This window comes from Achromobacter deleyi, from assembly GCF_902859705.1.
Classification (GTDB): domain Bacteria; phylum Pseudomonadota; class Gammaproteobacteria; order Burkholderiales; family Burkholderiaceae_B; genus Achromobacter; species Achromobacter deleyi.
This window is the reverse complement of sequence record NZ_CADIJO010000024.1, coordinates 1-55,918: the sequence shown is the minus strand read 5'-3', so window position 1 is coordinate 55,918 and position 55,918 is coordinate 1. Positions and strand designations below refer to the sequence as shown.

At 67.7% G+C, this 55,918-nt stretch carries 53 protein-coding genes (1 of these 53 cut by a window edge); 21 read left to right on the top strand and 32 right to left on the bottom strand.

Annotation, left to right across the window (positions count from 1 at the left end; all coding sequences use genetic code 11):
* Positions 1-729: the 5' portion of an IclR family transcriptional regulator gene (locus HV798_RS25580; protein WP_246289149.1), read on the bottom strand. Its footprint begins 90 nt before the window's first position; 729 of the gene's 819 nt are visible here — the first part of the coding sequence; its start codon is at positions 727-729; the stop codon falls past the left edge of the window.
* 160 nt (positions 730-889) lie between these two features.
* Between HV798_RS25580 and xsc the strand changes: the two genes are divergently transcribed.
* The 11 genes from xsc to HV798_RS25525 all read left to right on the top strand — a co-directional run bounded on the left by xsc (position 890) and on the right by HV798_RS25525 (position 13,888).
* Positions 890-2,701: a sulfoacetaldehyde acetyltransferase gene (xsc, locus tag HV798_RS25575; protein WP_175194233.1), complete on the top strand. Its 1,812-nt coding sequence runs from the start codon at positions 890-892 to the stop codon at positions 2,699-2,701.
* A 3-nt stretch (positions 2,702-2,704) separates the two neighbouring features.
* Positions 2,705-3,625, top strand: coding sequence for a bifunctional enoyl-CoA hydratase/phosphate acetyltransferase (locus tag HV798_RS25570; protein WP_175194231.1), 921 nt, complete (start codon positions 2,705-2,707; stop codon positions 3,623-3,625).
* 127 nt (positions 3,626-3,752) lie between these two features.
* The gene (locus tag HV798_RS25565) at positions 3,753-5,330 is read left to right on the top strand and encodes an ABC transporter substrate-binding protein (protein ID WP_175194229.1); all 1,578 of its coding nucleotides are present in this window, start codon (positions 3,753-3,755) and stop codon (positions 5,328-5,330) included.
* An 11-nt stretch (positions 5,331-5,341) separates the two neighbouring features.
* Positions 5,342-6,310 (top strand): ABC transporter permease, encoded by a 969-nt coding sequence (locus tag HV798_RS25560; protein WP_175194227.1) that lies wholly within the window; start codon positions 5,342-5,344, stop codon positions 6,308-6,310.
* Entirely contained in the window at positions 6,307-7,212 is a 906-nt protein-coding gene (locus tag HV798_RS25555) for an ABC transporter permease (protein ID WP_025137664.1), read from the top strand. The genes HV798_RS25560 and HV798_RS25555 overlap by 4 nt, the downstream gene beginning before the upstream one ends.
* Positions 7,209-8,207, top strand: a complete 999-nt coding sequence (locus tag HV798_RS25550) for an ABC transporter ATP-binding protein (protein ID WP_175194225.1) — start codon at positions 7,209-7,211, stop codon at positions 8,205-8,207. Before HV798_RS25555 ends, HV798_RS25550 begins: the two co-directional genes overlap by 4 nt.
* On the top strand, positions 8,204-9,211 hold the full coding sequence (locus HV798_RS25545) for an ABC transporter ATP-binding protein (RefSeq protein WP_025137666.1): 1,008 nt from the start codon (positions 8,204-8,206) through the stop codon (positions 9,209-9,211). The genes HV798_RS25550 and HV798_RS25545 overlap by 4 nt, the downstream gene beginning before the upstream one ends.
* Positions 9,212-9,236: 25 nt before the next feature.
* Positions 9,237-10,889 (top strand): amidohydrolase, encoded by a 1,653-nt coding sequence (locus HV798_RS25540; protein ID WP_175194223.1) that lies wholly within the window; start codon positions 9,237-9,239, stop codon positions 10,887-10,889.
* A 1-nt stretch (position 10,890) separates the two neighbouring features.
* On the top strand, positions 10,891-11,859 hold the full coding sequence (locus tag HV798_RS25535) for a CobW family GTP-binding protein (protein WP_175194220.1): 969 nt from the start codon (positions 10,891-10,893) through the stop codon (positions 11,857-11,859).
* A 166-nt stretch (positions 11,860-12,025) separates the two neighbouring features.
* Positions 12,026-12,418 carry a nuclear transport factor 2 family protein gene (locus HV798_RS25530; RefSeq protein WP_175194218.1) on the top strand — a complete coding sequence of 131 codons (393 nt, stop codon included), beginning with the start codon at positions 12,026-12,028 and terminating at the stop codon, positions 12,416-12,418.
* Between the two features lie 63 nt (positions 12,419-12,481).
* Positions 12,482-13,888, top strand: a complete 1,407-nt coding sequence (locus tag HV798_RS25525; protein ID WP_175194216.1) for an NAD(P)/FAD-dependent oxidoreductase — start codon at positions 12,482-12,484, stop codon at positions 13,886-13,888.
* Between the two features lie 61 nt (positions 13,889-13,949).
* Here the strand turns inward: HV798_RS25525 and pdxR are convergent, their stop codons facing one another.
* The 7 genes from pdxR to HV798_RS25490 all read right to left on the bottom strand — a co-directional run bounded on the left by pdxR (position 13,950) and on the right by HV798_RS25490 (position 21,357).
* Complete coding sequence (gene pdxR, locus HV798_RS25520) at positions 13,950-15,473, bottom strand: MocR-like pyridoxine biosynthesis transcription factor PdxR (RefSeq protein WP_175194214.1); 1,524 nt, start codon at positions 15,471-15,473, stop codon at positions 13,950-13,952.
* 182 nt (positions 15,474-15,655) lie between these two features.
* Positions 15,656-16,483: an ABC transporter permease subunit gene (locus HV798_RS25515; RefSeq protein ID WP_025137672.1), complete on the bottom strand. Its 828-nt coding sequence runs from the start codon at positions 16,481-16,483 to the stop codon at positions 15,656-15,658.
* Positions 16,476-17,312: a taurine ABC transporter ATP-binding protein gene (locus tag HV798_RS25510; protein WP_175194212.1), complete on the bottom strand. Its 837-nt coding sequence runs from the start codon at positions 17,310-17,312 to the stop codon at positions 16,476-16,478. Before HV798_RS25510 ends, HV798_RS25515 begins: the two co-directional genes overlap by 8 nt.
* Positions 17,313-17,394: 82 nt before the next feature.
* Positions 17,395-18,423 (bottom strand): taurine ABC transporter substrate-binding protein, encoded by a 1,029-nt coding sequence (gene tauA, locus HV798_RS25505; RefSeq protein ID WP_175194210.1) that lies wholly within the window; start codon positions 18,421-18,423, stop codon positions 17,395-17,397.
* Between the two features lie 220 nt (positions 18,424-18,643).
* Positions 18,644-19,189, bottom strand: coding sequence for a GTP cyclohydrolase I FolE (gene folE, locus HV798_RS25500; RefSeq protein ID WP_025137675.1), 546 nt, complete (start codon positions 19,187-19,189; stop codon positions 18,644-18,646).
* A 96-nt stretch (positions 19,190-19,285) separates the two neighbouring features.
* Positions 19,286-19,942, bottom strand: coding sequence for a response regulator (locus HV798_RS25495; protein WP_025137676.1), 657 nt, complete (start codon positions 19,940-19,942; stop codon positions 19,286-19,288).
* A complete protein-coding gene (locus tag HV798_RS25490) occupies positions 19,939-21,357 on the bottom strand; it encodes a cache domain-containing protein (RefSeq protein ID WP_175194208.1) in 1,419 nt (472 codons plus the stop codon). Before HV798_RS25490 ends, HV798_RS25495 begins: the two co-directional genes overlap by 4 nt.
* A gap of 315 nt (positions 21,358-21,672) precedes the next feature.
* Between HV798_RS25490 and HV798_RS25485 the strand changes: the two genes are divergently transcribed.
* Together HV798_RS25485 and HV798_RS25480 are read left to right on the top strand one after the other, a co-directional pair.
* Positions 21,673-23,757 (top strand): carbon starvation CstA family protein, encoded by a 2,085-nt coding sequence (locus HV798_RS25485; RefSeq protein WP_025137678.1) that lies wholly within the window; start codon positions 21,673-21,675, stop codon positions 23,755-23,757.
* 16 nt (positions 23,758-23,773) lie between these two features.
* On the top strand, positions 23,774-23,986 hold the full coding sequence (locus tag HV798_RS25480; RefSeq protein ID WP_115596962.1) for a YbdD/YjiX family protein: 213 nt from the start codon (positions 23,774-23,776) through the stop codon (positions 23,984-23,986).
* A gap of 21 nt (positions 23,987-24,007) precedes the next feature.
* Here HV798_RS25480 and HV798_RS25475 read toward each other — a convergent pair whose 3' ends face one another.
* Complete coding sequence (locus tag HV798_RS25475) at positions 24,008-24,871, bottom strand: DMT family transporter (RefSeq protein ID WP_025137680.1); 864 nt, start codon at positions 24,869-24,871, stop codon at positions 24,008-24,010.
* Between the two features lie 116 nt (positions 24,872-24,987).
* Between HV798_RS25475 and HV798_RS25470 the strand changes: the two genes are divergently transcribed.
* The gene (locus HV798_RS25470; RefSeq protein ID WP_175194206.1) at positions 24,988-26,379 is read left to right on the top strand and encodes an aminotransferase-like domain-containing protein; all 1,392 of its coding nucleotides are present in this window, start codon (positions 24,988-24,990) and stop codon (positions 26,377-26,379) included.
* A gap of 59 nt (positions 26,380-26,438) precedes the next feature.
* Here HV798_RS25470 and HV798_RS25465 read toward each other — a convergent pair whose 3' ends face one another.
* Both HV798_RS25465 and HV798_RS25460 read right to left on the bottom strand, forming a co-directional pair.
* Positions 26,439-27,611, bottom strand: coding sequence for an MFS transporter (locus tag HV798_RS25465; protein ID WP_175194204.1), 1,173 nt, complete (start codon positions 27,609-27,611; stop codon positions 26,439-26,441).
* 59 nt (positions 27,612-27,670) lie between these two features.
* The gene (locus HV798_RS25460; protein WP_175194202.1) at positions 27,671-28,372 is read right to left on the bottom strand and encodes a DAPG hydrolase family protein; all 702 of its coding nucleotides are present in this window, start codon (positions 28,370-28,372) and stop codon (positions 27,671-27,673) included.
* A 167-nt stretch (positions 28,373-28,539) separates the two neighbouring features.
* On the opposite strand from HV798_RS25460, the gene HV798_RS25455 reads away from it, so the two are divergent.
* From HV798_RS25455 to HV798_RS25445, 3 genes are all read left to right on the top strand, one after another.
* Complete coding sequence (locus HV798_RS25455; protein WP_175194200.1) at positions 28,540-29,205, top strand: TetR/AcrR family transcriptional regulator; 666 nt, start codon at positions 28,540-28,542, stop codon at positions 29,203-29,205.
* A 214-nt stretch (positions 29,206-29,419) separates the two neighbouring features.
* The gene (locus HV798_RS25450; protein WP_025137685.1) at positions 29,420-29,971 is read left to right on the top strand and encodes a Dps family protein; all 552 of its coding nucleotides are present in this window, start codon (positions 29,420-29,422) and stop codon (positions 29,969-29,971) included.
* A gap of 193 nt (positions 29,972-30,164) precedes the next feature.
* The gene (locus HV798_RS25445) at positions 30,165-31,097 is read left to right on the top strand and encodes a 2-hydroxyacid dehydrogenase (protein ID WP_175194199.1); all 933 of its coding nucleotides are present in this window, start codon (positions 30,165-30,167) and stop codon (positions 31,095-31,097) included.
* Between the two features lie 3 nt (positions 31,098-31,100).
* On the opposite strand, the gene HV798_RS25440 is transcribed toward HV798_RS25445, so the two are convergent.
* Positions 31,101-32,078 (bottom strand): hypothetical protein, encoded by a 978-nt coding sequence (locus HV798_RS25440; RefSeq protein WP_175194197.1) that lies wholly within the window; start codon positions 32,076-32,078, stop codon positions 31,101-31,103.
* Between the two features lie 3 nt (positions 32,079-32,081).
* A complete protein-coding gene (locus HV798_RS25435; protein ID WP_175194195.1) occupies positions 32,082-32,597 on the bottom strand; it encodes a hypothetical protein in 516 nt (171 codons plus the stop codon).
* Positions 32,598-32,886: 289 nt separating this feature from the next.
* Here HV798_RS25435 and HV798_RS25430 point away from each other — a divergent pair, with 289 nt between their 5' ends.
* Positions 32,887-33,366: a hypothetical protein gene (locus tag HV798_RS25430; RefSeq protein ID WP_175194193.1), complete on the top strand. Its 480-nt coding sequence runs from the start codon at positions 32,887-32,889 to the stop codon at positions 33,364-33,366.
* A 5-nt stretch (positions 33,367-33,371) separates the two neighbouring features.
* On the opposite strand, the gene HV798_RS25425 is transcribed toward HV798_RS25430, so the two are convergent.
* From HV798_RS25425 to HV798_RS25370, 12 genes are all read right to left on the bottom strand, one after another.
* Positions 33,372-34,028 carry an SH3 domain-containing protein gene (locus HV798_RS25425; protein ID WP_175194191.1) on the bottom strand — a complete coding sequence of 219 codons (657 nt, stop codon included), beginning with the start codon at positions 34,026-34,028 and terminating at the stop codon, positions 33,372-33,374.
* A 75-nt stretch (positions 34,029-34,103) separates the two neighbouring features.
* Positions 34,104-34,604: a hypothetical protein gene (locus HV798_RS25420; RefSeq protein WP_175194189.1), complete on the bottom strand. Its 501-nt coding sequence runs from the start codon at positions 34,602-34,604 to the stop codon at positions 34,104-34,106.
* Positions 34,605-34,789: 185 nt separating this feature from the next.
* Positions 34,790-35,173, bottom strand: coding sequence for a c-type cytochrome (locus tag HV798_RS25415; RefSeq protein ID WP_175194188.1), 384 nt, complete (start codon positions 35,171-35,173; stop codon positions 34,790-34,792).
* Positions 35,174-35,245: 72 nt separating this feature from the next.
* Positions 35,246-35,491, bottom strand: coding sequence for a hypothetical protein (locus tag HV798_RS25410; RefSeq protein ID WP_175194187.1), 246 nt, complete (start codon positions 35,489-35,491; stop codon positions 35,246-35,248).
* A 57-nt stretch (positions 35,492-35,548) separates the two neighbouring features.
* Positions 35,549-35,953 carry a hypothetical protein gene (locus HV798_RS25405; RefSeq protein WP_175194186.1) on the bottom strand — a complete coding sequence of 135 codons (405 nt, stop codon included), beginning with the start codon at positions 35,951-35,953 and terminating at the stop codon, positions 35,549-35,551.
* A gap of 50 nt (positions 35,954-36,003) precedes the next feature.
* A complete protein-coding gene (locus tag HV798_RS25400) occupies positions 36,004-36,549 on the bottom strand; it encodes a hypothetical protein (protein WP_175194185.1) in 546 nt (181 codons plus the stop codon).
* Positions 36,550-36,806: 257 nt separating this feature from the next.
* Positions 36,807-39,641: an autotransporter family protein gene (locus HV798_RS25395; RefSeq protein ID WP_175194184.1), complete on the bottom strand. Its 2,835-nt coding sequence runs from the start codon at positions 39,639-39,641 to the stop codon at positions 36,807-36,809.
* A 538-nt stretch (positions 39,642-40,179) separates the two neighbouring features.
* Entirely contained in the window at positions 40,180-40,875 is a 696-nt protein-coding gene (gene msrA / locus HV798_RS25390; RefSeq protein WP_175194183.1) for a peptide-methionine (S)-S-oxide reductase MsrA, read from the bottom strand.
* A gap of 37 nt (positions 40,876-40,912) precedes the next feature.
* Positions 40,913-41,413 (bottom strand): peptide-methionine (R)-S-oxide reductase MsrB, encoded by a 501-nt coding sequence (gene msrB, locus HV798_RS25385; protein WP_025137701.1) that lies wholly within the window; start codon positions 41,411-41,413, stop codon positions 40,913-40,915.
* Between the two features lie 71 nt (positions 41,414-41,484).
* Positions 41,485-41,841 (bottom strand): pentapeptide MXKDX repeat protein, encoded by a 357-nt coding sequence (locus tag HV798_RS25380; protein ID WP_175194182.1) that lies wholly within the window; start codon positions 41,839-41,841, stop codon positions 41,485-41,487.
* Positions 41,842-41,895: 54 nt separating this feature from the next.
* Positions 41,896-42,687, bottom strand: a complete 792-nt coding sequence (locus tag HV798_RS25375; protein ID WP_025137703.1) for a molybdopterin-binding protein — start codon at positions 42,685-42,687, stop codon at positions 41,896-41,898.
* A 10-nt stretch (positions 42,688-42,697) separates the two neighbouring features.
* The gene (locus HV798_RS25370) at positions 42,698-43,354 is read right to left on the bottom strand and encodes a cytochrome b/b6 domain-containing protein (protein ID WP_246289146.1); all 657 of its coding nucleotides are present in this window, start codon (positions 43,352-43,354) and stop codon (positions 42,698-42,700) included.
* Between the two features lie 202 nt (positions 43,355-43,556).
* Here HV798_RS25370 and HV798_RS25365 point away from each other — a divergent pair, with 202 nt between their 5' ends.
* Together HV798_RS25365 and HV798_RS25360 are read left to right on the top strand one after the other, a co-directional pair.
* Positions 43,557-44,288: a response regulator transcription factor gene (locus HV798_RS25365; RefSeq protein ID WP_025137705.1), complete on the top strand. Its 732-nt coding sequence runs from the start codon at positions 43,557-43,559 to the stop codon at positions 44,286-44,288.
* On the top strand, positions 44,285-45,757 hold the full coding sequence (locus tag HV798_RS25360; RefSeq protein WP_025137706.1) for a sensor histidine kinase: 1,473 nt from the start codon (positions 44,285-44,287) through the stop codon (positions 45,755-45,757). Before HV798_RS25365 ends, HV798_RS25360 begins: the two co-directional genes overlap by 4 nt.
* Here HV798_RS25360 and HV798_RS25355 read toward each other — a convergent pair.
* The 6 genes from HV798_RS25355 to HV798_RS25330 all read right to left on the bottom strand — a co-directional run bounded on the left by HV798_RS25355 (position 45,735) and on the right by HV798_RS25330 (position 53,650).
* Positions 45,735-48,347: a PEP/pyruvate-binding domain-containing protein gene (locus tag HV798_RS25355; protein WP_175194343.1), complete on the bottom strand. Its 2,613-nt coding sequence runs from the start codon at positions 48,345-48,347 to the stop codon at positions 45,735-45,737. The two genes, HV798_RS25360 and HV798_RS25355, sit on opposite strands and share 23 nt — an antisense overlap.
* 44 nt (positions 48,348-48,391) lie before the next feature.
* Positions 48,392-49,030, bottom strand: a complete 639-nt coding sequence (locus tag HV798_RS25350; protein ID WP_175194181.1) for a TetR/AcrR family transcriptional regulator — start codon at positions 49,028-49,030, stop codon at positions 48,392-48,394.
* A gap of 93 nt (positions 49,031-49,123) precedes the next feature.
* Positions 49,124-50,281, bottom strand: coding sequence for an NAD(P)H-dependent flavin oxidoreductase (locus HV798_RS25345; protein ID WP_175194179.1), 1,158 nt, complete (start codon positions 50,279-50,281; stop codon positions 49,124-49,126).
* Between the two features lie 126 nt (positions 50,282-50,407).
* Complete coding sequence (locus HV798_RS25340) at positions 50,408-51,796, bottom strand: tripartite tricarboxylate transporter permease (protein WP_025137710.1); 1,389 nt, start codon at positions 51,794-51,796, stop codon at positions 50,408-50,410.
* On the bottom strand, positions 51,793-52,266 hold the full coding sequence (locus HV798_RS25335) for a hypothetical protein (RefSeq protein ID WP_175194177.1): 474 nt from the start codon (positions 52,264-52,266) through the stop codon (positions 51,793-51,795). The genes HV798_RS25340 and HV798_RS25335 overlap by 4 nt, the downstream gene beginning before the upstream one ends.
* A gap of 94 nt (positions 52,267-52,360) precedes the next feature.
* Entirely contained in the window at positions 52,361-53,650 is a 1,290-nt protein-coding gene (locus tag HV798_RS25330; protein ID WP_175194175.1) for a hydroxymethylglutaryl-CoA reductase, degradative, read from the bottom strand.
* A gap of 132 nt (positions 53,651-53,782) precedes the next feature.
* Between HV798_RS25330 and HV798_RS25325 the strand changes: the two genes are divergently transcribed.
* Entirely contained in the window at positions 53,783-55,222 is a 1,440-nt protein-coding gene (locus tag HV798_RS25325; protein WP_175194173.1) for an aminotransferase-like domain-containing protein, read from the top strand.
* On the opposite strand, the gene HV798_RS25320 is transcribed toward HV798_RS25325, so the two are convergent.
* On the bottom strand, positions 55,213-55,918 hold a 706-nt coding region (locus HV798_RS25320; protein WP_425486169.1), incomplete at its 5' end, for an anaerobic ribonucleoside-triphosphate reductase activating protein. The genes HV798_RS25325 and HV798_RS25320 overlap by 10 nt on opposite strands.

The following is a 55,918-nucleotide window of genomic DNA, read 5'->3' as shown; positions in this document are numbered from 1 at the left end:
GGCCCGGGCGGCCTCCTGCATGCGCGGCAGCCAGGCGCGGGCGCCGTCGATCGACAGCCGGGCCACCGGCGCGTGCAGCGCCACCGCCGCAATGGCGCGCCGGCCCTGCATGATGGGCACCGCCATGCAGACGATGCCCAACAGGAATTCCTCGCGGTCGAAACTGGCGCCTTCCTTGCGAATCGCCTGCAGCTCGTGTTCCAGCGCGGCGGCCTCGCACAGCGTGTTGGGCGTATAGCGCGGCAGCGGCGCCGCGGCCAGGAGGCGTGCGCGGGCCTCGCGCCGCATGTGCGCCAGGAACAGCTTGCCGCTGGCGCTGCAATGCAGCGGCACGCGCGAACCGGGTTGCAGGTTGACCCGCAGCGGCCAGGCGGTTTCGACACGATCCAGGTAGATCACCTCGTCGCCGTCCAGCATGGTGCAGTTGCAGGTCTCGCCGATCTCGTCGACCAGGCTGTCCAGGATGCGGTGGCGTTCGGCGCGCAGCGGTGAATTGAGCAGGGTGTCGCGCGCCAACGCCGACAGGCGCGGGCCGCTGATATAGCTTTTGCCGGCCGGTTCGCGCAGCAGCATGCCGGCATCGACCAGGCGCGACAGGATGCGCAGCACCGACGGCTTGGGCAGCCCGGTGGCCTCGGTCAGCGCCGCCAGCGACACGGGGGTTTCCGAGCGGGCCACCTGTTCCAGCAAAGTCAGCGCGCGCAGCGCCGCGGAGGATTCGTCTTTCATCTTTCAATATTTGAAGATTTGGCGAAAGGGCGCCCGTTGTGTGCAGATTCTGCAGAAAACGGAACGCAGCGGGGTGGGAAAACGCATGCTTGTGCTGCAGTATCGGTTCACACCGGCCAATATGCAATCCAAGCCGCGCCGGCCCGCCAGGAGAGAGACCATGAGCAGCAAGCAACACATGACCCCCAGCGAGGCGTTCGTCGAAACGCTGGTGGCGCAGGGCGTCAAGGACGTTTTCGGCATCGTCGGCTCGGCCTTCATGGACGCGCTGGACCTGTTTCCCGCGGCCGGCATCCGCTTCGTGCCCACGGTGCACGAGCAGGGCGCCGCGCACATGGCCGACGGCTATTCCCGCGTGACCGGCCGCCACGGCGTCTGCATCGCGCAGAACGGGCCGGGCATCACCAATTTCGTCACCGGCGTGGCCGCGGCCTACTGGGCCCACAGCCCGGTGGTGGCAATCACGCCCGAGACCGGCACCTCAGGCATGGGCCTGGGCGGCTTCCAGGAAACCGAGCAGCTGCCGATCTTTTCGCGCATCACCAAGTACCAGGCCCACGTGAACCGCCCCGACCGCATGGCCGAGTTCACCGCCAAGGCCTTCGACAACGCGCTGGCCGAACGCGGCCCCACGCAGCTGAACATTCCGCGCGATTACTTCTACGGCGAGATCGACGTGGCCATTCCCGAGCCGCGCCGCATCCGCCGCGGCCCCGGCTCGGAAGAAGACCTGGAAGCCGCGGCGCGCCTGTTGGCCGGGGCCAAGTTCCCGGTCATCGTGGCCGGCGGGGGCGTGCTGTTCTCGGACGGCCAGGCCGAATGCGTGGCGCTGGCTGAACTGCTGGGCGCACCGGTGGTCACCAGCTACCTGCACAACGACGCCTTCCCGGCCAGCCATCCGCTGTGGTGCGGTCCGCTGGGCTACCAGGGGTCCAAGGCCGGCATGAAGCTCCTGTCGCAGGCCGACGTGGTGCTGGCGCTGGGCACGCGCCTGGGGCCCTTCGGCACCTTGCCGCAGCACGGGCTGGACTATTGGCCGCAGGGCGCGCGCATCATCCAGGTCGATGCCGACCACCGCATGCTGGGCCTGGTGCGGCCGGTGTCGGTGGGCATCTGCGGCGACGCCAAGCCGGCCGCGGCCGCGCTGGCGGCCAAGCTGCAGGCGCGCGACGTGGCCTGCAAGGCCACCCGCGAGGCGCGTCGCGACCAGATAAACAGCCAGAAGAACGCCTGGGAAAAGGAACTGGACGAGTGGTCGCACGAACGCGACGACTGGAGCCTGGACATCATCGAGCATGGAGGCGGCCGCATGCATCCGCGCCGCATGCTGCGCGAGCTGGAACGCGCCATGCCCAAGCACGCCATGGTGTCCACCGACATCGGCAACATCTGCTCGGTGTCCAACAGCTACCTGCGCTTTGACGAGCCCAATTCCATGCTGGCCGCCATGAGCTTCGGCAATTGCGGCTACGCCTTGCCCGCGCTGATCGGCGCCAAGCTGGGCCGGCCCGACCGTCCGGCGGTGGCGTACGTGGGCGACGGCGCCTGGTGCATGAGCTTCCAGGAACTGCTGACCTGCGTGCGCGAGCGCATTCCGGTCACCGCGGTGGTGTTTCACAACGGCCAGTGGGGCGCCGAAAAGAAGAACCAGGTGGACTTCTACGGCCGCCGCTTCGTCGGCAGCAACCTCTTGAACCCCAACTTCGCCGAACTGGCCCGCGCCATGGGCGCCGAGGGCATCCGCGTCGAACACTCGGACCAGGTGGGGGCGGCCTTGCAGGCGGCCTGCAAGGCGCAGTCCGAAGGCAAGACCACGGTGCTGGAAATGATGGTCAGCCAGGAACTGGGCGACCCGTTCCGCCGCGACGCGCTCAAGCAGCCGCTGCGCTTGCTGGACAAGTACAAGCGCTACGTCAACCAGCCGTTCCAGCCGGGCGAGGTGCCGCTGTCGATCGATCCGGTGCGCGGCTAGACCATGGCCGCCGACCGCTTGTTCGAGCCGCTGCGGGCCGCGGCGCTGTCGGCCGGGCGGGTGCGCACGGCGGTGGCCTATCCGCTGTGCGCGGCCAGCCTGGGCGCGGCGGTGCAGGCGCAAGACGCCGGCTACATCGAGCCGTTGCTGGTCGGGCCGGCGGCCCGGCTGGCCGCGCTGATGGCCGACATGGGCCTGCGCGCCGGCTCGCTGGAAATCATCGATACGCCTGATGACGAACGCCAGGCTGCCGCAGTGGCGGCGGCCCTGGCGCGCGACGGCAAGGCGGGCATGTTGATGAAGGGCAGCCTGCACACCGACCACTTCATGTCGGCGGTGGTGGCACGCGAGTCCGGCCTGCGCACCGGCCGGCGCATCAGCCATGCCTTTGTCATGTCGGTGGCGGCGTACGCCAAGCTTTTCATCCTGACGGATGCCGCCGTCAACATCGCGCCCACGCTGGCAGAAAAGGCCGACATCGCCCAGAACGCCATCGACCTGGCGCGCGCCCTGGGCGTGGCGCGGCCCAAGGTGGCGGTGCTGTGCGCCACCGAATCCGTCAACCCCGCCATGCCCGCCACGCTGGATGCGGCGGCGCTGTCCAAGATGGCCGATCGCCAGCAGATTCGCGGCGGCGAGATCGACGGCCCCTTGGCGTTCGACAACGCCATATCGCGGCTGGCGGCCGAGCAGAAGGGCATCGTGTCGCCGGTGGCGGGCGATGCCGACATCCTGCTGGTGCCCGACATCGAGGCTGGCAACATGCTCTACAAGGAACTGACCTGGCTGGCAGGCGCCGGCACGGCCGGGCTGGTGCTGGGCACGCGCGTGCCGGTGCTGCTGACCAGCCGCTCGGATTCGGTCGAGGCCCGCGTCAACAGCTGCGCGGTGGCCGTGCTGCATGCCCGCGCGCTGGCGGGGTGAGGGCGGCGCCGGCCTGCGCCTGGCACCAACGAGTCCACCGGTTTGGTACTAAGGGCAGGCCCTGGGGTTGACTAGGCTAACGCCAAGGCCGCTTCTTAACGGCCAGCTCAAAACCAGGGGGTGAAAGATGCGCAGCGCACGATGGGGTTTGGCCACGGTCATGACGGCACTGGCGTTGCTGTCCGGCGCACAGGCCGCCGATGCGCCCAAGCCGGGCGGCACGTTGGTCATCGGCTCGACGCAGGTGCCGCGGCATTTGAATGGCGCGGTGCAATCGGGCATCGCCACCGCGCTGCCCAGCGCCCAGCTGTTCGCCAGCCCCTTGCGCTACGACGCCGACTGGAAGCCGCAGCCCTACCTGGCGCAGTCGTGGGAACTGGCGCCCGATGCCAAGTCGCTGACGCTGCACCTGCGCCACGACGCGGTGTTCCATGACGGCCAGCCGGTGACGTCCGCGGACGTGGCGTTTTCGGTCATGGCGGTCAAGCAGAACCATCCGTTCCAGAGCATGTTCGCGCCCGTCGAAAGCGTGGACACGCCCGACCCCTACACGGCCGTGCTGCGCATGAGCCAGCCGCACCCGGCGATTCTGCTGGCGCTGTCGCCGGCCCTGATGCCGGTGCTGCCCAAGCACATCTATGGCGATGGGCAGGACCTGAAGAACCATCCGCGCAATTCCGCCGACGTGGTCGGGTCGGGCCCGTTCAAGCTGAAGGAATTCAAGCCCGGGCAGGAGATCGTGCTGGAGCGCTTCGACAAGTTCTTCCTGCCCGGCAAGCCCTACCTGGATCGCGTGGTGGTCAAGATCAACCCCGACGCCACCAACCTGCTGATCGGGCTGGAACGCGGCGAGGTCGGCGCGTTGCCGTTCATGTCCGAACCCACCATTTTGCGGCGCGCCAAGGACAACCCCGGCATCACGATGAGCAGCCGCGGCTACGAAGGCATCGGCGCGCTCAGCTGGCTGGCGTTCAACACCGCGCGCAAGCCGCTGGACGACGTGCGGGTGCGGCAGGCCATTGCCTACGCCATCGACAAGAACTTCATCACCAAGGCCCTGAACGCCGGCTTCGCCAAGCCGGCGGACGGCCCGATCGTGGCCTCCAGCCCGTTCGCCACGCAGGACCTGAAGAAGTATCCGCTGGACCCGAAAAAGGCCGAGCAGCTGCTGGACGAGGCCGGCTTCAAGAAAGACGGCAAGGGCGAACGCCTGTCGCTGACGGTGGACTACATGCCGGGCAGCGATGTGCAGGGCAAGAACGTGGCCGAATACCTGCGCAGCCAGTTGAAGAAGGTGGGCGTGACCGTACAGGTGCGTGCGTCGCCGGATTTTCCGACCTGGGCCAAGCGCATCGCCAGCCATGACTTCGACATGACCACCGACATCGTCTTCAACTGGGGTGACCCGGTGATCGGCGTGCACCGTACCTACCTGTCCAGCAATATCCGCGACATCATCTGGACCAACACGCAGTCGTACAAGAATGCCAAGGTCGACGCCGTGCTGGCGCAGGCCGGCACCGAAACCGACGAGGCCAAGCGCCGTGCGCTGTACGCCGAGTTCCAGCAACAGGTCACCGCAGACCTGCCGATCGACTTCCTCACCGTCATTCCGTATCACACGCTGTCGTCCAAGAAGGTGCATGGCCTGCCCGAAGGTATCTGGGGCGTGCTGTCGCCGCTGGACGACACCTATCTGCAATAGCGGGAGCCGACATGCTGCGATATCTCTCGCGTCGGCTCGCCTATGCCGTGCTGCTGTTGCTGGCGGTGGTGACGCTGAACTTCCTGTTGATCCACATTTCGCCGGGCGATCCGGTGGAAACCATCGCCGGGTCCATGGGCGGCATCAGCGAGGAACTGCGCGCCCAGCTGCGCACCCAGTACGGGCTGGACCGGCCCTTCCTGGCACAACTGGGCCTGTACCTGTCGCATGTCGTGCGGGGCGACCTGGGCTATTCCTATTTTTTCAACCTGCCGGTGGCCCAGCTGATCTGGGAACGCGTGCCGGCCACGCTGCTGCTGGTGGTGACGTCGGTGGCCAGCGCGTTCGTGGCGGGCACGCTGCTGGGCACGCTGGCCGCGCGCAAGCCCAACGGGCCGTTGTCGCAGGGCATCACGCTGCTGTCCATCGTGGGTTATTCGGCGCCGGTGTTCTGGACGGGGATCATCCTCATCATTCTGTTCGCGTCGGCGCTGCCGTGGTTTCCGGTGTCCGACATGCGCTCGGCGGGCGGGCCCGATGGCGGCTGGGCCGGCGCGCTGGACGTGCTGCACCACCTGGTGCTGCCGGCCTTCACGCTGGCCTTCGTGTACCTGGCGCAATACAGCCGGCTGGCGCGCGCCAGCGTGATGGATGCGCTGTCGGCCGACTACATCCGCACGGCCCGCGCCAAGGGGCTGCCCGAGCGCACGGTGCTGTACAAGCACGCGCTGCGCAACGGCGTGCTGCCGGTGGTGACCATGCTGGGGCTGCAGTTCGGCAACGTGCTGGCCGGCGCCATTCTCGTGGAAACGGTTTTCAACTGGCCCGGACTGGGCCGCCTGGCCTTCGATTCCGTGCTGCGGCGCGACTATCCGACCTTGCTCGGCATCCTGCTCTTTGCCTCGTTGCTGGTGGTGGTGATGAACCAGCTGACCGACCTGGCCTACCGGCTGATCGACCCCAGGATCAAAACCTCATGAGCCAAGCCCCTGTTGCCGTCCCCGCCAGCGCCACCTTGGCCACCGCGCCGCGCAAGGCGCCGGCGCGGCCCTCGTACGAAGCGCTGCGGGTATTCGCGCGCAATCCGGGCGCCATGCTCGGCGTGCTGCTGTTGGCCGTCATTCTGGCGGTGACGCTGTTCGGCCCGGCGCTGATGCAGGCGGACCCGTTCGAGATCGTCAGCGCGCCCATGGACCCGCCCGGCGGCGAGCTGTGGCTGGGGTCCGACTACCTGGGCCGCGACGTGCTGACCGGCATGGTCTATGGCGGCCGCGCCACCTTGCTGGTCGGCGTGGTGGCGGCGGTGCTGTCCATGGCCATCGGCGTGACGGTCGGCGCGCTGGCCGGCTACTACGGCGGCTGGGTCGATGAAACGCTGATGCGCATCACGGAATTCTTCCAGGTGCTGCCGGCGCTGCTGTTCGCCATGGTGCTGGTGACCCTGTTCAGCCCATCGCTGGCGACCATCGCGGTGGCCATCGGCGTGGTCAGCTGGACCGGCACCGCGCGCTTGGCGCGCGGCGAATTCCTGCGGCTCAAGCGGCGCGAATACGTGCTGGCCGAAAGGGTGATCGGCGCCAGCAACGCACGCATCATCTGGCGCGTGATTCTGCCCAACGCGCTGGCGCCGCTGATCGTATCGGCCACGCTGGCCATCGGCACCGCGATCCTGTTCGAGGCCGGCCTGTCGTTCCTGGGGCTGGGCGACCCCAACGTCATGAGCTGGGGCCTGATGATCGGCAGCAACCGGCCATACATCCTGGCGGCCTGGTGGGCGGTGACGCTGCCGGGCGCGGCCATCTTCGTGACGGTGCTGGCAGTCAGCCTGATCGGCGACGGCCTGAACGACGCGCTCAATCCGAATTCGCGGGGGCGCGCATGAACGCCGCCGATCAACTGCCCGTGCTGCAAGTGGACGGCCTGAGCCTGGAATTTCGCACCCGCGGCCGCACCGCCGAAGTGCTCAGCGGCGTCAGCTTCGACCTGCGGCCCGGCGAAACGCTGTGCCTGGTGGGCGAATCCGGTTGCGGCAAGAGCATGACGGCGCTGGCCATCATGCGGCTGATTCCGCCGCTGGCGCGCATTGGCGCCGGCCACGTGCGGCTGCGCGGCGCCGACCTGGCCTCGTATGGCGACGAGGCCATGCGGCGGGTGCGGGGGAACGATATCTCGATGATCTTCCAGGAACCGATGACGGCGCTGAACCCCGTCTACACGGTGGGCGACCAGATCGCCGAGCCGCTGCGCCAGCACCAGGGGCTGGGCAAGACCGAGGCACGCGAACGCGCCATCGGCATGCTGCGGTCGGTAGGCATTCCTTTGCCGGAGCGACGGGTGGACGACTACCCGCACCAGCTGTCCGGCGGCATGCGGCAACGGGTGATGATCGCCATCGCCCTGGCTTGCGATCCCGAAGTGCTGATCGCCGACGAACCCACCACCGCGCTGGACGTCACCGTGCAGGCGCAGATCTTCGACCTGCTGCGCGAACAGCAGGCGCGCCGGGGCACCGCGGTGCTGATGATCACGCACGACATGGGCGCGGTGTCCGAGATGGCCGACCGGGTGGCGGTGATGTATGGCGGGCGGGTGGTGGAGCAGGGCGACGTGGGCCAGATCCTGGCGCAGCCGCGCCACCCGTATACGCAGGGGCTGATCGCCTGCCTGCCCGAACTGGATCGCACGCCCAGCGCGCACCGGCCCGACCTGCCGGAGATTCCCGGCGTGGTGCCGTCGGTGTGGGAGCGCGGCGAAGGCTGCCCCTTCCAGGACCGCTGCAATCGCGCGCTGGCGCGTTGCCGCAATGAATTTCCGCCCATGGCCGCCGTGGGCGACGGCCATGCGGTGGCCTGTTGGCTCTATCCGGAGGCCGCATGACCGCGCAGCCGCAATCTTCCCCCTTGCTGTCGGTGCGCGACCTGGCCGTGCACTTTCCCATCGGCGGCCAGGCCGTGGTGCGCGCGGTGGACGGCGTGTCGTTCGATCTCGCGCGCGGCCGCACGCTGGCGATCGTGGGCGAATCGGGGTCGGGCAAGACCACCACGGCGCTGTCGGTGCTGCGGCTGGCAGACCCCACCGGCGGGCGCATCGAATTCGACGGCACCGACCTGACGGCCCTGCGCGGTACGGCGCTGCGGCGCATGCGGCGGCGTCTGCAACTGGTGTTCCAGGACCCGTATTCGTCGTTGAATCCGCGCCAGCGCGCCGGCGACATCGTGCGTGCGCCGCTGGACCTGATGCACATCGACCCGCCCGGCGGCCGCGAGGCGCGCGTGGCGCTGATGTTCGAACTGGTCGGTCTGCGGCCCGAGCAGCGCCAGCTGTATCCGCACCAGTTCTCGGGCGGCCAGCGCCAGCGGCTGAACATCGCGCGGGCGCTGGCCAGCGCGCCGGACCTGATCGTGTGCGACGAGCCGGTATCGGCGCTGGACATCGCCATTCGTGCGCAGATTCTGAATCTGTTGCGGCGCATCCAGCGCGAGCAGTCGCAGTCGTTCCTGTTCATCTCGCACGACATGGCGGTGGTGGAACACGTCTGCGACGACATCGCCGTGATGTACCTGGGCAAGATCATCGAGCGGGCCACGCGGCAGGCGTTCTTTTCGCGGCCGCTGCACCCGTACAGCGTGGCCTTGATGTCGGCCGTGCCCACGGTGAAGGGCGGGCGCGATGCGGCAGCGCGCCGGGTACGTCTGACGGGTGATCCGCCCAGCCCGGTGAACCCGCCGCCCGGCTGCCGTTTCGCGGGGCGCTGCCCGGTGGCGCAGCCGTTGTGCGCCGCCCAGGAGCCGCCGCTGCGCGAGGCCGCGCCCGGCCACCACGTGGCCTGCCATTTCGTCGAATCCCGTCACGGCGCCGCCGTCTCGCCGCTGCAGGCGTGACGCCGCCCCAACCGAAGGAGTCCCGATGTCCGTTGCCCCCCGCACCACGATCTATTCCGCCCGCAGCATCCTGACCATGAATCCGGCCCAGCCGCGCGCCACGCACGTGGCGGTGCGCGAGGGCCGCATTCTGGGCGTGGGCAGCCTGGATGACCTGACAGGCTGGGGGCCGGCCGACCTGGACGAGCGCTACGCCGGCCAGGTGCTGATGCCGGGGCTGGTGGAAGGGCATTGCCATCTGCCTGAAGGCGGCATGTGGAAGTTCGCCTATGTGGGCTTCTACGACCGCCGCGGGCCGGACGGCCGCCTGTGGCCGGGCCTGAAGAGTTTCGATGCCGTGGCGGCCCGCCTGCGCGAATTCGGCCAGGGCCTGGCCAAGGGCGAAACCCTGATCGGCTGGGGCTTTGACCCGATCTTCTTCGGCGGCCAGCGCATGAGCGTGCGCGACCTGGACGCCGTGTCGGCCGAACGGCCGGTGGTGGTGATGCACGCCAGCATGCACCTGATGAACGTGAACACGCCGATGCTGGCACGGGCCGGCATTGACCGCGATACCGATATCGAAGGCATCAGCCGGTTCGACGACGGCACCCCCAACGGCGAACTGTGCGAGTTCGCCGCCATGTTCCCGGTGATGCGCCTGATCGGCAGCCCGTTCCGCACGGTGGGCTTGTCGGAAGACGGCCTGCGGCTGTTCGGCCAGGTGGCGCAATGGGCCGGCGTGACCACCGCCACCGACCTGGTCAACGAACTGGGCGACGACGGCCTGGCCACCCTGGCGCGGGTCACGGCCGAGCCGGATTATCCGGTGCGGATCGTGCCGGCGGCATCGGCGCTGGCCTTCGCGGGCGACCCGGCGGCCTGCCTGGCGCGGCTGGAAACCGCGCGCCGCCTGAACCACGGCAAGCTGCACCTGGGCATGGTCAAGCTGGTGGTGGACGGGTCCATCCAGGGCTTCACGGCGCGGCTGCGCTGGCCGGGCTACTACAACGGTGCGGCCAACGGCATCTGGGTGATCGCGCCGGCCGAGCTGGATGCGCTGGTGCAGGCCTATCACGATGCCGGCGTGCAGCTGCACATCCACACCAATGGCGACGAGGCCACCGAACGCGCCATCGACGCCATCGACCGCGCGCTGCGCCGCAGCCCGCGGCCGGATCACCGCCACACCTTGCAGCACTGCCAGATGGCGGACGCCGCGCAGTTCCGGCGCATGGCCAGCCTGGGGCTGTGCGTCAACCTGTTCGCCAATCACATCTTCTACTGGGGCGACGCCCACCACGCGCTGACCATGGGCCCGGACCGCGCCAATCGTATGGATGCCTGCGCGTCGGCGATGCGCGCCGGGGTGCCGTTCGGCATCCATTCCGATGCGCCCATCACGCCGCTCGGGCCGCTGTTCACCGCCTGGTGCGCCGTCAATCGCCAGACCGCGTCGGGCCGCGTGCTGGGCGAATCCGAACGCATCAGCGTCGATGCGGCATTGCACGCCATTACGCTGGGCGCCGCCTACACGCTGCACCTGGATCATCTGGTCGGGTCCATCGAAGTGGGCAAACAGGCCGACTTCTGCGTGTTGCAGGACGATCCCCTGACCGTGCCGCCCGAAAGCCTGAAGGACATTGCCGTGCTGGGCACGATGGTCGGCGGCCGGCCCCTGGCGCGTCAGGGAGCCTGACATGGCGCGCATTGCGCTGACGGTGGTGGGCGGTTTCCTGGGCGCGGGCAAGACGACGTTGTTGAACCATGTGCTGACCGGCAGCCCGCGCCGGGCGGCGGTGCTGGTCAATGATTTCGGGCCGATCGATATCGACGCGGGCCTGGTCGCCCAGCGCGCCGACAACGTGATCCGGCTGGCCAACGGCTGCGTCTGCTGTTCGATGGCAGGCGGGCTGGACGAGGCGCTGGCGCGGGTGCTGGCCTTGCAGCCGGCGCCGCAGTGGATCGTCATCGAAGCCAGCGGCGTGTCCGATCCGGGCCGGATCGCGCAGGTCGGCATGGCGGACCCGCTCTTGCAGCTGGAAGGCGTGGTGGTGCTGGTGGATGCAGGCGCCATCCGCGAGACCGCCGCCGATCCGCTGCTGGCCGACACCGTGTTGCGGCAGTTGCGCGCGGCTGACCTGCTGGTGCTGAACAAGACCGACCTGGTGGCGCCGGGCGAGACAGCGGCGCTGCGGGCCTGGCTGGGCGAGCAATCGGGCGGCGCGCCGATCGTGGCCGCGCGGGAAGGGCGGGTCGATCTGAGCGCGCTGGGGGCCATTGGCTGTACCCATGATGCTTGCACCCATGCCGACTGTGGCCCGCACGGACACGACGCGTCGCATCACCACGATGACGGCCCCCGCCCCGATGACGACCCCGCGCATCCCTTTCAAAGCTGGCTGTGGCAGGCGCCAGACCTGTTGCATGCCGACCGGCTGGCCAGCAGCCTGCGGCAATTGCCCCGGCATTGGCTGCGCGCCAAGGGCTGGGTGCGTACCGAGCGCCATGGCTGGGTGCTGGTGCAACTGGCGGGGCGCCGGGTGCGCTTTGACACGCAGGCGCAGCGCCCGGCCGAGATCGAACGGCCGGCGCTGGTGTTCATCGGGCTGCGCGATGGGGGCGGCGGCGGCGAGGTGGCCGCGCATCTTTCGGCGGCTGCGGTGTGACGGGCGCGCGCGAAGCAGGCCGAGCTGGCCGCGTGCCGCCGCGCCATCACCGCCGTCTGGTGCAAGCGATTGGCCGCGTCTGGTTCTAGACCCTGCCAGACCCCGCGCGTACCTTGGGCTTGGCACGCGGGCGCATGTCGCGCCCGCGGATTCAGGAGGGTAGGCAATGCACCAGACCGTCACCGTGGACATGCTGGCCGAGTTCGCAGCCGCGTGGAATCGCCACGATATCGATGCCTTGATGTCTTTCATGAGCGACGACTGCGTCTTTGAAACCGTGGGTGGTCCCGAGCGCTGGGGCGCCCGCCACGCCGGCTGCGAGGCGGTGCGCACGGCGTTCGAAGCGGCCTGGAAGAATTTCCCGGACGCGCAATGGAACAACGGCCGCCACTGGGTGGCGGGAGACCGGGGCGTATCGGAATCCACCTTCACCGGCACCGCCGCCGACGGCTCGCGCATCGAGGCCGACATGGTCGACGTCTTCACCTTCCAGGGCGGCAAGATCCGCGTCAAGAACGCGTTCCGCAAGCAGCGCCCGGCCTTGCCGGCGCGCGGCTGACCTGTCGATTCCCACGGCCGCCATCGCGCCCCGACCCCGCTCACCGCTACCGGACCCCGCCGCATGGATACCGCTATGCCTTTCGATCCCCCGGACGCCGCCAGCCCCGCCGCCAGCGCCTACAACCCCACCTACGATCCGCTGGTCTCGCCGCCGGGGCGCGGGCAGGATTACGCGCCGACCTACTGGGTCGCCACGGCCGGGCCGCCGCCGGCCGACGACGGGCCGGTGCAGGGCGACATCGATGCCGACGTGGTGATCGTCGGGTCGGGCTTCACCGGCCTGTCCGCCGCGTTGGCGCTGGCGCGCGACTACGGCGTGAAAGCCGTGGTGCTGGAGGCCAACCGCGCGGTGTGGGGCTGCACCAGCCGCAATGGCGGGCAGGGCCAGAACGCATCGGGGCGACTGTACCGGTCGCAATGGATCGAACGCTGGGGCCTGCCCACCGCGCGCCGGCTGGACGCCGAGATCCGCGAGGGCTTCGAGTACTGGAAAAGCCTGGTGGACCAGGTCGAGTGCGACGCCCAGCCCGGCGGCCACCTGTACACCGCCCACCGCGAAAAGAAGATGGCGTTCCTGCGCAACGAGGCCCGCGTCATGCGCGAGCAGTTCGGCTACGACACGCGCATGCTGGACAAGGCCGCGCTGCGCGAGCGCTATGTCGACGACCACGAGGCCGTGGGCGCCATGCACGAGCCGGACGGCGTGGGCGTGCATCCGCTGAAGCTGGCCTACGGCTACATGCGCCAGGCCCGCGCGCTGGGTGTGCGCATCCATCCGGGCAGCCCCGTGCTGGGCTGGACCGAAGAGGCCGGCGGCTATCGCCTGCAGACGCCGGGCGGCACGGTGCGCGCCAGGCGAGTGGCCTTCGCCACCGGCGGCTACACCGCGCAGGGGGTCAACGGCCTGCTGGACAACCGCATCATGCCGGTGCTGTCCAATTCCATGGTCACAAGGGTGCTGACGCCCGACGAACGCGAGCGCGCCGGTCTGAAAAGCACGGTGTTCATCACCGACACGCGCACGCTGCGCTTCTACTACCGCCTGCTGCCGGATGGCCGCATGCAGATCGGCAGCCGCAGCGCGCTGCGCGGCGCCGATGCGCAGCACCCGCGCCACCTGGCGCTGCTGCGCAACGGCCTGGCGCGCAAGTTCCCGTCGTTGCGTGGGGTCGAGGTGGACTATTCCTGGTGGGGCTGGGTGGACGTCAGCCACGACATGATGCCGCGCATCACACAGCCCGATCCGGCGCAGCGGGTGTACTACGCCTTTGGCTACGGCGGCAACGGCGTGGCGTTCTCGGCCCACGCCGGGCGCCGCTTGGCGCAGCGCATGATGGGGCAGGACGGCGTGGCCTGGGACTTGCCCATCTACGACTCGCCGCTGCCCGGACACCTGTTCGCGCCGTTCCGCCGGCTGGGGCAGGCGCTGCTGTACCGCTGGTACTACCTGCGTGACGAAATCCTCTGATGCCAGGCGGGATGGCGCCGTTTTTCGCGGACGGCGCCGGGCGTTTGCCCCGATGGCGCCGTCAGGCCGCTGCCCGCAGGCGGTAGCGGCGCACCACCTGCGCCAGCTTTTCAATCCCGGGCCCGATGTGCTCGGCGCGGATCGACGTGAACCCCACCCGCAGGAAATTGCGCGGGGCGTTGGCGCCGTCCATGAAGAACACATTGCCTGGCTCGACCACGACGCCCTCGGCCAGCGCCGCCTGCGACAGTTCGGTGGCGTCCAGCCACGCCGGCCCCTGCAGCCAGCACGATGATGAACCGGTGATGGGCACCGCCGTGAAGTCGGGCAGCCAGCGCGCCAGCGCCGCGGTCAATTCGGCGCCGCGCTGCTGGTAGGCCTGCGATTGCCGGCGCAGCAGCGAATGGTGATGCCCCAGTGAGATGAACAGCGAGAACGCACGCTGGATGTAGGCCGACGGATGGCGCAGCATCAGGCGGCGCAGGGCGCGCAGCTCGGCGGCCAGTTCGCGCGGGGCGACGATGTAGCCGATGCGCAGGCCCGGCGCGAACGATTTGGCCAGGCTGCCCACGTAGATCACGCGGCCGTCGCGGTCCTGGCTTTTCAGCGCCGGGATCGCGCCTTCGCCCCAGCGGCTTTCGCTTTCGAAGTCGTCTTCGATGATCAGGCTGTCGGCCTGGCGGGCCAGCGTCAGCAGGTTGTCGCGGCGCGCGGCCGACAGCGTGACGGTGGTGGGGCATTGGTGGCCCGGCGTCACGAAAATGTAGTCGCAGCCCAATAGGTGCGTGCCGGTGCACAGGCCCTGGCCATCTACCGGCAGCGGTAGCAGGTGGCGGGTGTGGCTGGCGAAGATGTTGCGCGCATCGGGGTAGCCCGGATCTTCCATGCCGACCACCGTGTCTTCGTTGACCAGCAGGTCGGCCAGCAGATACAGCGCGTGCTGCGCGCCCACGGTGATGACGATTTCCTCGGCGTCGGCCCACACGCCGCGGCGCGGCAGCACCTGGGTGCGGATCTGCTCGATCAGCGCGGGGTCGTCGTGGGTGATCAGGTCGGGCGCCCAGCTGCGGATGTCCAGCACCGACAGGGCCTTGATACAGCATTCGCGCCATTCGGCGGTGGGAAACAGGTCCTGGTCGAACTGGCCGTAGACAAAGGGGTAGGGTTGCTTCTGCCAGTCTTGCGGCTTGACGATGTTGCGCTGGCGGGTCGGGCGAAACCGCAGCCGCTCGTCCCAGCAGACGGCGTCGGCCGCCACGTTCGAGGCGCAGGGGTCCGCGTGCTGCGCGGCGCGCCCTTGCAGCACGTCGGCGCTGACGAAGTGGCCGCTGCGCTCGCGCGATTCCAGGTAGCCCTCGCTGACCAGCTGCTGGTAGGCGAACACGACGGTGTTGCGGGCGATGCGCAACTGGTCGGCCAGATAGCGGCTGGACGGCACCGGCGCGCCCGGCGGCAGATGGCCGCTGAGAATGGCCGACACCAGCATCTGCCGGACCCGGCCCTGCAGGCTGAGATTGGGCGCGCTTTCGCGTTCGAACAGGCGTTCCCGCAACACAGGCTTGAGCATCGAGGCCTGGCTGGACATGGCGGCTCCTTGTAGTGGCGACGCGCCCCGGCCGTGCCGGCGCGAGGCGCGCGGCGGGGCGGGGGGCTGAGTCCCAGAATAGAGGAGCGGATGGGGGGACGGAATGCGGGAATGCCCTGCCGACGCGTCATGGATGACAAATGGATGACGCATCGGCCAGAAAATGGAACGAGACCCTCCTTTCAGATGCGTCCCTTCCAGGGAATCGCGAATTTCTCCAGGTAGCGCACCAGCAGGTCGAAGGCGAAGGCGAACACGCCGATCACGATGATGCCCATGATGACGGTGTCGCTGGCCAGGAACTGCGCGGCGTTCAGCACCATGAAGCCCAGCCCGCGGTCGGCGGCCACCATTTCGGCGGCCACCAGCGTGGTCCAGCCCACCCCGATGCCGATGCGCATGCCGGTGAAGATCTCGGGCATTGCCGCTTTCAGGATCACGTGCCAGACGATCTGCATCCGCGAGCCGCCCATGGCGTAGGCGGCGTGGATCTGCTCGATGGACACGGACCGCACCCCGGCCCGTGCCGCAATCGCCATGGGCGCGAAGATGGCCAGGTAGATCAAGAGGATCTTGGGGAATTCGCCGATGCCGAACCAGATGATGATGAGCGGCAGGTAGGCCAGGGGCGGCAGGGGGCGGTAGAACTCGATGGGCGGGTCGAAGATGCCACGGGCGTAGCGGTTCACGCCCATCAGGATGCCGACCGGTATGGCGGTGGCGCAGGCCAGGAAAAACGCCGAGAACACCCGCGTCAGGCTGGCCAGCGCGTGCTCGGCCAGGGTCGAGTTGGCCACGCCGTCGGTCATGGCGGACACGAATTTGCCGTACACCGCCTGAGGCGACGGCAGGAACAGCGGCTTGACCCAGCCCGCGTTGGTGGCCAGGAACCACAGCGCCAGCAGCGCGATGCTGGTCAACAGGCTGATGTGGCCGCTGTAGCCGGCTCCCGGCGCGCCATAGACCTTGCCCGGCGTGGCCGGCTGATGCCCCGAAAAGCGGCTAGGCATGGACGGCCTGCGGGGCGGAGGCGGCAAGTTCGTCGCCGTAGATGATGCCAAGGACTTGTTCGCGCATGGCGATGAAGTCGGGACTTGATTTGATGCCGCGTCCATCGCGCGTCTCCAGGTAGCGCCGGTTGAAGTCCGGCTTGAAGGTGTGGGTGATGCGTCCCGGGCGCGGCGACATCACGATCAGCCGCGACCCCAGGAACAGCGCCTCTTCCACGCTATGGGTAATGAAGAAGAACATCTTGCCGGTCTGGCGCCAGATATCGAGCAGCAGCTCCTGGATGGTCTCGCGGGTCAGTGCGTCCAGCGCCGCCATGGGCTCGTCCATCAGCAGCATGGCGGGGTCGCAGGTCAGCGCCCGGGCGATGCCCACGCGCTGCTGCATGCCGCCGGAAAGCTGGTAGATCATGTGGCGGTGAAAATCCTGCAGGCCCACCAGTTCGAGGTTGCGGCGGGCGCGGGCGCGGCGCGTTTCGCGGTCCACGCCCTGCAGCTTCAGGCCGAACTCGGTGTTTTCCAGCACATTCAGCCAGGGCAGCAGGGCGTGCTTCTGGAACACCACGCCGCGGTCGGCGCCGGGGCCGGTGATGGGCCGCCCGCCCAGCGTGATCTCGCCGTCGGTGGGCGACAGAAATCCGGCCAACAGGCTGAGCAGGGTGGTCTTGCCGCAACCGGACGCGCCCAGCGCCACGACGAATTCGCCGGGCTCGATGGTCAGGTTGACGTCTTGCAACGCAATCACCGGGCCGCTGTCGTGCAGCCCGGGGTAGGTGACGCTGACATGGTCCGCGCGCAGGGCTTGCGCGGCGGGGGTGGTGGCGTGGGACATACAGGCTCCCCGGTTATTGCGGCATCCGCGGCGAGGCGGGCGCCGGGGCGCGCCTGCCGGCGCGCCCGGTGGGCCTTGGCGGCTATTTGACGGCCGCCTTGGCGTACTGGTCCGTGACGTGGCTGCTGTAGTCGTCCAGGGCACGGTCGATCTGCTTCTGGTCTTTCAGGAACTTGGCGCTGGCCGTGAAGGCGCGCGCGGCGCCGGCCTCTTTGCCGCCGCCCAGCCATTCATTGGACGCCTGTTCCTGGGCGGTGGGGAAGGTCAGCAGCTTCAAGGCCGAGGCCACGTCGTCGGGCTTGCCGCCGATGAGCTTGACGATGCTTTTCACCGGCGCCGAGTCGGCTGTCCAGGCGGCGCTGTTGGCGCGGTAGTCGGCGTACGACTTGGCCAGCACGCCGGTGAAGGCGGCCATGAACTTCGGGTTCTTGGCGGCCCAGGCGCGGTCCACCACCAGGCCGTCGAAAGTCGGCACGCTGGCGCGGCCGATGGCCTCGGAATCGGCAATGACCTTGCCGGTCTTTTCGATTTCGGTCAGGGCAGGCGGCCAGACGTAGGCGGCGTCGATGTCGCCGCGCTGCCAGGCGGCCACGATCTGCGGCGGCTGCATGTTCAGGATGCGCACGTCGCGCGGGCTGATCTTCCAGACCTGCTCCAGGCCCACCAGCAGGTGAAAGTGCGAGGTCGACACGAACGGCGTGGCGACGCGCTTGCCCTTCAGGTCGGCGGTGCTGTTGATGCCCGAGCCGTTGCGCGCCACCAGGGCTTCCGATTTGCCGATGTTGTCCAGGATCCAGAACAGTTCCATGTCCACGCCGCGGGTGGCGGCGGACGTGATGCCGGTGGACCCCAATACGCCCACCGGCACGTTGCCGGAGGCCAGCGCGGTGGAAATGTCGCCGCCCGAGGTGAACTGGCGCCAGTCGACCTGGTAGCCGGCGTCTTTCAGGGCCTTGTCGAAACTGCCGTCGGCGATGGCGGTCAGGAACGGGCCGACGATCAGTTGGTAACCGACGGTCAAGCGGGTCTGGGCATAGGCGGGTGCGCCCAGCAGCGCGGCGGCCAGGCCGGCAAGGAGACAGCGGCGGATGAGGCGGTACATCGCGTTCATGATGATCTCCGATTGAGGATGGGCCGCGCCCCGACGCGACCGGCTTGTGCCGGTGCGGCCTGTGACGCCAGTTTGCCCGGATGGGATCGGAACGCTAGGACCAGATGCTCTGTTCGATAGGTGCCAATGTGAGGGAATCCCCCATCTGGCGGACGACGCAAAGCAAACGGGCGGCGGGACCAAGAGGGTCCGGCCGCCCGTTTGGGGGAATCCGTCTGATTTAGCGAATCAGGCTGAGGAATTCTGCCCGGGTCGAGGGGTTTTCGTGGAATTCGCCCAGCATCACCGACGTGACCATGGACGAATTCTGCTTTTCGACGCCGCGCATCATCATGCACATGTGCTGGGCTTCGATCACCACGGCCACGCCGGCGGCGCCGGTGACCGACTGCACGGCCTCGGCCACCTGGCGGCTGAGGTTTTCCTGGATCTGCAGGCGGCGGGCATACATTTCGACGATGCGCGCCACCTTGGACAGGCCCAGCACGCGGCCATTGGGCAGGTAGGCCACGTGGGCCTTGCCGATGAAAGGCAGCATGTGGTGTTCACAGAGCGAATACAGCTCGATGTTCTTGACCAGCACGATCTCGCGGGTGTCGGACGTGAACAGCGCGCCGTTGACGATTTCGTCCAGGTTCTGGCCGTAGCCGCGGCACAGGTGGCGCATGGCCTTGGCTGCGCGGGCGGGCGTGTCGGCCAGCCCTTCGCGGGACGGATCTTCCCCCAGCGCTTCGAGAATGGCGGTGTAGTGTGTTTCCAATGACATGGGGAGGACTCCTGGGGCTGCGCGCCACTGATGGCGATTAACACGCAAGTCTACCCCAGCGCGGGCCGGGGCCGTTCGCCTGAAAGGCGCCTGAAACTACACGCCGCGGTTCTCCACGGCGTACTTGACCAGTTCGGCCTGGCCGTCGATGCCCAGCTTGCGCTTGATGTTCAGCCGATGGGTTTCCACGGTGCGCACCGACAGCCCCAGCGCCTGGGCGATCTGCTTGTTGGCATGGCCGCTGGCGATGTGGCGCAGCACGTCGCGTTCGCGCTGGGTCAGCAAGGTGGCCGGGGCGCTGGCCTGAGACAGCCGCAGCGAGACGGCGGCGCTGAAATAGTTGCGGCCGGTCATCACCGTGTCGATGGCGGCGATGATTTCCTGCGCCGGCTCGTCCTTGAGCAGGTAGCCCCGGGCGCCGGCCCGCACCGCCTGCACCATGTATTCGGCGTTGTCGTGCATGGACAGCACCAGCACCGCAATCTGCGGATAGCGCTCGTGCAGCTGCGCGGTCAGTTCCAGCCCGCCCACGCCGGGCATGTTCAGGTCCATCAGGGCCAGTTGGGGCAGGGTGCCGCCTTGCGGGTCTTCGGCCAGGCAGGCCTGCAGGAAGGCCAGCACGGCGGCGGCGTTGCCGGCTTCGCCCACCACCCGCAGGTGTGGCACGGTTTCCAGGCGCAGGCGCAGGCCGTCGCGCACCAGCGGGTGGTCGTCGATCAGCAGGAGTCGGATGGCGTCGGGATGGTCGGTCATGCAGAAGGGGCCGGTTCGGAAGAGGGGGCGGGCAGCGGCAGCCAGGCCTGCAAGGTGGTGCCTTGGTCCGAGGTATGGAAACTGAGGCTGCCGGAAAGCGCCGTCATGCGTTCGCGCATATTGCGCAGGCCGATGCCGCGGCGCGGGTCGCGCTGCACATCGGCGTAGTCGAAGCCGCGGCCGTCGTCGCTGATCGTCAGGCGCAGGTCGCGGGCGGAATAGGCCAGCGTCAGGTCGGCGCGCGACGCCCCGGCGTGGCGGATGACGTTGGTCAGCGCTTCCTGGGTCACGCGGAACAGGGCGGTGGCGTAGGCGTCGGGCAGCTTCACCGGCCGGCCCTGGGTGGCCAGGCGCACGGCCAGCGGGGCGGCGCCCGGCTGGCTGGCGCCCGCGAATTCGCGGCCCAGGTGTTCCAGCGCGGCCGGCAGGCCCAGGTCGTCCAGCAGCGTGGGGCGCAGGTTGTGCGAAATGCGCCGCACCTCGCCCACCGCCGTGTTCAGGCGGTCCAGCGCGCCGCCCAGCGGCGTGTCGATATGGGCCAGCGCCCGCGGTTCGGCGCCCAGGGCCTGGCGCAGCCGTTCACGGGCGGCTTCCAGCGACAGCTTGATGCTCACCAGCACCTGGCTGATGCCGTCGTGCAGCTCGCGCGACAGGCGGGCGCGCTCGTCTTCCTGCGAGCGCACCAGTTGCTGGGCCATCAGGCGCAGCTTGGCGTCGGACTGGCGGTGGTCGCTGATATTGAGCGCCAGGCCGCAGGCCGCCACCAGCAGGATGGACACGGCCGCGATGCCGGCCACCCAGGCGAACATGTTGCGGATATTGGCCTGTGCGGCGGCGTCGATGTGGGCCAGGGTCTGTTCCACGTCGTCCAGGTAGATGCCGGTGCCCAGCATCCAGCCCCAGCGTTCCAGCACCACCACGTAACCGAGCTTTTCGACGGTCTGGTGGGTCGACGGCTTTTCCCACAGGTAATGCACGGCCTGGCCCTGCGCGCCGCCGCGCCGCGCCGCCGTCAGCAGGTTCTGGATCACCGCCTGGCCGCGCGTGTCGCGCAGGTTCCAGAGGTCTTGCCCGACCAGTTCGGGCTGGCGCGGGTGCATCAGGTTCTTGCCGTGCAGGTCATAGACGAAGAAATAGCCGTCGTGGCCGAATTCCATCTGCGCCAGCAGCGCCAGGGCGCGCTCGCGGGCGGCCTCGCTGTCGCTGGCTTCCTGCAAGGGGGCGATGGCGCTGTAGGCCAGGCTGACGTAGTGGCGCAGCTCGCTTTCCTTGCTGCCCAGCCAGGCGCTTTCCACCACTTCCTTTTCGCGCTGGGCCAGTTGCAGGCCCTGCACGTAGACGGCCACGGCGATGGCTGCCAGCGCCACGAGCAGGGGCACGGCGGCCAGCAGCAGGATTTTCAGACGCAGCTTCATGAGGAGATTTGTATCAGCGACGAGCGGACGTGTTGCGATGCGTCAATGGAAATAGGCCCGGCAATAAGGGGATGGTCAGCCGCCGATTTTACGATTGTGGCGCAAATATGCTGCGCCGCATTCGGTAGTACCACGTAGGGCGCTTGCGTAGTTTCGCGCTTGTTGCGGGTGGGGCAAATCGAAATACTAACGCCCGCGTCGACCCGACGCCGAGCGGACCGCCGTGTCCGCCACCCCACAACAATGAGTCTGCCTTCCGCGAGACGAAAAAAGCGTTTCACGCCAAGAGCATGGCGGCAGGCACGAGGAGAACTTATGCATACCAGCAGTAAGGGACTGGGTCAGCACCTGGTCTGGCTGGCGGTTGCGGTGTTGGGCGCGTTTGCGCTTGGCACCGTGGCGCTGGCCAGAGGTGAGACCATCAATGCGCTATGGGTGGTGATCGCCGCCGTGTGCGTGTATCTGATCGCATACCGCTATTACAGCCGCTTCATCGCGAACAAGGTCTTCAAGCTGGACCCCACCCGCATGACGCCGGCCTGGAAGCACAACGACGGCCTGGACTACGTGCCCACCAACAAGCACGTGCTGTTCGGCCACCACTTCGCCGCCATCGCCGGCGCCGGCCCCCTGGTCGGCCCCGTGCTGGCCGCGCAGATGGGCTACCTGCCCGGCATGCTGTGGATCCTGGCCGGCGTGGTGTTTGCCGGCGCCGTGCAGGACTTCACCATTCTCTTCATCTCCACCCGCCGCGACGGCCGTTCGCTGGGCGACCTGGTCAAGTCCGAGCTGGGCAAGATCCCGGGCGTGATCGCGCTGTTCGGCGCCTTCATGATCATGGTGATCATCCTGGCCGTGCTGGCGCTGATCGTGGTCAAGGCGCTGACGCATTCGCCGTGGGGCACCTTCACGGTGGCCGCCACCATCCCCATCGCGCTCTTCATGGGCGTGTACCTGCGCTACATCCGTCCGGGCAAGATCGGCGAGGTCTCCATCATCGGCTTTGTCGGCCTGATGGCGGCCATCACGTTCGGCCAGGACGTGGCGGCGCATCCGGTCATCGGCCCGATGTTCGACTTCGACGGCAAGGGCCTGACCTGGATCCTGATCATCTACGGCTTCATCGCCTCGGTGCTGCCGGTGTGGCTGCTGCTGGCCCCGCGTGACTACCTGTCGACCTTCCTGAAGATCGGCACCATCGTCGGCCTGGCCATCGGCATCGTGGTAGTGGCGCCCGAGCTGAAAATGCCGGCGCTGACGCAGTTCGTGGACGGTTCCGGCCCGGTGTGGTCGGGCAACCTGTTCCCGTTCCTGTTCATCACCATCGCCTGCGGCGCGGTGTCGGGCTTCCATGCCCTGATCTCGTCGGGCACCACGCCCAAGCTGATCGAAAACGAAACCCAGGCCCGCTACATCGGTTACGGCGGCATGCTGATGGAATCGTTCGTGGCCATCATGGCCCTGGTGGCCGCTTGCGTGATCGAGCCGGGCATCTACTACGCCATGAACAGCCCGGCCGCCGTCATCGGCACCACGCCCGACCAGGTGGCCCAGGTGGTGTCCAGCTGGGGCTTCGTGGTGACCCCGGCCGACCTGATCCAGACCGCCAAGGACGTCGGTGAAAGCACCATCATCTCGCGTGCCGGCGGCGCACCGACGCTGGCCGTGGGCATGGCCCACATCCTGCACCAGGTGATCGGCGGCCCGGGCATGATGGCGTTCTGGTATCACTTCGCCATTCTGTTCGAAGCGCTGTTCATCCTGACCGCCGTGGACGCCGGCACCCGCGCGGGCCGCTTCATGCTGCAAGACCTGCTGGGCACCTTCGCCCCGTCGCTCAAGCGCACCGAGTCCTTGCCCGCCAACCTGATCGCTACCGGCCTGTGCGTGGCGGCATGGGGCTACTTCCTGTACCAGGGCGTGGTCGATCCGCTGGGCGGCATCAACACGCTGTGGCCGCTGTTCGGCATTGCCAACCAGATGCTGGCCGCCATTGCGCTGACGCTGGGCACCGTGGTGCTGTTCAAGATGAAGCGCGACCGCTACGCCTGGGTCACCGTGCTGCCCACGCTGTGGCTGCTGGCGTGCACCCTGACCGCCGGCTGGCAGAAGCTGTTCCATGCCGACCCCAAGGTCAGCTTCCTGGCGCACGCGGCCAAGTACAACGCCGCCATCGCCGAAGGCAAGGTGCTGGCCCCGGCCAAGTCGCTGTCGGAAATGTCGCGCGTGGTCTTCAATGACTACATCAACGCCGGCCTGTGCGGCATCTTCATCTTCGTGGTGGTCAGCATCGTGGTGTTCGGCGTGCGTTCGGTGCTGCGCGCCCGCGAGGAAAACAAGCCCACCGCCCGCGAAACGCCGTACGAAACCCTGCCGGCCGTTGCAGCCGGCGCGGACTGACCCCGGGAGCCGCCGCATGCTGTTTACCAACATGACCTCGGCGGCCGGCGCCGCCGGCCGCTACCTGGGCCAGACGCTCAGGCTGATGGTCGGCGTGCCCGACTACGAGACCTACGTCGAACACATGCGGCGCACCCATCCGGATCAAGAGCCCATGACGTACGAAGCGTTCTTCCGCGAGCGGCAGGACGCCCGTTACGGCGGCAAGAAACGGATCGGGTGCTGCTGACCCCGGGACTGGCGGCGTGGCTCAGCGGGCGTACTTCTTCGCCCCGGCCACGCACACTACCGCTGCCAGCGTCACCAGCAGCATCGCCCAGCTGACGTTTTCGTGCAGCAGCAGCGCCGCCAGGCCCAGCCCCATGAAGGGCTGGAACAGCTGCAACTGGCCCACCGCCGCAATGCCGCCCTGCGCCAGGCCGCGGTACCAGAACACAAACCCGATCAACATGCTGAACAGCGACACATAGGCCAGCCCGATCCAGCCGGCCACGGTGACGTGCGCGAACGACGGCGGCAGGGTGAACAGCGCCAGCGGCAGCATCACGGGCAGCGACAGCACCAGCGCCCAGCTGATCACCTGCCAGCCGCCCAGCGTGCGCGACAGCTTGGCGCCTTCCGCATAGCCCATGCCGCAGACCACGATGGCGGCCAGCATCAGCAGGTCGCCCTTGAGCGACACGTCCAGCCCGCCCATCACCGCGTAGCCCACCACGAAGGCCGCGCCCGCCACCGAGAACATCCAGAAGGCCGGGCGAGGGCGCTCGCCGCCGCGCAGTACCGCGAACACCGCGGTGGATAGCGGCAACAGACCCAGGAACACGATCGAATGCGCCGACGTGACGTGCTGCAACGCCAGCGCCGTCAGCAGCGGAAAGCCCAGCACCACGCCCACCGCCGTCAGCGCCAGCGCCGGCAGGTCTGCGCGCCGCGGCCGCGGCTGGCGCAGCAGCAGCAACAGGGCCCAACCCAGCACGGCGGCGATGGTGGCGCGGGCGCAGGTGAGGAAAGTCGGGTCCAGCTCGGCCACGGCCACCCGCGTCGCGGGCAGCGAGCCGGCGAAGATCGCCACGCCGATGAAACCATTGATCCAGCCACTTGTTGCCTTGTCCATGAACCGCTCCGGTGAATCCGTTACTTCAGCACCGCGGCCGGGTTTTCCCCAGAGACAGTCCAGTACAATTCAAAATAACTGTTATGCAATACAGTCCAGTACAAAACGGAGGCCCTATGGCACGCGGCGGCACGCGGATCGAAACGGTGATGGCGCAGGTTCAGGCAAAGATCGCCTCGCGGGCCTGGCTGCCCGGCGCCCGGCTGCCATCGGTGCGGGCGCAGGCCACGGCCATGGGGCTGTCGGTGTCGACCGTGGTGGAAGCCTACGAGCGCCTGGCCGCCGAAGGCGCCATCACCTCGCGGCCGGGATCGGGCTTTTACGTCGCCGGCCCGGTGGCGCCCCTGGCGTTGGCCGAGATCGGCCCCAAGTTCGACCGCGAGGTCGATCCGCTGTGGGTCTCGCGCCAGTCGCTGGACACCGCGCCCGCCGCGCTCAAGCCCGGCTGCGGCTGGCTGCCCAGCTCGTGGATGTATGAATCGGGTATCCGCCGCGCCTTGCGCGCCCTGGCCAAGGCCGACAGCGTGGCGCTGACCGAGTACGCCACCCCGCTGGGCCATCCGGGCCTGCGCCAGGTGCTGTCGCGGCGCATGGCCGCCGCCGGCATCGAGGCCGCGCCGGATCAGGTCATGCTGACCGAGTCCGGCACCCAGTCCATCGACCTGATCTGCCGGTTCTTGCTGGAACCGGGCGACACCGTGCTGGTCGATGACCCCTGCTATTTCAATTTCCACGCCTTGCTCAAGGCCCACCGGGCCCGTGTCGTCAGCGTGCCCTACACCCCGCACGGGCCCGACGTGGGGCTGTTCGAAGCGGCCGTGCGCGAGCATGCACCGCGCCTGTACATCACCAATTCCGGCCTGCACAACCCCACCGGGGCCTCGTTGTCGCCGCTGGTGGCCCACCGTCTGCTCAAGGTGGCCGACGGCGCCGGCCTGGTCATCGTCGAAGACGACATCTTTGCCGACTTCGAGAACAGCCCCGCGCCGCGGCTGGCCGCCTTTGACGGCCTGTCGCGCGTGATCCAGATCGGCAGCTTTTCCAAGACCGTGTCCGCCTCGCTGCGCTGCGGCTACATCGCCACCAAGCCCGACTGGATCGAAAGCCTGGCCGACCTGAAAATCGCCACCACCTTCGGTGGCGGGCGCCTGGCCGCGGACGTCGTGCACCGCACCCTGACCGACAGCGGCTACCGCAAGCACATGGAATGGGTGCGTCAGCGCCTGGCCGAGGAAATGGAAGTGGTCGCGCGGCGCCTGCACGCGCTGGGCATCGAGCCCTGGAGCTACCCCAAGGCCGGCATGTTTCTCTGGAGCCGGCTGCCCGCCGGCATCGACGCGCCCACGGTCGCGCGGGCTTGCCTGCGCGACGGCGTGGTGCTGGCGCCGGGCAATTCCTTCAGCCGTTCGCCCGAGGCGGGTGGTTTCCTGCGGTTCAACGTGGCGCAGTCCAACGACGACCACGTGTTCGGCAGCCTGGCGCGGGCGCTGGACGCGAGTCGGGGGTAGGGCGGGCGTTCAGCCGCGTTGGCACGCGCCGCGGCCGGGCAAGGCCGGCGCGGCTCTCTTCAAGCCGCCAGCGCCCGTTTTTCGGACAGCAGCACCAGCGGAATCGCGCAGGCCGCGCACAGCGCCATCACCAGGAAGCCGCCCGGCGCGAAGCTGCGATACAGCGCCCCGCCCAGCTGGATGCTGCCGAACATGAACACCCCGCCCGACAGCAGCGCGTACAGCGCAATCGCCGAGGTCTTGCAGGCGGCCGGCACGCGCCGCGCGATGTACCACATGATGGCGGCGTTGTTGCCCGCCAGCGTGAAGCACTGCAACAGTTGCAGCGCGCCGATCCACACCGGGTCCGTGGTGGCCGACAGCCCGGCCCAGCGAATCGCCGTCATCGCTGCCGACGCCAGGATCAGCCACTGCGCACCCACCCGCGCCAGCACCTTGGGCGCCAGGAAGAAGAACAGCACCTCGCTGGCCACGCCAATGGCCCACAGCATCGAGATCAGCGCCGTCGACAGGCCCCGGTCGGTCCAGTACAGCGTCGAATACGAATACAGGAAGCCGTTGCTGGCCTGCACCAGCGACGCCGCGCCGATGCACAGCAGCAACGGCCGGTCACGCAGAATTTCGCGCATCGGCAGCCGCACCCGTTCGGCGGGGGCGTCGTCCGCGCTGGGCCGGGCGGCCTGCGGCAGCAGCCGCACGCAGGCGATGCAGGCCACGATCAGCAGGATCGACAGCCACATCACCCAATCCGCATTGAACGTCTTGATCAGGTAGCCGCCCGCCACGGTCACGATGGCAAAGCCCAGCGACCCGCAGGCGCGGATGATGGTGTACGAATTGCCCTGGCCGCGGCCGCTGGCGATCGCCATGCGGTCCAGCAGCGGCAGCACCGCGGGAAACACCGCGTTCAGCAGCAGCGTGATGGCGAACAGCCAGGCCGGCGTCTGGCTGAAGGGATAGCAGATGAACAGCAGCAGCGACGCGGCCAGCGCCGCGGCGATCAGGCCATGGGCGCGCCCGCTCTGGTCGGCCACGTGCGCCACCACCGGCGTCGACAGGATCTTGGGCAGGAACGAGGTGGCCACGATCAGGCCGATCAGTGCCGGGTCCAATCCGCGGCTGGCGAACCACAAGGGCAAGAACGGAATGCTGACGCCCTGCAAGCCGTAGTACAGGAAGTAGAACCCATGCAGGGCGATAGCGCCTTGCCGGGCGTCGGGGTTGCCGCGCATAGCGTTGTCGGGGTGTGGCCGGAATGAAGCGCGCTAGCATACTCCTTCCGGCGCAAGGCCTACCAGGGCAGGGGCACGGCCTCGTCGTTGGCGTGCTCGCCGTAATAGATCGACGGCAGAAAGCGCGACAGGAATGTGAATTCCGTATAGCAGTGCCGTAGCAGGTTCAGCCCCAGCACGTCGGGCACGTCCTGTTCGGGCCGCGCGCTGGACAGGCCCAGGTAGAAGCGGCTGCGCAGCACGCAGCCAAACGGTGTGTCGCGGGCCAGGTGGATCATCTGGCCGTCCATCGGGTCACCCTCGGCATCGAGTTCGATGGCATCGCCAAAGCCGATGCGCGCATAGACCGCCGCCGACACATCGCCATTGGCCGTGGCCGCGTGCAGCCTGGCCGCATCCAGGCAATCTTGCGGCGCATGGAACTTCAGCTTGGCCGCCACCGGCGGCAGGTCCGCCAGCGATTCCACTGCATGAATCGACGCGCCCACGTAGCTTTCGCCACGGCGCCAGTGTTCGTCCCAACCCCGATGTTCGACGTGGTCCTGTGGATGCCACCACTTGATGTGCTGCGTCGTCTGGAAGAACTTGAACCACCAGTCCAGCATGCGGCCCTTGCAGCCGTGCAGATCGGTGCGCGCCGCCACGATCAGCCCGCCGCCCGGCAGCCGGGTGATACCGGTTTCCAGGCGCAGCGGGGCAGGGTCGAGCAGCGTGTCCAGGTCGGCGGCGATGTGCGCCGCGTCGGGGTGAGGGGTGGTCATGACCGGTCTCTTCAGGGTTGGGAAACCCGATTCTATAATAAAGAAACGTTAAGCGTTTCCTAAATATTCGGACCGTGTAAGATCGCGGTTCATCAATCGGGCAGGCGGCCACGCCGTTCGCCCTTGCGACAACCGTTTTTGCCGATCACCAGGATTTGCGACCGCTCATGGCGACCTTAGCTTCCCCCTCTGCGCTCCGTCCGCGCGGCCGTCCCGCCCGGCCCGATGCCGAGCTGCATGCCGCCGCCTTGCAGGCCGCCACCTGGCTGCTGCTGAACGAAGGGTATGCCGCGGCCACGCTGGAAGCGGTGGCCAAGCGCGCCGGCATGGCCAAGAAAACCGTTTACCGCTTTGCCGCCAATCGCGAAGACCTGGTGGCGCAAGTGGTGCGCGGCTGGACCGATACCTTCGAACCCGTCATGGCGCAGGAAGTGGCATCTGCTGCCGACGTGCTGCCCGCCTTGAGCCGCGTGCTGCAGGCGATTGCCGATCGCGCGCTGTCGTCGGATGCCGTCGGCATGTTCCGCCTGCTCACCAGCGACTTTCCGGCGCGCCAGGCGCTGCTGGATGTCTACCAGAAGAACGGCATCGAACGCGGCACCGCGATGCTTGCCGCCTGGTTCGAGAAACTGGCTGCGCGCGGCTTGATCCGCATCAAGCAGCCGATCGAGACCGCCGGCCTGCTGCTGGCCATGGTCATTGCCGAGCCGCTGCGCCAGATGGCGCTGGGCCTGACGCCGCCGCTGCCAGAGGGGTCGGTCCAGGCGCGTATCGAGGCCGGCGTGGCGTTGTTTTCGGGGCAGGGTGGGGTGTTCGAGGTGAGAAAGGGCTAGGCTTGCCGGTGGCGTTGTTCATCGCGAGCGGGTCTGCGACGGTCCGAAAAAACTAGTGCGGCCGTCATAGCGAAGCAGGCCTTGCATTCAGCTTGACGCCAGCTTGGCGCACCCATTTGGCAAAGCGCGCATACGGAATTACCCTGGGGTGTCGCGGCGCCATCGATCGGCGCCGCGCGCGAGTTTTCCGAATCATTTCCAGGAGCTGCGATTCATGGCCAAGAAACTGAATGAGAAGACCACCAAGGCGGCGAAAACGCTGCGCAAGCGCCCGCTGGCGACCCCTACCGATCTGGCTGCCGCCGCCACCCGCGACATCTCCGCGGTGCTGAACCAGGTGCTGGCCGACGTGTTCGCGCTGTACCTGAAGACCAAGAACTTCCATTGGCACGTCAGCGGGCCGCACTTTCGCGATTACCACCTGCTGCTGGACGAGCAGGGCGACCAGCTCTTTGCCATGACCGACCCCATCGCCGAACGCATCCGCAAGATCGGCGGCACCACGCTGCGGTCCATCGGCCACATTTCGCGGTCGCAGCGCATTTCCGACAACGACGCCGATTACGTCCAGCCGCTGGACATGCTGGCCGAGCTGCGCGAAGACAACAAGACCCTGGCCGCGTCCCTGCGCGAAGCGCACAACGTCACCGATGAACATCGCGACATCGCCAGTTCCAGCCTGATCGAGAACTGGATCGACGAGACCGAACGGCGCACCTGGTTCCTGTTCGAAGCCAGCCGTCAGGGCGACTCCACGGGGCATTGAGCCGCGTGAGTGCCAGGCCTGGGCTCTGAGCCCGAGCCCAGGTCGCCAGATATCCACGCTGCCCGTGCCAGACGATGGCGGGCCTGCGCGGCGTCGGGGACGTCATGACAGGTCGATGCAATAGGCATATAGTCTTATCCCGTTTTCGGCCTAGATGAACGCGGCAGGGGCCACGCCCCTTGCCGCTCACCCCATGAAAATCCCACTTCTGATTCTCTGCCCCGTCGTGTCCGCCAACCTGGATGCGCTGAAGCAGCGCTACGACGTCACGTATGCCCCGTCGGCCGATGAGCGCAAAGCGGCCATCGCCACGCACGGCGCGCGCTTCCAGGCGGTGCTGACCATCGGCACCATCGGCCTGACCGCCGAGGAAATCGCAGCCATGCCCGCCTTGGCGCTGGTTTCCTGCATGGGCGTGGGCCACGAGCGCGTGGATGTCGATGCGGCCAAGGCGCGCGGCATCGTCGTCACCAATGGCCGCGGCGCCAACGACGAATGCGTGGCCGATCATGCCATGGGGCTGGTCATCGCCTGCATCCGCGATTTTCGCAAGCTCGACCAGCTATGCCGAGACGGCGTATGGCGCACCGCCATCACCCCGCCACGCAACGTCTCGGGCAAGCGGCTGGGCATTCTGGGCATGGGCGCCATCGGCGAAAAGATCGCCACGCGCGCCCAGGGTTTCAGCATGCCGGTGGCTTACCACAACCGCAAGGCCAAGCCGGGTTCGCCGCATCAGTACTTCGACAGCGTGCTGGGGCTGGCGGCGTGGTGCGATGTCCTGGTCTGCGCCGCGCCGGGCGGCGCGTCCACGCACCACATGATCAACGCCGACGTACTGCAGGCCCTGGGCGCCGACGGTTATCTGGTCAACGTGGGCCGCGGCAGCATTGTCGACACCCAGGCCCTGGCGGCCGCGCTGGCCGCGGGCACCATCGCCGGCGCGGGCATCGACGTGTACGAAAGCGAACCCCAGCCGCCTGCCGAACTCATCGGCCTGGACAACCTGACCCTGACGCCGCACCTGGCTGGCTGGTCACCCGAGTCCATCCAGGCGCAGTTCACCACCTTTGTCCAGAATATCGACGGGCATTTTTCCGGCAGCGGGGCGGTGACGCCGATCTAGCGGTCAGGCCAGCGCAAGCCCGCTGTGGGCGCGGGTGCGGTCGTCGTGCAGTTCCTGCACGGCCAGCGCATCCGGGTGCACGTTCAGCGTGTTGCCCACGCTGCCCAGGTACTGGCAGGCGGCAAAACCCTGCGCGGCCTTTTCGTAGCGCGCCACCCAGGCGTTGCGGGCGGCCTGCTTCTCGAACGGCACCGGCCAGACGCTTGGTCGCGGCAGGTGTTCGTCGATGTCCACCCGCCACGGCTTGGCGCTCAGGCGCGCACGAAAACAGTTCTGGTTGCGGCACATGCGCGCATAGACCGGGTCGGCGCCCAGCGCCTCGAAAGCCTCGGTCACGCCGGCATCTGCGGGCGCGAGCACGTCGTGCATCGCCAGAATGCGTGCGCCCGACGGCGTGCGGTACAGCCGCAGGTGCCAGTCGGGCCGTTGCTGGATGAACTGATCCACGCGTTCCCGCAGGCCCGTCAGCTGATCACTTTTGTCCTCGGTCAGGCGCAGCCCCTCGGCGCGAGCGCGCCAGAAGCCGAACGCCGTTACCAGCATGAGCGTGGCCAGGCCTGCCATCGCCGAGTGCGTGGCGTAGCCCACCGCGAAGGCCATCAGAAATGCCGCGCCGATTACCGTCAGCCCGCGCGCGCTGCCGCGCCGGTCTTCGAAGTCGACGTCAACGAACATCACGTTGGGCGTGTTCAGGCAGCGCGCCCCGTAGCCGTTGCGGGTGATGATGCTGTCGCCCTGGCGTTCGAGGATTTCCTCGCGTATCGGCATGCCGTCGGCGCCGTTGTACGCCAGCTTGCGCTCGCGGCGCTGCAGCGGTTCGCCATTGACGATGCGGTCGAAGGCCTCGCGCGTGCGCTGGTCGGCATGCGCCTGCGCGGCCATCGCGCTGTCGTCGGACCAGCCGTAGCGGCGCACGGTGTATTGCTTGCCGGCCACCTGCTGCTGGATGCGGCCTTCGGCCCAGTACTCAGGAACGATCATGTGTCAGAAGCCTTTGCCGAGCGTGATCCATGCCAGCGCGAACAGCAGCAAGACGATGGCGATGGGCAGCCATTTGAAGCCGCCGCGCGGCACCCGGCCGGGTTCGGCCATCGGATCGCCCAGCCTGTTCGATGACAAGGGGACGTCGTTTTCGGCGGCAGGGTTCAGTTGGGCGTCGACCAGCTTGAGGGCGTCGGCCAACCCCAGGCCCGTGGCATCGCGCGTGAGACGTACGGCTTCGACCTTGTGGCCGCGCGCCAGGGCGTCCAGCGCGGCGGCCGGTACGGTGGGCTTGTTGCCCTGCATGGCGCCGGTTTCGGTGGTGCTGTCGTACGTGCCGCGGCTTGCGCTGCCGACGGCGCCTGCAGCGCGCTCTTGCTCGCTGCTATTGGCGTACCGTTCGACCGCTTCCTTGGACAACTTCAGGTCCATGCCGGTCTGGTCACGGGTGATCTTGATGGCTTCGATCAGCTTGCCGCGCTCCAGCGCGGCAATGGCTTCGAGAGGAAGCTGGGTCATGGGGTCCTTTCAAGCTCGTAGTCTGACTCTTCTATTCGCACGATGATCATCGCCCTGCAGTTTACGGGGAATGGTGGCCACAGGATCAGGTCCACTATGTCTGAGTGTGTCAGCTGGCATCGACCTTTTCCACGGAGCGGGGGTTGCCCGGCCGTATACCGTATAGTCGAAGCGAACTGCTTCAACGCATCGAGGTTCTACGGCGCCGATGCCGCAGTTGTGCTGGCGGCTGTTTCAACGTTCGTCGCAGACAAATGATCATTGCGATATTCAGTCGGGGCTTTAAGCGATGACGACACGGCATGAACACTTTATCGACTACCTGGTAGACCGAGGCTGGATGGTGCTGCGCAGGGGGGCTGAAGCCTCTCCTGTGCATTCACCAGCCGGTTCTGCTGCGCACGCGACGTTCCTGGCCCTGTACACGCAGCTGAGCAATGCCGCGGACACGCGCTGGTTCCTCAGTGCCGCCGACTATGCCGGAGCCACTGACAGCGCCTTCGCTTGGGATGCCTTTCGCAGCATCAGTCTTGAAGCGGCGGTGAGCGATGCCGATCGGCAGTCTATCCAGGCATTCTGGGCGCGGTATCTGCCCGTCTTCATGAGCGTGGACGGCGACTACGAGTTTCTTGCACTGGACCGGGAATCAGGCAAGGTGGTGCACGGCATCGAACCGGAGTTCGAGGATGTCAGCGAGGTGGCCGTCAGCCTCGACGCCCTGTTCGAGCAGGTGCTGGCGGGCGGCAAGGCCGCCGCGTGGTTCGGCTGACGCCGCTACTTGTCCACCGAAGGCATATCGCAGGTGGTTTCCGATATTTCGCAGATGCCCCGAAACCACGCCCGTCCGCGCGTGCGGTCCTTGGGGGCCAGTGCTTCGAACTTGTCGCTGTTGCGTATTTCGTAGTCCAGCAGCAGCCATTGGCCATCGCAGGCGACGATGCCTTGCACCTTGGCCCGTTCGGTCAGCCAGTTGTCCTGCAGGTCCAGCAGCCGTTGGCTGGCGGCGTCCGGGCGGGCGTATCCGCGCGCCGACTGGATGGCGATATTCGCGTCGCCGGCTTCGATCCAGCCTTCGCCCTGGTACACGGGCCGCGGCCGGCTTTGATCGTTGCCGGTCTTGGCGTCGCTGGCGTTCTTGATCCTGAGCCAGCCGTCGCGCGCCTCGGCCACATCGAACGTGACGCTGTAGTAGTCGATGGTGGGGTCCGGGCCGTCACCGCGGGTCGTCGGCAGGGTGCCCAGCACCTTGGCCTGGGCGGACGGCGCCGCGCGCACCTGGACCACGGGCTTCTCGTCGTTCGTCCAGCCAGAGAAGCTGCAGGTGGTGGCCCCCGGCGGGGTCCAGGCCGTGCCCTGGGCGGGCGGCGGGGCGGCGAACGCGGGCGACAGGGTCAGTGTGGCAAGTACCAGGAATATCGGTCGAAAGGTCATGGGCTTGATCTCGTCGTCGATGGAAACTGGAAAGACAGGGAGCGGGCTGCGGTGTTGGCCCGGCAGCCCGCGGTATCAGCCGTGCTTGGGGAAACCGCCGCTGACCCATTCCGAGGCGCGCTGCACGCTCAGCTTGTAGGTCGGCGCCACGTGGGTCTGGGCCAGCTGTTCGCCGAATTCGTCGTAGGCGCTCAGCACGGCATAGGGTTCGTCTTCGTCCGGAACGATGTCCAGCTTGATCGTCAGGCGGCCGGCGTCGGCGTCGATCTTCACGCTCTTGTGCAGCGTCGCGTGCAATTGCTGCTCGTGGCGGCGCAGCACTTCGTTGGCGGTCTTGACCAGGGTGGAGAAGGCGGGGCCGTCCATCGGCTTGGGGTTCTTCTTGTCGCGGCCCATCGTCCAGGGGCCTACCAGGGCGGGTTCGGCCTGGCCGTCCAGCGTCATCTCCACGGCCCAGCCGTCGTCGTCTTCGTTCTTGATGATCCGAGCGGTCCAGCCGTCATCGCGCCACAACCTGGCTTCTTGTTCCTTGCGGTCTTCGGCGATATCGGACTCGGGCGTGCGGGTGTCATTCACTGCGGTACTGCTCCTGGAGGGGATGGGGGAACCCGAAGGTTCGCGGGATCACCAGCACTTTAACTGAACGCCGCGTCGATTTCCCGGCACGGGCAGGATGAGCAGGGCGGTTTTGACACAGTGGGAGGGAATTGGCCGAAGTAGCGGCCGTGATCGCCGAACTTCCGGCGCCACGCCGCTCGAATTCATCGGCTTTTTGCGATCACATCCGTCATGTATTTGTTCAGATCGCGAAAATCCTGAACCGTCCAGGCGTGCGGCGGCACCTTCACGCCGTTCTCTTTCAACGTCTTGGGGATCAAGTCGCCATTCGGGCGCAGGATCACCGATGACACGATGACGCCCGGATAGTCATGCAGCCGCTTCTTGAAAGCGGCAGTGGTCAGGTCGGGGGTAGGCGGGTTGCTCTTCTTGGCCAACGGGCCGGTGCCTTTGATGTCTGCCCCGTGGCACATGGCACATCGCTGCGTGAATAGGCTCTTGCCGTTGAGGTTCTGTGCGAACGCGGGGGCGGCTTGGGCCAGCAATGCAACGCCCAGTGAGGCGATGCTTAAAGCACGTACTGTCATTTTGTCTTTTTATATGAATTGAGTAATGGTCGAGGGCACCCCGGACGCGACGGTGTCCTGGCCCTCGGGCCGTCAAGGCTCGATGATCTCTACTCGCTCGCCATGGCGCAATGCCTCATCGATGAGCCGGCGAAGGGCCAGTGAGGCAATCGCGGGGTTCACAAGATGGTCCACGAAGTAAAAACCCGCCGGCTCTAGCGCATAGCTGTAGATGTCCGCCATGGACGGCCGCTCGATCGCATCCGGCAGCTTCTTGATCAGCGCGGACGGATCATAACCAGCGGGGACGGCGAACTTGATCTGGTACTCGATGCCCATTGCTGCGATGCTCCAAGGGGTGCCTGGCTGACGTTGCCGCCTGGCGATGGCCACCCGCTACTTGGCCGCAAATTGATAAGCCGTCTGCCCATCGGGCATGAACGTATACGTAATGAACATCGGAATGGTGCGGCCGCAGGCTTCGAAATTCCAGGCTTCCCGGGCCGATCCCGAGATGAGCGCGGTCTTGGCGGCGTTGGTACGGATGTCGTCGGACTTGCTGATCAGGGCCACCGTGACGGATTTGGGCGTTTCCTTGCAGCCGCTGGTGATGGACAGCAGCGGCACCAGCTTTTCCAGCGCGTACGGCGGATCGGGGGTGAGCGGCGTGCCCTTGACGGGAATGCTGCGCACGTCTTGCCGGTAGGTGGTGGGGGCGGCGCAGGCGGCCAGCAGCACGGCGGGCAGGATCACGGTGCAGCGAAGCGCCCAGCGGGCAAAGAATGACGGCTTGGAGTGCATGGGGGCGCGCGTCCTTGACGGGTTGAGGTGCAAAGGAAGGGGGCGGCCGATCAGGACGCACGCGGTTCCAATTCCTCCAGGTCGGCGGAATTGAAGCCCCAGCGGTGGGTCGAGTCGGCCTTGCATTGGATGACGATCTTGGTTTCACGCTTGGGGCCAATATCTTTCAGCCCGATTTCCCCATTGCACACGGGGCAATTGCCGCCGAGCGTGGTGATGTAGACGCTGCCGTGCCTGTCGGATTCGAAATTGAACCAACCCACCACGGTGAAGAACCGTTTGCGCAGCAGGTTATAGCCGATCACCAGCGTCAGGCTGAACGGCAGGATTGGCCAGATCCACCAGACGCCCCAGCGATAGAACATCTCACCCAAGCTGGCGATGACCCCGGCCGCGCCGATGGCCGTCAGCCACAGGCGCTTGAGCGAGTGGCCGCGAAACGCGATGGGAATGATGTTGGTGCGCACGAGCTGCGGCAGGCTCCAGCCGCCTTCCTTGGAGGGCGGTCGGCGATACCCGGATTCAAGAATATCCTGGTCGGCCTTGAAACCGCCGTCCGGCGCCGGGGACGGCTTGGGGCTGGACAAGCCGGACAAGGTCTTTTTGCATTCGTCGCAAAGAGGACCGCGGCCACGGAACGCAGCCCCGCAAGTTTGGCAATGCACGGGCATTCCCTCGCGAATGATGACAACGGGCGAAAGAATACAACTGATTGGGGATTCCGCATGTTGCGGCCCCCCGGCGTCGCGGCTGCGACGCCGGGGGTTTTACGGCCACTTGAATAAAAACGCTGGCGGCAGATCGAGCGTGAACGGCGAACTGCCCCAGGTTTTAAGGCATGTACGGCCGCGCTTTAGAAACGCACCGCCAGCTTGAACATGCCCGACTGCTGCCGGTTGCCGCCGCCAAACTGCGCGTCGTACGCAACGCCCGCGGTGGTGTTGCGGGCGATGGCGATTTCGGCGCCCAGGCCCAGCACGGCCGCGTTCTGCGCTATCGGTGCGCCGCTGACCGAGAACGTGCTGCCGCCGTCGAAGGCGAGGTCCTGGCGAGGCTTGACGTCGCCCATGGCATGGCGCCAGCCCAGCGACGCGGTGATGCGGCCGGGGGCGCGGTTCGATTCAAACTGCCATGCGCCGCGCAGGCCCAGCGTGGTGCTGGTGACGTCGTCGGTGGTGCCCGATCCGCGCAGGGCGGCCGATCCGCCCGATTCCTGGAAGTCGCGGGTGCGCAACTGGTTCCAGGCCAGGCCGGCGTAGGGTTCGATGCTGTAGGCATCGCCCAGCGGCAGGTGGTAGCCCAGTTCGGTGAACACCTGCGTGGACGAGGCGTTGTACGAGGATTTGAGCTGCTGGTTCAGGCTGCCGGCCACGACGTTGCGCTTGGTGTCGATGTCGTGCCAGGTGTAGGCGGCGCCGGCCATGAAGCGGATGTGGCCGGGACCGGCGGGGAAGTTGCGGCCGCCGAATACCGTGGCCGTGTAGCTGTCGACGTCGGTGCGCGCCGAGATGTCGGACACGGAGCTGTGGCTGCCGGTATAGCCGACCGCACCGCCCAGGCGCCAACCGCCGCCCACGGCGGCATCGGTGCCCACGAACAGGCCGCCGGCCGATTGGCTGACGCGCGAGGCGTTGCCGTCGCCGCCCAGGCTGCCCCAGTTGCCGAAGACTTGCGCCCAGACCGGGTGCGCGCCGCTTTGCGGCAGGGCGTCGGACGAAGGCGAACCCAATTGGGCGGTGGGCTGGCCGGCCAACGCCGGGGCGTCCAGGTTGCCGCGCAGGTGATCCAGCGGCAAGGTGCGCACGGTGTCGCTCTGGCCTTGCAGCACGCTGGCGGTGCTGGCGTAGGCTTCGCCCGCCAGCTGCTTCAGGGCCGATCGCGCTTCGGTGGGCGTCATGGTCAGCACGGCGGTCGTGACCTGGCTGGCGCCGGTGTTCCTGGGCGAGGTGATGCCGCTGCCGATGACGGGCGAGCCGTTGCCGGCCGAGGCGGCGTCGTTGCCGTTCGCCGCCGTGCCGGTGCCGGTGCCCGCGCCCGTGCCCGACGAGCCGTTGCCGTTTCCGTTGCCCTTGGCGGGCGGGTCTTCCTTGTCCAGCGCATCGCCCACGGCGTTTTCGTTGCCGGAATTACCGATGTCGCCGATCGGCACGTCATTGCGCGTGAGCGTCATGAAGGCGTTCTTCGCGTCGTAGCTCAGCGTGGGGGTCAGGAAGGCGTAATTGCTGGAGGCGCCGGTGAAGCGGCCCTGGATGCCGCCGTCCGCGGTCAGGATGTTGTAGGTGGTGCGCGGCGCGTAGTTGCCGTCGGGGCCCACGTGGGCCACGGTGCCGTCCAGGTAGGCGATGCCGGTGACGTGGATACGGTCGCTGGCGCTGCTGGCGGGGTCGGCGTGCACGCGGTAGATGGTGTCCTGGCCGAAGGTCAGGTTGCCGTTGACGGTGAGCGTGCCGATGGGCGAGCCATCGTTGCCCGGCGAGATGACGGCGGTGGGATACAGCGTGGTGGTGCCGACCTGGCCGACGCCGGCCAGCACGACTTCGCGGCCGATGTCCATGGGGCCGTTCAGCTTGCCATCGATTTCCAGGGCGCCGTCGGCGATCAGGATGGGACCGGACAGGCCGCTGCTGTCGGCGGTCAGGATGAGCGAGCCGGGGCCAGTCTTGACGAAGCCCTGCGTGCCCTGCAGCGGGTTGTGGATGGTGTCGACGAACTGGCCCGATGCATAGGTGCCGTCGCCCACGACGAGGGCGGGCGGGTTGCCGCCGTTGCCGACCAGGTTGATGGGCGCGCCTTGCACGGTGTAGCGGTCGGTGGCGAACTGGATGCCCGACACGCGCACGGGGCCTGCGCCGCCGTCGACCGTGACCGTGCCGGCCGCGCCGGTGAAGATGGCATAGCCGCCATCGGGCAGGGCGCCGGTGGCATTGGTGGGGCTGTTCCAGTTGCCGCCGGTGGCGCTCCAGGTGCCGTTGCCGCCGCCGGCGCGGGTGGCGGATGCCACGCCGTTGCCGTTCCACAGGTTGGTGGTGCTGGGGCCGAGGATCAGGTTGATCTGCTTGTCGCCGGTCAGCGACTGGATGTTGGCGGCCGGCACGGAATCGCCGGTGACGGTGCCCAGCGTCAGGCCGTTGCCGCTCAAGGTGCCGCCGTACGACAGGATGCGGTAATAGCCGGCGTTGACCCCCAGGGTATTGACCGAGACGTTCAGCGTCGTGTTGTTCAGCGCGACATTGCCGCCAACGGTGATGTTGTCGCCGGTGCCGGGCTGGGTGATGGGCAGGCCGGCATAACCGGTTTCGAAGTCGAATACGGCATTGTTCATCGACAGGTCGCCCTTGACGACCAGGTTGCCGTTGGACACGCCGGTGGGCGTGCCGACGGGATAACCGGGGGCCACGCGCGAATTGCCCGACACATTCAGATTGCCGTTGACCGTGCCAAAGCCGGACACGGTGGCGTTCGACACGGCATTGACGTTGCCGTTGAGCGTCACGCCGGCGCCGCCGCCATTGCCGCCGACGACCAGCGTGCCGCCATTGACGTCAACGCCGCCAGGGAAGTTGGCCGAGCCGTCGAATACCTGGGTATTGCCGGGCGCCACCGTCAGGTCGGCGGCCAGGGCGCCGCCGCAGTAGGTTGTGCTGAGCGCGAGCGTCGCGGTTAGCCATTTGTTTTTGCCAGAGGTCAAAACTGGAGTCCTTTGTATTTCGATTGATAATCTCGCCCGGGCATTTTTCGTCGATGTAACGAAGGTGCTGCATAACGAAACAAAATGCTCTGGCGCTGCGAGGAATCGAAAAAAGGACGGAATTTATACTAATTTTTTTGCAATACAAAGTAGGGGGTGTGTGGATACCATCCGTATTATTAAGGGTCGGGTTATGGATACCAACCGGTTGATTTTAAACAAGGTTTTAGATACCGTCCGCATTATCAAAATGGCGTGAATTGATACATTTCATCGTATAAAAACGGGGCGGGATGAGGGTCTTGGAGGTGCAGTCAAGGTGCTGTGATATTTATTATTGATTCTCTGGCTATGGGGTATTTCAGGAATTGCTTATTAAGCGATTTTTAAATCGTTAATAATAAAGTGCTGCATTATTGAAAATAATAAGCGGCGTCCACAAGCGCCAGTGGCTGCCAAGGGCAGCCACCAGGCGATTCAGGTATGAACGCCAGGCGAGCCGGCTTGCCGGCGGGCCAGGCGGTTCGGCGTTCAAGTCCTACGGATTCACCAGCACCGGCTTGTCCCGATACGCCGCCGGAAAGGTCTTGGCCAGGTTTTCCACCTTGGGTACGTCATTGACCATGATGTACATGCTGTAGGGGTGGCGTACCAGGTAATCCTGGTGATAGCCCTCGGCCGGATAGAAGCCCTTCAGCGGTTCCACCGTGGTCGCCAGCGCCTTGGGATACACGCCCGCCTTGTCCAGCTGCGCGATGTAGGCTTCGGCCACCTTGCGCTGGCTGTCGTTGGTGGGGAAGACGGTGGACCGATACTGCGTGCCGCTGTCCGGGCCCTGGCGGTTCAGCTGGGTGGGGTCGTGCGCCACCGAGAAATAGATCTGCAGCAGCTGGCCGTAGCTGACCTGCTTGGGGTCATAGGTGATTTCGACGGATTCGGCATGACCGCTGCGCCCGCCGCTGACCGTGTCGTAGTCGGCAGTGGAAGCCTGGCCGCCGGCATAGCCGGACACCGCGGACGTCACGCCTTTTACGTGCTGGAACACGGCCTGCACGCCCCAGAAGCACCCGCCCGCGATGACGGCTTTTTCCTGGGCGGCGGTGGCCGGCTCGTCGACGGCGGGCGGCGGGATGATGAAGGCGCGTTCGGCGGCGCCGGCCGCGTTGGCGGCGAACAGGCCGGCGGTGGCGAGCAGGGCCGCAGAGAGGGCGCGGGGCAGGGGGCGGATAGGCATGATGCGGATTCCTGTGCAGAAAAGACGCGGGCCGGGGTCAGGCCTGCGGGGTGAAGCTCATGGCCACGCCGTTCATGCAGTAGCGCAGGCCGGTGGGGCGGGGGCCGTCATCGAAGACGTGGCCCAGGTGGCCGCCGCAGTTGATGCAGTTGACGGCCGTGCGGGTCATGCCGAAGCTGCGGTCTTCCAGCGTGGACACGGCGTGGTCCAGCGGCTGCCAGAAGCTGGGCCAGCCGGTGCCGCTGTCGAATTTGGTGGTGGACGAAAACAGCTTCTGGGCGCAGCCGGCGCAGGCAAAGGTACCGGCGCGGTGTTCGTCGTTCAGCGGGCTGGTGTAGGGGCGTTCGGTGCCCTCGCGGCGCAGCACGTCGTATTGCGCGGCGGTCAGCTTGGCGCGCCATTCGGCGTCGGTCAGCGTGTAGGGGTAGGCCTGGGCTTGCGCCGCGCGCGCCCGGTTGGCGCCCAGCAAGGGCGCCAGGCCGGCGGCGGCGGCAACGGCGCCACCTGCGCTGAGGAAATGCCTGCGTGTCAGTCTCATGATGGGCTCCGTGTGTTGAGAGGGGCGGGTGGGCCGGCGGCCGGGGCGCCCGGATGGGCCGGCCCCCGTCCTCACTTGCTCATGGAATCCTTGCCCATGGAATCCTTGCTCATGCCGCCTTTGGACATGCCGTCCTTGGACATCGAGTCTTTGGACATGGAATCCTTGGACATGGAATCCTTCGACATGCCGTCCTTGCCCATGGAATCCTTCTTCATGCCGTCGTGCGACATGCCGTCCTTGCTCATGCTGCCCTTGGACATGCCGTCCTTGGCCATGCCGTCTTTCGCCATGCCGTCCTTGGACATGCTGCTGTTCGACATCCCGTCCTTGGACATCGAATCCTTGCTCATGCTGTCGGCCGCATGGGCCGCGACGGCGCCGAAGGCGAGGCAGACGGCAAACGCGGCGGTGGTGAGTTGCTTCATGATGATTTCCTTTGGTGTGTCGTTGAATGAAAAAACAAAAGAGCAAAAAGCCACCTAGCTGCCGCCGAACCAGTTGTAGCCCTGGTCCTCCCAGTAACCGCCTGGGTAGGTGTTGGTGACGAAGATCGCCTGGATGTGCTTGGGGTTCTTGTAGCCAAGCTTGGTAGGCATCCGCAGCTTCATGGGAAAGCCGTACTCCGGCGGCAGGGTCTTGCCGTCGTACGTCAGCGCCAGGATGGTCTGCGGGTGCAACGCGGTGGGCATGTCGATGCTGGTGTAGTAGTCGTCGGCGCACTTGAAGCCGACGTACTTGGCCGTCAGGTCGGCCCCGACACGCTTGAGAAAGGTGGAAAACGGCACGCCGCCCCATTTGCCGATGGCGCTCCAGCCTTCGACGCAGATGTGGCGCGTGACCTGGTCGATCTGGGCCATGGCGCGCAGTTCGTCCAGGCGCCAGCGGCGCTTGTCGGCCACCATGCCGGTGACTTCCAGCCGGAAGCTGTCTTCTTCCACGTGCCGCACCTCGTCGATGCCGTAGTAGGCATTGAACGGAAACGGCCGGGTGATCATGGATTCGGGGTAGGTGGGGGCAAGCTTGTTGGGGTCGAAGATCCAGCCCTGCACGCGGTCATTGAAGCGCGACACGGTGGTCAGGGCTTTCTCGACGTTCTCGTCATCGGACAGCGAACAGCCGGACAGCATGGCCAGGCCGCCCAGGGTCAGGCTGCTGCGCAGGAAGGCGCGGCGCGACGGCGCCTCGACCCGCTTGTCCAGGATCTTCACGGCTTCTTTGAGGATGGCGGGGCCGTCCAGGCCCAGCAGTGACAGGCGTCGTTTTGCGCTCACGCGAGGCTCCTTATTTACCGCGGATCATGGCGATGAGGCTGCGCGGCACCAGGGCCACCATGGCCAGGTGAACCGCCACGAAAGCCACCAGCAGCGCCATGGCGAAGAAATGGATGCGGCGCGCGAATTCATAGCCGCCAAGCAGCGCGCGCAGGGTGTCGAACTGCACCGACTTCCACAGCACCAGTCCGGACAGGATCAGGACCGTGATGTCGGCGATGACGAACAGGTAGGCCAGCCGCTGCACCTGGTTGTAGTGGCGCGGGTCGGCATGCGAGAGCTTGCCGCGCAGGGCGGCGCCCAGGTCGGCCAGCACGCCGCGCGGGCCGACGGGGAAGAATTTGCGGGCCAGGCGGCCGGTGGTCAGGTTCAGGCCCAGGTACAACAGGCCATTGGCCAGCAGCAGCCACATGCCGGCAAAATGCCATTGCAGGGCGCCGCCCAGCCACCCGCCCAGGGTGATGCCATTGGGAAAGGTGAAGTCGAAGAACGGCGCGGCGTTGTAGACGCGCCAGCCGCTGGTGGCCATGATGACGACGGCCAGGGCGTTCAGCCAGTGGGTCACGCGCAGCCAGCCGGGGTGGATGGGGCCGGGGCCGGCAGGCGCGGCCTGGGCGGCCAGCCCGGGGGGTAGGGCGGCGTGGGGGCGGTCACTTCTGGCGGCCATGGGGGGCTCCTTGGGGAGGCGGTTCGTTGTCGTTGGAGCCATTCTTCCCCGGCGTCGATATCCAAGTCCTCACGCAAACTTAAAATAAATGTGATAACTGGCCGCCACGGATTGGCGACAATAGCGGTGCCCCCGCAAGCCTTCGCGCCTGCGGCTGGCGTTTTTGCGGCACTCCCGCCGCGCCACCGACCCGAGCCCGCCTATGGATACGCCCCGCCGCGTCCTGATCGTCGAAGACGATGCCCACATTGCCGAATTGCTGCGCCTGCACCTGCGCGACGAGGGCTACGCCGTCGAGCACGCCGCCGATGGCAACGAAGGCATGCGCCGGCTGGAAGAAGGCGACTGGGACGCCCTGGTGCTGGACCTGATGCTGCCGGGCATCGACGGCCTGGAAATCTGCAAGCGCGCCCGGGCCATGGCGCGCTATACGCCCATCATCATCACCAGCGCGCGCTCCAGCGAGGTGCATCGCATCCTGGGGCTGGAACTGGGCGCCGACGACTACCTGGCCAAGCCGTTCTCGATGCTGGAACTGGTGGCGCGGGTGCGGGCGCTGCTGCGCCGCACCGACGCGCTGGAACGCAACGCCCGCATCGACGCGGGCAGCCTGCGCCAGCACGGCGTGGCGATCGACCCGATCGCTCGCACGGCATCGGTGGACGAGCGCCGGCTGGAACTCACCCCACGTGAATTCGACCTGCTGCATTTCTTTGCCCGCCATCCGGACAAGGTATTTTCGCGGCTGGATCTGCTGAACCAGGTGTGGGGCTACCAGCACGAAGGCTACGAGCACACCGTGAACACGCACATCAACCGGCTGCGCACCAAGATCGAGACCGACCCGTCCAATCCGCAGCGCATCCTGACCGTCTGGGGCCGCGGCTACAAATTCGCGGCCGGCCCCACGCCGCAACCGGAATCCGCCTCATGAAGCGCCTGACCCTTACCCAGCGCCTGTCCGGCGTATTCGCCTTGCTGCTGCTGGCGTGCTGCGGCGCGTCGGCCTGGTTCCAGATCTCGGCCAATGTGCGCTACGAGCAGGAAGTGGTGCAGCGGCTGTCCAGCGGGCTGGCGCAGCACATTGCCGGCACCAACGAATTGATGGATGCCAATGGCTGGAAGCCGGATGCGGTGCGCTCGCTCTTTGGCATGCTGATGGCGGTGAACCCGTCGGTCGAGGTGTATCTGCTGGCCAACGACGGCCGTATCGTGGGCGACGCAGCGCCGCCGGGACAGATCAAGCGCGAACGGGTCGACCTGGCGCCGGTGCGGCGTTTCCTGGCCGGCGAGGCGCTGCCCATCGAAGGCGACGACCCGCGCCACCTGGACACGGCCAAGGTGTTTTCGGCCGCGCCGGTGCGGGTGGCGGGGCAGGACAAGGGCTACGTGTACGTGGTGCTGCAAGGCCAGGCGCACGATGCGCTGGCCATGGCGGTGTCGCGCAGCTCGGTGCTGCGCACGACCTTGTGGTCGATTGCGCTGGTGGCCCTGCTGGGGCTGGTGGCGGGCCTGGCGGCGTTCGGGCTGATCACCCGGCCCTTGCGCGGCCTGACGCGTGCGGTGCGGGATTTCGACGGCGACGACGGCCGGGCGCTGGCGGCGCTGGAAAAGCCCGCGGACGCCACGGACACCAGCGGCGACGAGATTTCGCTGCTGCGCCGCAGTTTCGTGCAGATGGGCCGCCGCATTTCAGAACAATGGCGCGAACTGACGCGGCAGGACCAGCAGCGGCGCGACCTGGTGGCCAATATCTCGCACGACCTGCGCACGCCGCTGACGTCGCTGCATGGCTACCTGGAAACGCTGCGCATGAAGGACGACACGCTGGATGCGTCCGAACGCCGCCGCTATCTGGACATTGCGCTGGCGCAAAGCCGCAAGGTGGGCCGGCTGGCGCAGGAGCTGTTCGAACTGGCCCGGCTGGAATCCGGCCTGGTGCGGCTGGAACCCGAGACCTTTTCGCTGCCCGAGCTGGCGCAGGACGTGATCCAGAAATTCGAGCTGGCCGCCGAGGCGCGCCAGCAACGGCTGACCACGGCGATTGCGCATGAACTGCCGCCGGTGCGGGCCGACCTGGGCATGATCGAGCGCGTGCTGACCAACCTGCTGGACAACGCCATCCGCCATAGCGCACCGGGCGGCAATATCGAACTGAGCCTCGGGCAGGCGCGAGAGGGCGTGCAGGTGCGGGTCAGCGACACCGGCGCCGGCATTCCCGAGGCGCTGCGCGCGGGTCTGTTCACCCGCGCGTCGGTGCTGGCCAACGGCCCGCGCGACAGCGGCGGGCTGGGGCTGGTGATCGTGCACCGCATCCTGCAGCTGCACCACAGCGATATCCGGCTGGTGGAAAGGCCCGAACCGGGCGCCGTGTTTGAATTCAATCTGCCGGCGGCGCGTTAGGGACGGCGGGCAGCCGCCGCACCACGCCCTGGGTGGCATCCACGTCCAATAGGTCCCCCGTTGCCGCCTGCTGCAGGATGCCCTGCACGTTGACCAGGGCCGGCACGCCGAACTCGCGCGCAACGATGGCGCCGTGCGACAGGTAGCCGCCGGCTTCCATCACCACGGCGCCGGCGCGCAGGAACAGCGGGGTCCAGGCGGGGTCGGTGGATGGCGCGATCAGGATGGCGCCCACGGGCATGGCCAGCGCCTGGGCCGGGTCGCGGGCGATGAAGGCCGGGCCTTGGGCCCGGCCGGCAGATACCGGGGTGCCACGCCACGTGTCGGCGTCCGCGGGCGCAGCGGCGTTGTGCACGGCCGTGCCGGCGGCCAGGGTTGCCTGCGCTGCCGACGCGTTTTCATATTCGACGATCACATCAATGTCCGGCGTCTCGGCCCACCGATGCAATTGCGCGCGCCGGTCCGCCGCGCGTCGCTCGGCGTGGACGGGCGCCAGGCGGCCATCGGCCAGCGCGAAGACTTCCTCGGCGGTCAGGTGAAAGATGTCATCGGGGGTGGTCATCAGCCGTGCGCCCAGTTCCAGCGCGCTGCGCCGCGCCGCCGCCAGGTAGGCCACCAGCACGCTGCGTGCGGCTTCGCGCTGGGCGCCTTCGATTCGGGCGGCCCCCAGCAGCTTGGCGGCCAGCGGCCGCTGCCACCACGGCAAGACCGCGCGCACCTGGCGCCAGGCCTCTCGCGCACCCTGTTCCTGACGGGCGCGCAGAGCGTCGGGATCGGTGCCGATCAGGTTCAGCACGCTGTCCAGGACATAGCCGGGCGCCTCGCGCCAGCGCGGGTTGCGCATATAGGTTTCGTACACGGCGCGGTGCCCGTAGCGCGCCAGGAAATCCGCCAGCGCGCGGCGAAACGCGCTGTCCGGCGGCAACTGGTCGGCCCAGGCAGCGCTGTCGCGTTCGGGCGCACGCAGCCAGGCCAGCGCCTGCGGTTCACGCGATGCCAATTGCGCCAGCGCCATCAAGGCATAGCTTTGCGCCGCGGTCACGCTGGGCTCGCCGCCGGCCATCAGCGCGGCAGTCAAGGCGTGGCCCGCGCCGGGACGGGCCCGTTCCACGATGTCGAGCAACTTGGACAGCGCGCCGCCGCCTGACCCTTGCAGGAAGAACAGGTCGTCGGCCGCGGCCACGGTCAGGAATTGTTCGTGCAGGTTGGCGCCCAGCGCGGCAGGCGTGGCGGGCAGCGCTTCGTGGAGCCAGGCCTGGGCGCGGGCGAACTGGCGCGGCAGATCGTCTTTGGCGCGGCGGCGCAGCGGCGCGGCCCGGCGCAGATAGCGCAGCATGCGCAGGCCATGGTTCAGCCGTTGCAGCAGGGTGGGGCGCGGCACCTGGATATCGGGTTGCGGGCCGCCCAGCATGGCGTTCATGGCGTGCGGCGCGATGCCCAGCGCGTCGTGCCCGATCCACTGGAGGACGGAGGCATCCAGGTAGGCGCGGCCCTGGAACATCGCCACCATCCGCACGCCCGGCAGCGTGGGATAGCCGCTGAGCTCGAATCCGCAGGTCAACATGCGTTGCGCCATGAGGCGGCCGCCGTCCCATTCCAGCGCCGACATGGGTTGCGGCAGCACCTCGCGGGTGTTGCCGCGGGACCAGTACGAAGGCTGTGATTGCAGGCCGGGATAGGTGTGGCGTGCCAGGGCGGTGACGGGGCGGGCCTGCACGATCCAGAAGCGGCTGCCGTCCCAGGCCCATTCCAGATCGTAGGGCGCGGCGGAATAATCCAGTGCGCGCGCGGCGTCGCGCACGAGCGCCGCCAAGGTGTCGATCTGTGCGGCCGTCAGTACGGCCCGCGCGGCCAGGTCTGCGGTCTGGTCCACCTGTTGCGTGCCGCCGCTTTCGATGGACTGCGTGGTTCGGCGCTTGGCGCCGATGAGCGCGTCCATCAGCGACCACGTCAGCGTCAATGCATCTGCGCGCAGCCGGTATTCGTCGCCGTCGGCCAGGCCGCCGACCAGCGATTCGCCCAGGCCCCAGTTGGCGTGGATCACCATGTGGTCATGGCGCCCCGTCAGCGGATCGCAGGTGAAGGCGATGCCCGACGCGGTGGCGGCCACCAGCGGCATGACGACCACCGCCATGGGCCGGTCATCATTGCTCAGGCCCAGCCGCTGACGGTAGGCATCGGCCTGCGGTGTCCAGGCCGAATCCCAGATGCGTTGCAGCGCATCAAGGGCGGCCTGCGCGCCACGCACGTTCAGGCACGACAGGTGGATGCCGGCAAATGAAGCTGTAGCGCCGTCTTCCTGCGGGGCGGACGAACGCAGGGCCAAGGGCGTGTCGAGCCAGCCTCTTGCGTGCAGGGCATCGCGCAGCCCCTGGGCCACGCTTTGCGGTACGGGCGCACCGTGTCGATGGGCGGCGCCGGCCTGGGCCGACAGCACAAACCCGGGCGGCACCGGCACGCCCAGTTCGGCCATGCGCGCCAATTGCCAACCCTTGCCGCCCACGACGGCGGGGCCGGCGTGGCGGGCGGCCGCCCAATCCAGGATGTCGGCGCCGGCTGTGGCGGCGGGCGACGGGGCGAGTGCGGGCATGGCCGCGGTGGAATCAGGGGGCGGGCCAGCGGGTGCCTGGGATGTCATGGTGCGTTCCCGGGCGCGGCGGCGCCCTGCACGAACAGCGACAAGAGGGCGTCGAATTCCTTGCGCAAGCTGGCGCCGGGCAGGTCCAGCCATCGCAGCAGGGCGCCTAGGTGCAGGAACTGCAACTGGTGGGCCAGGCGTTCGGCGGACAGGTCCGTGCGCAATTGGCCGGCGGCCTGGCCTTGCGCGATCAGCCCTTCGAACAGCGCCTGCATGCCGCTGCGTGGCGATTTTTCGGTGACGTCATCCGCTCGCAGGGTCGACAGGCGGTACCGCAGGTACGGGCCCAGATAGGCACGGTTCGATTCAGACCAGTGCGCCGACGCATGCAGCACGCGCTTGAGCCGTTTCGCGAAATCGGGCTGGGCGCGCAGGGCGGGCAACAACTCGGCCGCGCTCGCGGCCAGTTCAGTATGGAAGCGATGCGCCAGCAACGCTTCCTTGACCGGAAAGTGGTTGTACAGCGTGCCCTTGGAGACGTCGGCCTGGGCCGCGATCTGTTCCATGGTGACCGCGTCGTAGCCCAGCGTTTCGAACAGGCGATAGGCGGTCTGGGCCAGATGGTCCAGCGTTTGCTGGCGCTTGCGTTCGCGCAGACCGGGCGCGGAGAGAGCGGGCGTGGCGGAGGTGGGCATGGGGCCGTAAATTATTGGACGACGAATAATATTGTACGTCGTTCAATAATTTACGGAAACCTCAGCGGCTGTGTCCGCCGCACCCGCCAACCGTCATGCCGCGGCCGGCATCCTGCCGTTCAGCAGGTAATCCATCAATTCCCGTACGCTGCGCATGGCGTCGCCGAACGGCAGCTTGGACGCGCCGCGAAAGAACAGGCCGCGGCTGACTTCGCCGCGCATGGCGGCGGCCAGCTTCAGGTCGATGCAGAACTGGCCGAAGCGCGAGATGCCGTCGCGTATGCCGCATTGGGTCAGGCAGTCCATGCGCTGGCTGCAACGGCGCGGGTCGCAGCGGGCGCCGGCCTGCAGCGTTTTTTCCTGGCGCAGGTAGCGGGTCAGCCACGGCGTGGCGACGGCGCGGGCGGGCAGGCCGGCCACGCTGGTGAATTCGGCCAGCTTGGCCGGGTCGGCCTGCATCAGCACGCGTTTGAAGTTTTCGTGCGCGTCGCCTTCCTGGGTGACGGCAAAGGCGGTGCCGACCTGCACCGCATCGGCGCCGTTGGCCAGCCAGTGGCGCACCTGCTCGTGGCTGCCCACGCCGCCGGCCACGATCAGGCGGGGTGCGTCGCTGCCCAGTTGCAGGTCATGGAACAGCTGATGGCATTCGCCCAGCACGCGCTTGAATTCGAAGCGTTCGTCGTGGATGTCGTCCAGGCGCGCGGCGCCCAGGTGGCCGCCCGCGTAGCCGGGGTGTTCGATGACGACGGCGTCGGCCATGCGGCCCTTTTTCATCCATTTCTTCAGCACGGCGGCCACGCCGCGCGCTTCGGACAGGATCGGGATCAGCGCGACCTTGGGGTAATCGGCCGTCATGTCGGGCAGATCCAGCGGCAGGCCGGCGCCCATGACGATGGCCTGGGCGCCGCTTTCGCAGGCCTGGCGCACCAGGGCGGGATGGTCGCGCACGGCTTTCATGACGTTCACGGCCACCAGGCCGCGGCCCTCGGCCATGTCCAGCGCGGCGCGCACTTCGCGGTCCAGCGCGACGCGGTTGGCGTCATCGATGCGCTCGCGGTCGCGGCAGTGCTCGGTCTGTTCGACCAGGTCGGGGTGGTGATGGCGCAAGTCCACACTGGCAATGGTGCCGACCGCGTTCTGGCTGGCGACGGCGCCAGCCAGGCGATGGGCGGACACGCCCACGCCCATGCCGCCCTGGACGATGGGCAGCAATTCGCGTCCAGCGAGGGTGAGTGATTGGAACCACGTCATGAAGAAGCCTTTCATAGGAACAGTGGTTCCGAGGCTAGAGCAAGGCATGACGCGCCGCTTTGCGCGGGATCAAGTGGGCGGGGGAAACAGGCGGAGCGCGCGGGCTCCGCCTGGACCGGCAGCGCGTTACGCCACCAGCTTGACCAGCGCCGGCACCGTCAGCACGGCGGTGTAGTAGCCCATGAACTGCACGCCGGTGTTAAAGCCGAACAGGCGCGACAAGAGGCCGCCGAACAGGCCCATGGTCAGGATCACCAGCAGGCCCAGGAACTGGCCTTCCCAGACGCTGATCACGATGATCAGGCCGACGAAGGTGGCAATGATGGCCTCGTGGCTGACCTTGCGCGACACGAACAGCGCGGCGCGGCGCGCGAAGTTCATGGCGAACGGGTACGACACCACGGCCGCCAGCAACACCGCCAGCATGCCGTAGCCCAGGAATTCCCAGTGGTTCAGCAGGTTGTGCAGGTTGTGGGTTTCGCCGGTGGCCGCATCCACCGTGAAGCGGGGCGGGGCGTTGAACAGCGGCGCGGCGGGGCCGGCAGCCACCGGGCTGAGCGGCAGGCCGAAGGCGATCAGCGGAATCAGGGCCTCGGCGATGTAGGTCGCCTCGGTGACGCCGTTGCGCGCGCTGAGCACGGTGGTCAGGCGATGGTAGGCGTGCTTGATGCGCGAGCCGACCAGTTCGCCCAGCACCACGGTCATGGCGACGGGGCTGAACACGAAGGTGGCGCTGGAAATCGTGGCGGTGGCCAGCGTCCAGCGGGTCTGGATGCGGTCCATGACCTTGAGCGGGTTCGGAAAATAACCCGACCAGCCCTTCACGTCCGGCGCCAGCGAGAACGTGCGCACCTTGTCGCGCATCATCTTGGCGCGGCCCTGCGGCGCGATCACGGTGAACAGGTCGGCGATCAGCGGGCCGATGGCAATGCCCAGGAAGTAGCTGATGCTGAGTTTGACGCCGTACTTGGCCGTCAGGCTTTGCAGCGCCACGATCACCACCACGAAAGGCACCAGCAGCGCCACGGCAGCCCAGCGGCCGGCCGAGAAGTAGGCGATCAGCACGGCGGCGGCCAGGAAGATCCACGGCGCCGATTTGGTGATGGCGCCGCCGAACGGCGCCAGCAGCACGGCAAACAGCACCGCCAGCGGCACGGCCACGAAGGCCGCGACGATGGCGCCGGACACCATCTTGCGCAGCGCAATGTGCGGCACGCCCAGCTTGCGCAGCATGTTGGCGTCCTGCAGCAATGGCGTGGCCAGGGTGTCGCCGGGTATGCCCAAGAGCGCCGTCGGCACGGCATGGGTCATGTGCTTGGCGACGGCGCCGGCCAGGAAGAAGGTGAAGACGCCGGCAGGCGGCACGCCCAGCAGCACGACCAACAGCGTCAGCGGGGCCAGCGTGGTGGTCTCATCGGTGCCGGACACCAGGCCGATGGCGGCGAACACCACGGCGCCCAACAGGCCCATGGCCGCGGCCACCATGATTTGTTCAAGCAGTGCGGGGTCGCTCATGCCAGCACCTCTTTGGCGGCGCCTTGCGGCAGGTTGCGGGCGGCGGGCGCGGGGGCCGGCGCGGCGAACAGTTCGTACAGGTCCAGTGCTTTCAGTTCTTCGACCACCGCGGGCGGCAGGTCGGCCAGGGTGCCCAGGCCGCCGGGTTGCGCGGCCAGTTCGGCCAGCACCTCGGCGCGCCAGGCGGGATCGTGCGAGGCGCTGTGCTCGACCACTTCGCGCTTGGGCGGGAACAGGCGTGCGCAGATCACGCCGGCCAGTACGCAGCCGGCCAGGCCCGCCAGCATGGCATAGGCGTGGGCCAGCTCGGGCGAGGCCACGCGGGTGCGCAGCCAGCTGCTGGCGGCATAGAAGCCGGCCACGCTGACACCGATGCCGATGGCGATCGCCCAGGCCAGGTGGCGCAGGTCGACGGTGTCGTTCCATACTTCGGCCAGGCGTCCGGCGGACGCCTTGCTGTCTCTATCCATGTCTGTCTCCTTGATGGATGGGCGGCGGGCCAGGTGGGCCACGCCGCCTCTGTTCTTGTGCGGCCGGCGGTGGGCCGCCAGCCGATGCCAGCCCCTAGGCCGGTTTACGCAGTTCCTCCAGCAGTGCCACGGCGCGGTCGGTGCGCACGTCGTGTTCCGCGGCCATGCGCTTGGCGATGGCGTCGATTTCGGCGCCGACGGCGCCTGCCGTCAACGCGATGTTGCGCGCATGCAGCGCCATGTGGCCGCGCTGGATGCCTTCGGTAGCCAGGGCGCGCAGCGCGCCCAGGTTCTGCGCCAGGCCGACGGCCACGGCGATCTCGCCCAGTTCCTGGGCCGAGCGCACCGCCAGGATCTTGAGCGCGATGCGTGCCAGCGGATGGGTCTTGGTGGCGCCGCCCACCAGGCCGACCGGCATCGGCATTTCCAGCGTGCCGACCAGGGCGCCCGAAGCGTCTTTTTCCCAATGCGTCAGCGACGTGTAGCGGCCGTCGCGGCAGGCATAGGCGTGGGCGCCGGCTTCGACGGCGCGCCAGTCGTTGCCGGTGGCGACGATGACCGGGTCGATGCCGTTCATGATGCCCTTGTTGTGCGTCGCGGCGCGGTAGGGGTCGATGGCGGCGAAGGTGTAGGCGTCCAGCACGCCTTCGATGATCTCGGCGCCGCTGCGGTCCTTGGTGTCCAGCACGTCGGGCGTCAGGCGCACGCGGGCCCGCGACAGGCGCAGGTCGGCCAGGTTGGACAGGATGCGCAGGCGCACCGAGCCGCCGGTGATTTCCTCGACCAGCGGGGCGACGGCCTCGGCCATGGTGTTGACGGTGTTGGCGCCCATGGCGTCGCGCACGTCCACGATCAGGTGCAGCACGATCATCGGGCCGCGCGGGGTGTCGGCGAACACGTGCACTTCGATGTCCTGGCAGCCGCCGCCCAGGCCGATCAGCACCTTGTCGCGGCTGTTGGCCAGCGTCACGATGCGTTCGCGTTCGCGCAGCAGCGCCAGGCGCGCGCCGTGCGGGTCGGTCAGGCCCAGCACCTGCACCTGGGCGCGCATCAGCGGCCGGGTGCTGGACGTTTCGAAGCCGCCGCCGCTGCGCGCCAGCTTGGCCATGAACGAGGCGGCCGCCACCACCGACGGCTCTTCCACCGCCATGGGCACCAGCACGTCGCGGCCGTTGATCTGGAAGTTGCCGGCCACGCCCAGCGGCAGCTCGAAGGCGCCGATGACGTTTTCGATCATGCCGTCGGCGCGGTCCAGGCCCAGCGCGCCGGGTTCGGCCAGCAACTGGCGCTCTTCGGGCGTCAGTTCGGCGGCGTCGGCGATGGCCGACAGGCGTTGGGCGGGGGTGAGGGCGCGGAAGTTCGGCAGGCGTGAATCGGCCACCATGGCATGTCTCCATATAAGAATCAGGTGGCGAGATTCTAGGTAAACTGTACCGGCATTCAGAGGTACAGTTTGGACGAACAGTACCATTGCACTGCACCAATTTCGGCCTTCTCCCGACTGGAATCCCACCCCGTGGACGACGACAATTCCCTGGGCCGCGCCCCGCGCGCCGCACCCATCGCCGAAAGCCTGGCCCGCTTGATCGGGCGCCAGATCGCCGACGGCGTCTACCGGCCCGGCGACAAGCTGCCGTCGCTGCGCGAGCTGGCGCAATTGCACCGCTACGCCAAGAACACGGTGGTGGTGGCGTTTGAAATGCTGGTGGCGCGCGGGCTGGTCGAGCCGCGCCGCGGGTCTGGCTTCTATGTGCTGGACACGGGCCCGGCGCAACGCGCCGCCGACGAAGAACCGGGCCAGCTCAGCCGCGCCATGGACATCGTCTGGCTGATGCGCGAACAGCTGAAGACGCAGCCCGATGCCATCGCCGCGGGCGACGGCTTTCCGCCGGTGGAATGGCTGGCCGACATGCGCATGGACCGCTACCACCAGAAGGTGGTGCGCACCGGCCTGGGCACCTTGTTCCGCTATGGCAGCCGCTTTGGCTACGCGCCGCTGCGCGAAAGCCTGGTGCGCAAGCTGGGCGACGTGGGCATCAGCGCGGCGCCGTCGCAACTGGTGCTGACGCACGGCGCCAACGAGGCCATGGATCTGGTGATCCGCTACTTCCTGCCGCCGGGCGCGGCGGCGCTGGTGGACGATCCGGGCTATTACCCGCTGTTCGGCAAGCTGAAGCTGGCGGGGGTGCGCATGCTGGGCGTGCCGCGCCTGCCGGACGGCCCGGACCTGGCCGTGCTGGAAGCCTTGCTGCAGCGCGAGAAGCCGCGGCTGTTCTTCACGCAATCGCTGGCGCACAACCCCACGGGGTCGGATATCTCGCCGGCCAAGGCCTACAAGCTGCTGCAACTGGCCGAACGCTACAACCTGATCGTGGTCGAGAACGACCCCCTGGCCGACTTCAAGCCGACCTCGTCGGTGCGCATGTCGGCGCTGGACCAGCTGGAACGCACGGTCTACATCGGCAGCTTCTCCAAATCGTTCTCGGCGGCGCTGCGGGTGGGTTTCATTGCCTGCGGCGCGGCGCTGGCCAGCGACCTGGCCGACCTGAAGGCGCTGGTGCACGTCAGCAGTTCGGAATACTGCGAACGCATGGTCGATGTGATGCTGCGCGAAGGCCACTACGAACGCCACCTGGTGCGCCTGCGCCAGCGTTTGCAGGCCGCCACGGGCAACGCCTTGCAGGTGCTGGATGCGCTGGGGGCCAAGGTGCACGTGCGGCCGACAAGCTCGCTGTATCTGTGGGCGGCGTTTCCGGGCGTGGAAAATTCACTGACGCTGGCGCAGGACCTGATGCCCGAGAAGGTCATCATGGCGCCGGGCCGCGTGTTCAGCGTGGACCCGACGGCGGTGTCGCCCTGGTCGCGCTGCAACGTGGGCGCGGTGGTGTCGCCGCGCTTTCAGGCGGCGCTGGCGGCGCAGTTGGGGCCGGCCGGGCGGCGCCCGGGTCAGCGATAGGCGAACTGTTCGAACAGGGCCTGCAATGCGGCCTGCGCCGGGGCGGTCAGGTGCCAGGCCGGCGTCGCGTCGGGGCTGGCCCGTGCGCTTTGCACGGCAAAGCGCTTCACGCCGCGGCGCGCCAGTTCGCCGGCCAGGGCCAGCAGCCGGGCTTCGCTCAGCCAGTCCGGATGCCAGGTGATGCGGCATTCGAAATCCACGCCGGCCGTCAGCAATTGCGTCAGGCAGGCCTGGGCGGGGCGTTGCGAGTCGCGCCGGCCGGTGATGTCGTCATAGCCTTGCGCGTCGGCCTTGATGTCCAGGCCCACCCAATCCAGGTAGCGCAGCACGTCGGCCAGGCGTAGCGGGTAGATGCCAGCGGTGTGCAGGCCGATGCGAAAGCCCATGCGGCGCGCCTCGCGGATCATCGAGGGCAGGCGCGGTTCGCTCAGCGGTTCGCCGCCCGAGAACACCACGGCGTCCAGCAAGCCCTGGCGGTTGTCCAGGAAGGCGCGCACGTCGCGCCAGTCGTAGCGCGCGGCGCGGGTCTGCAATTCGGGGTTGTGGCAGTAGTGGCAGCGCCAGGGGCAGCCGGCGATGAAGACCACGGCAGCCAGCGTGCCGGGCCAGTCCACGGTGGAAAACGGCGTCAGGCCGCCCACCGCCGCAGAGTGGCGCGGCAGCGGCTGCGTCACCGGACGCGGCGGCGCGGCGTGG

Excerpts from the sequence above, each read along its gene's own strand:
- xsc (WP_175194233.1), top strand. The coding sequence starts at position 890 with ATGAGCAGCAAGCAACACATGACCCCCAGCGAGGCGTTCGTCGAAACG.
- HV798_RS25570 (WP_175194231.1), top strand. The coding sequence starts at position 2,705 with ATGGCCGCCGACCGCTTGTTCGAGCCGCTGCGGGCCGCGGCGCTGTCG.
- HV798_RS25565 (WP_175194229.1), top strand. The coding sequence starts at position 3,753 with ATGCGCAGCGCACGATGGGGTTTGGCCACGGTCATGACGGCACTGGCG.
- HV798_RS25560 (WP_175194227.1), top strand. The coding sequence starts at position 5,342 with ATGCTGCGATATCTCTCGCGTCGGCTCGCCTATGCCGTGCTGCTGTTG.
- HV798_RS25555 (WP_025137664.1), top strand. The coding sequence starts at position 6,307 with ATGAGCCAAGCCCCTGTTGCCGTCCCCGCCAGCGCCACCTTGGCCACC.
- HV798_RS25550 (WP_175194225.1), top strand. The coding sequence starts at position 7,209 with ATGAACGCCGCCGATCAACTGCCCGTGCTGCAAGTGGACGGCCTGAGC.
- HV798_RS25545 (WP_025137666.1), top strand. The coding sequence starts at position 8,204 with ATGACCGCGCAGCCGCAATCTTCCCCCTTGCTGTCGGTGCGCGACCTG.
- HV798_RS25540 (WP_175194223.1), top strand. The coding sequence starts at position 9,237 with ATGTCCGTTGCCCCCCGCACCACGATCTATTCCGCCCGCAGCATCCTG.
- HV798_RS25535 (WP_175194220.1), top strand. The coding sequence starts at position 10,891 with ATGGCGCGCATTGCGCTGACGGTGGTGGGCGGTTTCCTGGGCGCGGGC.
- HV798_RS25530 (WP_175194218.1), top strand. The coding sequence starts at position 12,026 with ATGCACCAGACCGTCACCGTGGACATGCTGGCCGAGTTCGCAGCCGCG.
- HV798_RS25525 (WP_175194216.1), top strand. The coding sequence starts at position 12,482 with ATGGATACCGCTATGCCTTTCGATCCCCCGGACGCCGCCAGCCCCGCC.
- pdxR (WP_175194214.1), bottom strand. The coding sequence starts at position 15,473 with ATGTCCAGCCAGGCCTCGATGCTCAAGCCTGTGTTGCGGGAACGCCTG.
- HV798_RS25515 (WP_025137672.1), bottom strand. The coding sequence starts at position 16,483 with ATGCCTAGCCGCTTTTCGGGGCATCAGCCGGCCACGCCGGGCAAGGTC.
- HV798_RS25510 (WP_175194212.1), bottom strand. The coding sequence starts at position 17,312 with ATGTCCCACGCCACCACCCCCGCCGCGCAAGCCCTGCGCGCGGACCAT.
- tauA (WP_175194210.1), bottom strand. The coding sequence starts at position 18,423 with ATGAACGCGATGTACCGCCTCATCCGCCGCTGTCTCCTTGCCGGCCTG.
- folE (WP_025137675.1), bottom strand. The coding sequence starts at position 19,189 with ATGTCATTGGAAACACACTACACCGCCATTCTCGAAGCGCTGGGGGAA.
- HV798_RS25495 (WP_025137676.1), bottom strand. The coding sequence starts at position 19,942 with ATGACCGACCATCCCGACGCCATCCGACTCCTGCTGATCGACGACCAC.
- HV798_RS25490 (WP_175194208.1), bottom strand. The coding sequence starts at position 21,357 with ATGAAGCTGCGTCTGAAAATCCTGCTGCTGGCCGCCGTGCCCCTGCTC.
- HV798_RS25485 (WP_025137678.1), top strand. The coding sequence starts at position 21,673 with ATGCATACCAGCAGTAAGGGACTGGGTCAGCACCTGGTCTGGCTGGCG.
- HV798_RS25480 (WP_115596962.1), top strand. The coding sequence starts at position 23,774 with ATGCTGTTTACCAACATGACCTCGGCGGCCGGCGCCGCCGGCCGCTAC.
- HV798_RS25475 (WP_025137680.1), bottom strand. The coding sequence starts at position 24,871 with ATGGACAAGGCAACAAGTGGCTGGATCAATGGTTTCATCGGCGTGGCG.
- HV798_RS25470 (WP_175194206.1), top strand. The coding sequence starts at position 24,988 with ATGGCACGCGGCGGCACGCGGATCGAAACGGTGATGGCGCAGGTTCAG.
- HV798_RS25465 (WP_175194204.1), bottom strand. The coding sequence starts at position 27,611 with ATGCGCGGCAACCCCGACGCCCGGCAAGGCGCTATCGCCCTGCATGGG.
- HV798_RS25460 (WP_175194202.1), bottom strand. The coding sequence starts at position 28,372 with ATGACCACCCCTCACCCCGACGCGGCGCACATCGCCGCCGACCTGGAC.
- HV798_RS25455 (WP_175194200.1), top strand. The coding sequence starts at position 28,540 with ATGGCGACCTTAGCTTCCCCCTCTGCGCTCCGTCCGCGCGGCCGTCCC.
- HV798_RS25450 (WP_025137685.1), top strand. The coding sequence starts at position 29,420 with ATGGCCAAGAAACTGAATGAGAAGACCACCAAGGCGGCGAAAACGCTG.
- HV798_RS25445 (WP_175194199.1), top strand. The coding sequence starts at position 30,165 with ATGAAAATCCCACTTCTGATTCTCTGCCCCGTCGTGTCCGCCAACCTG.
- HV798_RS25440 (WP_175194197.1), bottom strand. The coding sequence starts at position 32,078 with ATGATCGTTCCTGAGTACTGGGCCGAAGGCCGCATCCAGCAGCAGGTG.
- HV798_RS25435 (WP_175194195.1), bottom strand. The coding sequence starts at position 32,597 with ATGACCCAGCTTCCTCTCGAAGCCATTGCCGCGCTGGAGCGCGGCAAG.
- HV798_RS25430 (WP_175194193.1), top strand. The coding sequence starts at position 32,887 with ATGACGACACGGCATGAACACTTTATCGACTACCTGGTAGACCGAGGC.
- HV798_RS25425 (WP_175194191.1), bottom strand. The coding sequence starts at position 34,028 with ATGACCTTTCGACCGATATTCCTGGTACTTGCCACACTGACCCTGTCG.
- HV798_RS25415 (WP_175194188.1), bottom strand. The coding sequence starts at position 35,173 with ATGACAGTACGTGCTTTAAGCATCGCCTCACTGGGCGTTGCATTGCTG.
- HV798_RS25410 (WP_175194187.1), bottom strand. The coding sequence starts at position 35,491 with ATGGGCATCGAGTACCAGATCAAGTTCGCCGTCCCCGCTGGTTATGAT.
- HV798_RS25405 (WP_175194186.1), bottom strand. The coding sequence starts at position 35,953 with ATGCACTCCAAGCCGTCATTCTTTGCCCGCTGGGCGCTTCGCTGCACC.
- msrA (WP_175194183.1), bottom strand. The coding sequence starts at position 40,875 with ATGCCTATCCGCCCCCTGCCCCGCGCCCTCTCTGCGGCCCTGCTCGCC.
- msrB (WP_025137701.1), bottom strand. The coding sequence starts at position 41,413 with ATGAGACTGACACGCAGGCATTTCCTCAGCGCAGGTGGCGCCGTTGCC.
- HV798_RS25380 (WP_175194182.1), bottom strand. The coding sequence starts at position 41,841 with ATGAAGCAACTCACCACCGCCGCGTTTGCCGTCTGCCTCGCCTTCGGC.
- HV798_RS25370 (WP_246289146.1), bottom strand. The coding sequence starts at position 43,354 with ATGGCCGCCAGAAGTGACCGCCCCCACGCCGCCCTACCCCCCGGGCTG.
- HV798_RS25365 (WP_025137705.1), top strand. The coding sequence starts at position 43,557 with ATGGATACGCCCCGCCGCGTCCTGATCGTCGAAGACGATGCCCACATT.
- HV798_RS25360 (WP_025137706.1), top strand. The coding sequence starts at position 44,285 with ATGAAGCGCCTGACCCTTACCCAGCGCCTGTCCGGCGTATTCGCCTTG.
- HV798_RS25355 (WP_175194343.1), bottom strand. The coding sequence starts at position 48,347 with ATGCCCGCACTCGCCCCGTCGCCCGCCGCCACAGCCGGCGCCGACATC.
- HV798_RS25350 (WP_175194181.1), bottom strand. The coding sequence starts at position 49,030 with ATGCCCACCTCCGCCACGCCCGCTCTCTCCGCGCCCGGTCTGCGCGAA.
- HV798_RS25345 (WP_175194179.1), bottom strand. The coding sequence starts at position 50,281 with ATGACGTGGTTCCAATCACTCACCCTCGCTGGACGCGAATTGCTGCCC.
- HV798_RS25340 (WP_025137710.1), bottom strand. The coding sequence starts at position 51,796 with ATGAGCGACCCCGCACTGCTTGAACAAATCATGGTGGCCGCGGCCATG.
- HV798_RS25335 (WP_175194177.1), bottom strand. The coding sequence starts at position 52,266 with ATGGATAGAGACAGCAAGGCGTCCGCCGGACGCCTGGCCGAAGTATGG.
- HV798_RS25330 (WP_175194175.1), bottom strand. The coding sequence starts at position 53,650 with ATGGTGGCCGATTCACGCCTGCCGAACTTCCGCGCCCTCACCCCCGCC.